Here is a 54,450-nt window from a genome sequence, read left to right as displayed (position 1 = left end):
ACCACGGGATCGACGATCTCGAGATGCGAGGGATTGGCGGTGAGCGACAGATGCACCTTGTTGCGGTCGAACTCGCGATCGGACGAGGCGCCGAGGTGATACTTCACGTCGCCGGAGCCATCGACATCCTCGGGGTTCGATGAGCCGCCCTTGAATTCGTGGAAGATCGCGCGGAAGGGCTTCGACATCACATTGGCGAGCACGTTGAGACGCCCGCGATGCGCCATGCCGAGCACGATTTCCTTCACGCCGAGCGCGCCGCCGCGCTTGATGATCTGCTCGAGCGCCGGGATCATCGCTTCGGCGCCGTCGAGGCCGAAGCGCTTGGTGCCGATATACTTCACGCCGCAGAAGCGCTCGAAGCCCTCGGCCCGGATGAGCTTGTCGAGAATGGCGAGTCGGCCCATTTCGGTGAAGGTGACTTCCTTGTCCGGACCCTCGATGCGCTCCTGGATCCAGGCCTTCTCCTCCGGATCGCCGATATGCATGAACTCGACGCCGATCGTGCCGCAATAGGTGCGGCGCAGAATGTCGAGCATCTGCCGCACGGTCGCCATTTCGAGCCCGAGCACATGGTCGATGAAGATCGGGCGGTCGAGATCGTCCGGCCCGAAGCCATAGCTCGCGGGATCGAGTTCCGGATGGTCGGATTGCGGGCGCAGATCGAGCGGATCGATATTCGCGTCGAGATGGCCGCGGATGCGATAGGCGCGGATCATCATCAGCGCGCGCACGGAATCGAGCGTCGCGGAGCGAATCTCCTCTTCGCTCGCACCGGCCTTGCGTTCGGAAATCTTCTGCTTGATCGGCGCCTCGAGCGTCGTCCAGTTGGCGTCGAGCGCCGAGACGAGCTCGCCATTGGCGATGAGAGGCCAGTCGGAGCGCTTCCAGGAAGCGCCCCTTGCAACCTTCTTTACATCCTCAGGCGCATCGCCGAGGCCATCGAAGAAATTACGCCATTCCGCGTCGACCGACTGCGGATCTTCCTGATAGCGGGCGTAAAGCTCTTCGACAAAGGCTGCGTTGGTTCCGTAAAGAAAGGACGTCCGCTCGAAGCGCTCGTTGGCGCTGCCATTGCTCATGCCGGTGTCCGGTGCGGATTAAGGGCCCGCACCCCCTTCTTGAAAGAGGCCGTTTGCTGACCCGAATCCTATCCGGTCAGGGTCAACAAGCCATTTAAAAAACCCTGCGGAGCCAGCGCCCTTCAGACGGCGGCTCCGCAACATTTCTCAACGGCCCTTCAGCAAGTCGACGAGCGTCGTGCCGAGTGCCGCAGGCGACGGCGAAACGCGGATTCCCGCGGCCTTCATCGCCTCGATCTTGGCTTCCGCCGTGCCGCGGCCACCGGACACGATCGCGCCCGCATGGCCCATCCGGCGTCCGGGGGGAGCCGTCACTCCGGCGATGAAACCGACCATCGGCTTCTTCACCTTCGAGGCCCTGATCATATCGGCAGCTTCCTCTTCCGCCGTACCGCCGATTTCACCGATCATGATGATCGATTCCGTCTGCGGGTCGGCGAGGAACATCTCGAGCGCGTCGATGAAGTTCGTGCCGTTGACCGGATCGCCGCCAATGCCGATGCAGGTGGACTGGCCGAGGCCCGCTGCCGTTGTCTGGGCCACTGCCTCATATGTAAGCGTGCCCGAGCGGGAAACAATGCCGACCGAACCCGGCTTGTGGATGTGGCCGGGCATGATGCCGATCTTGCACTCGCCCGGCGTGATGACGCCCGGGCAGTTCGGCCCGATGAGGCGCGTCTTGGAGCCCGAAAGCGCGCGCTTCACGCGCACCATGTCGAGCACGGGAATGCCCTCGGTGATGCAGACTGCAAGCTCGATCTCGGCGTCGATCGCCTCGAGGATCGCATCGGCGGCGAAGGGCGGCGGCACATAGATCGCGGAAGCGGTGGCGCCCGTCTTCTCGACGGCTTCGGCAACGGTGTTGAAGACCGGAAGGCCGAGATGCGTCGTGCCGCCTTTGCCCGGCGAGGTGCCGCCCACCATCTTCGTGCCATAGGCGATGGCCTGCTCGGAGTGGAAGGTGCCCTGCTTGCCGGTGAAGCCCTGGGTGATGACTTTCGTATTCTTGCCGACGAGAACAGACATTTAGTGAGCCTCCTTCACGGCCTTGACGATCTTCTCGGCCGCGTCGGCGAGATTGTCGGCGGAAATAATGGGCAGCCCCGATTCGGCCATCAGCTTCTTGCCGAGATCGACATTGGTGCCTTCGAGGCGCACCACCAGCGGAACCTTGAGGCTGACTTCCTTCGCGGCGGCGATGACGCCTTCCGCGATGATGTCGCAGCGCATGATGCCGCCGAAGATATTGACGAGAATGCCTTCGACGTTCGGATCGGAAAGAATGATCTTGAAGGCCGCGGTGACCTTTTCCTTCGTCGCGCCGCCGCCGACATCGAGGAAGTTCGCAGGCTCGGAGCCGTAATATTTGATGATGTCCATCGTCGCCATGGCGAGGCCGGCGCCGTTCACCATGCAGCCGATCTTGCCGTCGAGCTTGACGTAGTTGAGGTCGTATTTCGACGCCTCGACCTCGGCCGGATCTTCTTCCGTGATGTCGCGCAGCTCGACGATGTCCTTGTGCCGGTAGAGCGCGTTGTCATCGAAGCCGACCTTGGCGTCGAGGCAGACGAGCTTGTTGTCGCCGGTGACGACGAGCGGATTGATCTCGAGCTGCGCCATGTCTTCGGCGACGAAGGCATTGTAGAGCTTCTGGACGAGATCGACGCCCTGAGCGTTGAGAGCGCCCTCGAGGCCGAGCGCGAACGCCACCTTGCGGCCATGGAAGGAGGAGATGCCCGATGCCGGATCGATCGAGAAGGTGAGGATTTTTTCCGGCGTCTTGTGCGCCACTTCCTCGATGTCCATGCCGCCTTCGGTCGAGGCGATGAAGGCGATGCGCGAGGTCGCGCGATCGACGAGCACGGAGAGATAGAGCTCGCGGGCGATCGAGGAGCCTTCCTCGACATAGAGGCGATTGACCTGCTTGCCGGCCGGACCCGTCTGATGGGTGACGAGGGTCGAGCCGAGAAGGCGCGTCGCTTCGGCCTTCACGTCGTCGAGCGATTTCACGACCTTGACGCCACCGGCCTTGCCGCGTCCACCGGCATGGATCTGCGCCTTGACGACGTAGACGGGACCGCCGAGCTTCTGCGCGGCGGCGACCGCCTCATCGGGCGTGAACGCGGGAATGCCGCGCGGCACCGCCACGCCATACTTCGCAAGCACGGCCTTGGCTTGATATTCATGGATGTTCATGGGCGGTCCGTCCGGGCTGGAGGGGCAGCGCGGAGTGCGGCCCCGATGGAAAAATTACGGATTGCCGCGAGTTATAGCACCCGGAAATCCGGGCGCAACCGCCAAATCATGAATCTGGGTTCAGAGCATCGCCTTTTTGCCCGCTTACAGAATTCTCAATAATTTCCTGTAGATAGCCTGACGCTACGTCAAACGGACCCGCACCGCCACTCGGCCTCGCCCCTCGCTCCGGCCGCCTTCACTCCCCGCCGAGCTGGTGGCTCTGGATCGCGGTCGAGCCCGCGGGCAGGCTCAGCATCAGCCCGTCCTCGCCGATCCGCGTTTCGCCCGCCCCCCGCGCCTCGGCGACGCCGCGCATGAAGATATGCCGCATCAGCGCATTGCGCAGCGGCGGCACGACATGCGTGAAGACGAGCATTCGCACATTGGCCTCGCGCGCGATCTCCGCCGCCTCGACGGGCGAGGTGTGATAGCCGATCGTGTCGCGCGCCATCTTGGCGAGCCGCGCATTGCCGGTCTTGTCGAGCGCGACGGCGAGAAGCTTCACCATTGCGGGGTCAAGCGCCTCATGCACGAGGAGATCGGCATCCTTCGAGAAACGCACCATGTTCTCGATCTTTTTCGTATCGCCACTGACGACCGCGACGCGGCCCTCATATTCGATCCGGTAGCCATAGGCGGGCTCGACCGGATGATGATCGACAAGAAAGGCCGAAATCCTGAGGCCGTCCTTGTCGTAAACAGTGACGGCCTCTCCGGGCGCGGGCATCGCGATCTCATGCGGGATCATGCGTGCACCTTCAGGCGCCAGAAAATCGGCACCATGATGGGCGAGCCTGAACCCCGCATCGGAATCATAGGCCGCCGCGAAACCGCGCACGACATCGGCCGTTCCCGACCGGCCATGGCCTTCGGCGTCTTCCTCATGTTTGAGATCGGCTGGCGCGCCGGGCCCGTAAATATCGAGCGGCGTCTTGCGGCCCGCGATCCAGCTCTGGACCGCCACCTCGCCCAGCCCGCCGATATGGTCCGAATGAAGATGGGTGAGCAGGACCGTATCGAGGGCCGCCGCCGGAAGCCGGCTGGCCGCGATCTTCCGCCAGGCGCCCGGCCCCGCATCGATGAGGACCATATGCCCGCCCGCGATGACGGCCGTGCAGGCATTGGCGCGCTCCGGGTCCGGCATGGGCGACCCGGTGCCGCAAAGCACGATGTGAAGCGCCTTGTCGCCGAGAAGATCCGACCTGTCGCCTTCCTGAAGGCGCCGCTCGGCCGCGCGCTCCAATATGCCGTCCTGAAGCGATGGCGACAGCCATACCGCGCCCGCCCCGATGATGACGAGAAGCGCGGCGAGCGCCGCCCCCCCAAATACGATCCGCTTCATCCGTTCCTCCGGTCCTGATTAATGGAGAACATTAATCATCGGATGAAGGCGGCGCAAGACCCGGCGCCCCTTTCGGCGCCGCGAGCGCCGAAAATGAAAAAGGCCGCCCCGGGGGCGGCCTTTTCCGGCAGAGGCCTCAGGCCTCCGGTTATTACTTCTTGCCCTTGGGCGCCGCGCCCTTGGCGACGCTCGGGTCGATCTTCTTGCAGGCGTCGATGAGGCTGACGACGGCACCGACCGACTTCTCGAACGCCTTCTTCTCGGCGGCGTTGAGTTCGATTTCGACGACGCGCTCGACGCCGCCCGCACCGATCACCACCGGCACGCCGACATAAACGTCCTTCTGGCCATACTGGCCCTCAAGATAGGCGGCGCAGGGCAGAACGCGCTTCTGGTCCTTCAGATAGGCTTCGGCCATCTCGATGCCGGAGGCGGCCGGCGCATAGAAGGCGGAGCCGGTCTTCAGCAGACTGACGATCTCCGCGCCGCCGTCGCGCGTGCGCTGGATGATCTGCTCGAGCCTTTCCTTCGTCGTCCAGCCCATCTTGACGAGGTCCGGGAGCGGAATGCCCGCAACGGTCGAATAGCGCGCGAGCGGCACCATCGTGTCGCCATGGCCGCCAAGCACGAAGGCCGTCACGTCCTCGACGGAGACATTGAACTCTTCGGCGAGGAAATAGCGGAAGCGCGCGGAATCGAGCACGCCCGCCATGCCGACGACCTTGTTGTGCGGCAGGCCGGAGAACTGGCGCAGCGCCCAGACCATCGCGTCGAGCGGGTTGGTGATGCAGATGACGAAGGCGTTCGGCGCGTATTTGGCGATGCCCTCGCCGACCTGCGCCATGACCTTGAGGTTGATGCCGAGAAGATCGTCGCGGCTCATGCCCGGTTTGCGCGGCACGCCCGCGGTGACGATGACGACGTCGGCGCCCTTGATGTCCTTGTAGCTGTTCGTGCCCGAGAGCGCGGCGTTGTAGCCCTCGACGGGCGATGTCTCGGCGAGATCGAGCGCCTTGCCCTGCGGCAGGCCCTCGGCAATGTCGAAGATGACGACGTCGCCGAGCTCCTTGAGCCCGGCAAGCAAAGCCAGCGTGCCGCCGATCTGACCGCCGCCGATAAGTGCGATTTTCTTCCGCGCCATGAAATGAGCCTCCGGATGTCTGTCTGCAGGGTGGATCGGTGGCCGACGCCGGCCGGATCGCGCGCCGCGTGGGTGAAACTGCTGGCAGCTAGTAGCGTGAATCCCGGCGTTCCGCAATAAACCGTGTGCGGCCATTAACCAGGATTCCGCTTGGCCGTTGACGTAAGGCGGCCCCGGCGCGCAGGTTTCATTCCGGGACAATCGCCAGGCGCCTCGGGGGGAGTGCGGGCAATGCCATACACGTCTTTGCCGCGTTTCAGGCGGCCGGTCCTGAAGCTCGCGGCCGCGATGGCCGGGCTGGCCGGACTTTCGAGCTGCGCCGCGCCTGTCATCGGCGGGCTCACCGCCGCGGAGGTCTTTTCGCTTGCGGGCCTCAGCGCGACGATCATGACCGGCCGCGATCTGACGGAACACGCCGTTTCCGCCATCACCGGCAAGGATTGCCGTTTCCTCGAAACGCTGCTGCGCGATGGCCGCTCTTTCTGCGAGACGCCCGACACGGTCGCGACGCGGGGCGATTTCCAGGGCGTCTTCGCCCTGCTGGGCGACGGGGAGACGGTGAAGACCGCTTCCTCCCTCGACCCCGATCTCCTTGGCTTTGCCCCGGTCGACCGGCGCGGGGCGGAGGATTTCTCCCTCGAGGTCGCCCGCAAGAAGGCGGATAGCGAGACGCACCCCCTCTCCTTCGGCATGCTTTCGGCGGCCTTCGGACAATCCTGGACCTATGACGTCCACATTCGCGGGTCGGACGCAGGCGGGCAGACCGCCGAAAGCGCGCCCGCCCATGCGGCCCGCTCGCTCGGCCTGCGCCCGAGCCGGGGCGATTATTTCGGCCTCTGAACCAGTCCTGATCTCCACCCTCCTTCGGGGACCGCGCTCCGGCCGGCGCGCCCGCCCTTGTGCGGGAGATGGGCCCCCCTTGACTTCGATATGTAAAGATATATCTTTAACTTCGATATATCTAAACACTATCGGAAGTACCCATGTTCAAGCATTTCAGAGCCCATCGTCATGGGCACGATCTCGGCGGAAGGGATCGCGACTGGCACACATTCGGGCCGGGCCATCATCGCCGCGGCCGGCGCCGCCGCGCCTTCGAGCAGGGCGATCTGCGTTTCGTCATCCTGCGGCTCATCGCCGAGGAGCCGCGCCACGGCTATGACATCATCAAGGCCATCGAGGGTGCCTTCGGCGGCACTTACAGCCCGAGCCCCGGCGTCATCTATCCGACGCTGACCCTGCTCGAGGATCAGGGCTTTGCGAGCGTGTCGCCCGGCGAAGGCTCGAAGAAGCTCTACACGATCACGTCCGCGGGCGAGGCTTTCCTCGCCGACAACAAGGCGACGCTCGACGCGATCTTCGCGCGCATGGAGGAAGCAAGCCGCCGCTTCCGCGCCGGACCCGCGCCGGAAATCATCCGGGCGGTCGAGAATTTCCGCACCGCGCTTCGCCTGCGGCTCGAGCGCGCGCCGCTCTCATCGACTGAAATCGCCGCCATTGCCGAGGCGATCGATGCCGCCGCCGCGAAAATCGAACGCTGCTGATCAACGCGAAGAGGGAGGCCCTTCCATGTCACGCTCACTCCTGCCGGAAGCGATCGAGGCCTATTCGGCATCGCTCGTGATCGAAACCGAGGCGCAGAAGAAGCTCCGCATCGAGACCGCGAAACTGCCCATGGCGCAGATGCAGATCGGCCCCGACCAGGGTGCCTTCCTCACGCTCCTTGTCGGCGCCATCGGCGCGAGGAAGGCCATCGAGATCGGCACCTTTACCGGCTACAGCGCCATTGCCATCGCCCGCGGCCTCGCGCCGAACGGAACGCTGCTCTGCTGCGATGTTAACGAGGAATGGACTTCCATCGCGCGGCGCTACTGGAAGGAGGCGGGCCTTGAGAAGCGCATCGAGCTGAAGCTCGCCCCCGCCCTCGAAACGCTCGATGGGCTCATCCGCTCGGGCAAGGAAGGCACCTTCGACTTCGCCTTCATCGACGCCGACAAGACCGGCTACGACGCCTATTACGAAGCCTGTCTGAAGCTGCTGCGCCCCGGAGGCCTGATCGCGCTCGACAACATGCTCTGGAGCGGTGCCGTCGCGAAGCCGGAAATAAAGGACGATGACACCGTCGCGATCCGCGCGCTCAACGCGAAAATCTCGGCCGACCCCCGCGTCGACGCATCGCTGCTGACCGTCGGCGATGGCGTGATGCTCGCACGAAAGAAATAGACGTGACGAGTTCCGTTCCCCAGCCCATGCGGCCCCACGGCGTCGCCGGCCGCATCTTCGGCTTTCTCATGGAACGCACGAACCGCCCGGCCTATGAGCGCGCGGCAAGCCTCATCGATCTTTCGCCCGAAGGCCGCTTTCTCGAAATCGGCTTCGGCACTGGCAGGCTTGTCGAGATGATGGCATCGCGCGCCACGGCAGGATTTGTCGCGGGCGTCGACCTCTCCCCGCTCATGGTCGAAACGGCCCGCCGCCGCCTCGACCATATGGGCGTCCGCCACGAACTCATCGAAGGAACCGCCGAGAACCTTCCCTGGCCCGATGCGAGCTTCGATGCCGCCGCCGCCCTTCACAGCTTCCAGTTCTGGCCGGACCCGGTCGCCGCGCTCACCGAGATCCACCGCGTGCTTCGCCCTGGCGGGCGGCTGATCCTCATCCTGCGCAATCACGCGAAAAGGCAGGTCGACTGGCTCCCCAATCCCTGGAGCCGCACGCCGAACGAAGTCGAGGATGCGCTGACGCTGCTCGCTCGAACGGGATTTGCGGCCGGGCGCGTCCGGCCCGACGCCGACACCTCTCCCGTCATCCTGGCGGAGAGCTGATCGGAAAACGACCGGCGAAACGAGAGGAGCCGCCCAATGCCAAACGAAGCCGCGCCAGACCATCCCGGCGTCATCGCCAAACCGCCTTACATATATTTCGGATTTCTGCTCGCGGGCGCGCTGTTCGGGTTTTTCTATCCCCTGCCGCTCGCCGACAAGGCTGGCCTCGCGCGAATAGCAGGCGCAATCCTCCTCGCCGTCGGAGTGCTGCTCATGTCTCTCTGTGTACGGCGCTTCAACAAGGCTGGCACGAACATACCCACGAACCTTCCGGTCAATGCGCTCGTCACCGAGGGCCCCTACCGCTTCTCGCGCAACCCGATCTATGTGAGCATGACCGCGATTTATGTGGGCCTCGGTCTCCTCCTCGACAATGGCTGGATCATCGCGCTGCTGATCCCGCTGCTTTTGATCATGCGCTACGGCGTGATCGCGCGGGAGGAGCGCTATCTCGAAACCAGGTTCGGCGATCCCTACCGTGACTACAAAGCCCGTGTGCGGCGCTGGCTGTAAATCTCAATCGGCCGCGCGCAGGCCCATATAATCCGTGCTCTGCATTTCCATGAGCCGTGACACGGTGCGCTCGAAGGCGAAGGCGCCATCGCCCTTCGGATAGAGCGCGGAAGGCTCGGCGGCGGCCGAGACGATGAGCTTCGTCTTGGCCTCATAGAGCGCGTCGATGAGGGTCACGAAGCGCTTGGCCTCGTTGCGGCGCTCCGGGCTCATCATCGGCACATCGTCGATGAGAACGGTGTGGAAGCTCTGCGCGATCTTGATGTAATCGGCCGCGCCGAGCGGCCGGGCGCAAAGCTCCTCGAAGGAGAAGCGCGCGACCCCATGGGCCGCCTGCGGCACCTCGACGGCGCGCCCCTTGAGCGCGAGCGTCATCGGATGGCCGCGCTCCTTGTCGGTGAGGCGGTGGAACGCCCTGTCGAGCGCCGAGCGCGATTCGGACCCGAGCGGCGTGTAGTAGACCGGCAGCCCCATCATCCTGTCGAGACGGTAATCGGTGGCGCTGTCGAGATGGACGACATCCATCCGCTCCTTCACGAGATCGATGAAGGGCAGGAAGCGATGGCGGTTGAGGCCGCCCTCATAGAGCCGGTCGGGCGCGATATTCGAGGTCGCGACGATGATGACGCCGAGATCGAAGAGCTGCGTGAAAAGACGACCGAGGATCGAGGCGTCGGCAATGTCCTGCACCTGGAATTCGTCGAAGCAGAGAAGCGCCGCGTCCTTCGCGATCTCCTGCGCAACCGGCGGGATCGGATCGCCGCCCTTCACGGCGCCCGATTTCTCGCGCTGGCGCCAGTTGAAGATGCGCTCATGCGTTTCGAGCATGAAGGCGTGGAAATGGACGCGCCGCTTCGGCCTGATGCGGACGTGATCGAAGAAGAGATCCATCAGCATCGACTTGCCGCGCCCGACATCGCCCCAGATATAGACGCCTTCGGGCGGCGTCAGTGCCTTGCCGAAGCCGAGGCGCGCGAAGGGGCCGACCTTCTTGCCCGGCTTCCACTCCGCAAGTTCGGTGGCCAGATGCTGAAGCCGCTCGGCGGCGCGCGCCTGCGCGGGATCGGCTGCGATCTCACCCTTCTCGATCTTCCGGCGATAGGCGGCAAGCGGTCCCTTGTTCATTCTTCAGCAGAGGCCAGGTGAGAACATTGAAAGAACATCGTGCCGTCGATAGAATTCCGGAACCGGGAAAGAGGCGTCCTGGGATTAGCCAGGCATAGCCATGCATCAGCTCGAGGAACTTGCCGGCCTTTTTGAAAAGGCATCCGAAGCCTACGCAGCTTCGCACGGAATAGCCCGAAACGACGACTGGTTCATCCTGAAAATGGAGGAGGAACTGGGCGAACTCACGCAAGCTTGGATGAGGCTGACTGATCGGGGACGCCGTCATGGCCGGTCGGATGCCGAACTCAGAGAAGACCTCGCCAGCGAGACCGCCGACCTCCTCGGCCATGTTCTGCTTTTCGTTCATCGGCACGGAATTGAGCTTGCGCCCGCGATCCGGCGCAAATGGCGGTTCGATCCGCTCGGGAATGAATGAAACATTCTCCGCGCCGTCGCATGGCTGCAACATTCGCCTAAGGACGTGACTTCGCTCATGTTTTTCACGCGCAGCCGCCGCTTATGTGATGCGCCGCCATGGAAACGACGTTCCATAAAGCGTTTCATACTGGCGCTCCGGCGACATTCGACTAGCATTTCACCGGGGTCCGGGGGATTCGCGCCCGTGGAACCTGGCGGGAGCAACGGCTGCAGCAGGCCCGCATGAAACAAACGGCCGCAGAACACAGTTAAGAGGAACGACAATGTCCAACTCCGTGAAAGTCATCATCGCAGTAATTGTGATCGCCGTGGTTTTGCTCGTCGGCTACAAGCTGACCAACAAGGGTACTCCGACAGAAACGACCGGCACGCCGACGACGTCCGAGACGGCGCCCGCCGAAGCACCGGCAACGCCTGCCGCTCCGGAAAGCGCGCCGGCCCAGAGTGCGCCCGCCGAGAGCGCCCCGGCGGAGACGGAACACGCTCCCGCCACGACCGAACCGGCCGCGCCGTCCGAGCCCGCTCCGGCCACGCCTTCGGAACCGGCTCCGTCCGGCCAGCAGTAAGCTCCGATCAGGAGCCGAAGTTCAGCCCGCGCATCGAAAGATGCGCGGGCTTTTTCATGTCTGCGGCAAAGTGGTGGCGCGGCGGCTCAGGTCGCCAGCCGCGGGTACATTCTCCCGCCGATCATGACGAGAACGGCGAGTGTGAGCACGAGCACAGAGAAATCGACCGCGAGCCCGAAGCCGCTTTCGCCATCCGCAAGCATCAGCGCGCGCAAGCCATCGACCGTGTAGCTCAACAGATTGAGATATGACACGCCCTGCAGCCAGCCCGGCATGGTGCTCATCGGATAGATCGCATTGCTCGCAAAGAAGAGCAGCATGGTGAGCACCTGGCCGATGCCCATGAAGCGTTCGCGCGTTTTGACGATGCAGGCGATGATGAGCGAGAAGGTCGATAAGAGCGCGGCGCCGCAAGGCCGGGTGAAATCCGTAGAACTCCCTAGCCGCGGGCCCGCCAGCCGTTCACCGGCGGTTCAGCTTTGGGGACTATGCTCCTTTTCACGCCCTTGGTGGCGACACCACAAGTGGCGGCGGAGCCCCGGCTGCGTTTGAGCGCCCCGGCCTATCTCTCGCCCCCCGACCGGCCCGCGTCCTTCCTCGAGGCGCGGGCCGTCCCTTTTGGGCGGGCCGTTTGCCCGGGCGCCGATCCCGGTGCAGCATGAAGGCGCCTCTGCGATTCCATGGAGAGCCGACATGCACGGATGCCGATCTGCCGCCATCATGGCGGCATGCCTTCTTCTCTCGGCCTGCTTCGTGAGCAAGACACCGCTCTTCGGCCCCGCCGAGGCGGATTATCCGGTCCCGGAGGGCACGCGCTTCGCCGCCTACAAGCTCGATGACAATGGCAGCCGCGCGTCAGCACCGCCGCGCCATCTCACCGTCACGAGAAAGGGCGCCGATTACCTCTACACATTCGACGGCGAGGAGCCCGTCGCGGGCCTGCTCGATGACATTGGGGGCGGCGACTACATCGCCCTCATCCGCGACAGCGAGAAACCCGGCAAGGCCGTCTATGGGCTTCTCCGCCAGAGGGGCGAGGGCTGGCTCCGCTTCGCGCCCGAATGCAGCGACTTCATCCGCATCGCGGAGCGCCATGGCGAAAGCGCCGCCACCTTCAACATCACGCGCAGCGGCAATGACTGCGCCTTCTCGTCCTATGACGATCTCAAACGCGCATTGGCGGCCGCCGCCCGCTATACCGCGCCCGATACGGAATATGTGCGGGAATAGGGCCTACTCTCGGCTCAGATGGGCAAGCGAGGCGCCATGCGCTTCCCAGTTCTGACCGTCGAAGGGGCGGATAGTGACCTCGCCGAATTCCGAGCGGTCGAGGCAGCGGAAATTGACGCTCCAGCCATCGGGATTGGAGCGCGGCACATAGAAGGGCTTGACCCCGCAGACCGAGCAGAAGAGATGCCGCGCCGTCCCGGTGTTGAACCGGTACTCGGTGAGCCTTTCCTCGCCCGAGAGGATGCGAAAGCGCGAGGCCGGCACGATGAGATGGAGATAGCCCGTCTTCGCGCAGATGGAGCAGTTACAATCGTCGAGCACGATGTCACGCGCGGTTTCGACCTCGAAGGTCACCGCACCACAATGACATGCACCCTTGTGCCAGTCTCTTTCGCTCATGGCTCGACTATGCGATGGCCGGATGCGGCCGGCAAAGAAAAAGGCCGCTCCCGGGGGAGCGGCCTAGTTCGGTCGCGGTGATGGCGATCAGGCCCGGCCGACCATCATCTTCTTGATCTCGGCAATGGCCTTGGCCGGGTTCAGGCCCTTCGGGCAGGCCTTCGCGCAATTCATGATGGTGTGGCAGCGATAGAGCTTGAAGGGGTCCTCGAGCTTGTCGAGGCGCTCCTGCGTCGCCTGATCGCGGCTGTCGACGAGCCAGCGATAAGCCTGCAGCAGCGCCGCCGGGCCGAGATAGCGGTCGCCGTTCCACCAATAGGAGGGGCAGGACGTCGAGCAGCAGGCGCAGAGAATGCACTCATAGAGCCCGTCGAGCTTCTCGCGATCCTCGTGGGATTGCAGCCATTCCTTCTTCGGCTCTTCGGTCTTGGTGTGGAGCCATGGCTCGATGGAGGCGTGCTGCGCGTAGAAATTGGTCAGATCGGGAACGAGATCCTTCACCACCGGCATGTGCGGCAGCGGGTAGATCCTCACATCGCCGTCGATCTCGTCGATGCCCTTGGTGCAGGCAAGCGTGTTCGCCCCGTCGATATTCATGGCGCAGGAGCCGCAAATGCCTTCGCGGCAGGACCGGCGGAAGGTCAGCGTCTGATCGACCTCGTTCTTGATCTTGATGAGGGCGTCGAGAACCATCGGCCCGCATTTGTCGAGATCGACCTCGAACGTGTCGATGCGCGGGTTCGCGGTGTCGTCGGGCGACCATCGGTAGACGCGGAACCGCTTGACGCGCGTCGCGCCTTCCGCCTTGAAGGTCTTGCCTTCCGTGGTCTGGGAATTCTTGGGCAGTGTGAGCTGAACCATGATCGAACCCTTCGCGTCTCAGTAAACGCGCGCCTTCGGCTTGATGTACTCGATTTCGTCGGAAAGTGTGTAGGTGTGGACCGGGCGATAATCGACGGCGGTCTTGCCCGTCTCGGTGTCGACCCAGCAGAGCGTGTGCTTCATCCAGTTCGCGTCGTCGCGGTCGGGGAAATCCTCGCGGGCATGGGCGCCGCGGCTTTCCTTGCGGCCCACCGCGCCCTCGACGGTCGCGATCGCCTGAACGATGAGGTTGTCGAATTCCAGCGTCTCGATGAGGTCGGAATTCCAGATGAGCGAACGGTCGGTGACGCGGATATCGGGAAGCTCGGCAAAAATCTCGGCCACGCGCCGCTTGCCCTCCTCCAGCGTCTCGCCGGTGCGGAAGACGGCGACGTCCTCCTGCATGGCGCGCTGCATCTTGATGCGGAGCGCCGAGGTCGGCGTCTTGCCGTTCGCGTTGCGGAAGCGGTCGAAACGGGCGAGCGCGAAATCGCCGGCCCCCTTCGGCAGCTCTGGCTGCGACTTCTGGTCCTTGAGGAGTTCGGCGGCGCGGATACCCGCCGCCCGGCCGAAGACCACGAGGTCGATGAGCGAGTTCGAACCCAGACGGTTCGCGCCGTGAACCGAAACGCAGGCCGCCTCGCCGACCGCCATGAGGCCCGGCACAACCGTGTCCGGATTGCCGTCCTTCAGCGTCAGCACTTCGCCGTGATAATTGGTCGGAATGCCGCCCATATTGTAGTGGACGGTCGGCAGAACCGGGATCGGCTCCTTCGTCACGTCGACGCCCGCGAAGATGCGCGCCGATTCCGAAATGCCGGGCAGACGCTCCTTCAGGATCGCCGGGTCGAGGTGATCGAGGTGAAGGAAAATGTGATCCTTGTGCGGACCGACGCCGCGTCCCTCGCGGATTTCGATCGTCATGGCGCGGCTGACGACGTCGCGCGAGGCGAGATCCTTGGCCGAAGGCGCATAACGCTCCATGAAGCGCTCGCCTTCAGAGTTGACGAGATAGCCGCCTTCGCCGCGCGCGCCCTCGGTGATGAGGCAGCCCGAGCCGTAAATGCCCGTCGGGTGGAACTGCACGAACTCCATGTCCTGGAGCGCGAGCCCCGCGCGCAGCACCATCGCGTTGCCGTCGCCGGTGCAGGTATGGGCGGAGGTCGCCGAGAAATAGGCGCGGCCATAGCCGCCCGTCGCCAGAATGACGATGCTGGAACGGAAGCGGTGCATCTCGCCCGTCGCCATGTCGAGCGCGACGACGCCAACGCAGCGGCCATTGTCCATGATGAGGTCGATGGCGAAATATTCGACGAAGAACTGCGCCTTGTGGCGGACCGACTGGCCATAAAGCGTGTGCAGCATCGCATGGCCGGTACGGTCGGCGGCGGCGCAGGTGCGCTGCGCGATGCCCTCGCCGAAATTGGTCGTCATGCCGCCGAAGGGACGCTGGTAGATCCTGCCGTCCTCGGTGCGGCTGAACGGCACGCCGAAATGCTCGAGCTCGTAAACCGCGTCCGGCGCATGGCGGCAGAGATATTCGATCGCGTCCTGATCGCCGAGCCAGTCGGACCCCTTCACGGTGTCGTACATGTGCCAGCGCCAGTCGTCCGGCCCCATATTGCCGAGCGAGGCGGCGACGCCGCCCTGCGCGGCGACCGTGTGGCTGCGCGTCGGGAAGACCTTTGTGATGTTCGCGGTCTTGAGGCCGCGCTCGACGCAGCCGAGCGTCGCGCGCAGACCCGCGCCGCCGGCGCCCACCACCACTACATCGAATGTATGATCGTTGAAGCTGTAACTCGCGGTCATGGGACTTGCTCGTGAAATGATCAGAAACCGATGAGGATTTTCAGCGCCGCGTAGATGCTGCCGAGAACGACCGCCGCACAGAAAAGGAAATTGCCCGTCTTCGACAGTTTGTGGAGGGTGCTGTCCTGCACATAGTCGTCGATGATCTCGTTCATGCCGATGCGCATATGGGCCGCCGTCGCGATGACGAGGAGGACGATGACGCCCGCCACCAGCGGATTGGCGAGGCAGGCCCGCGCCGTCTCATAGTCGCTGCCCGCAAGCGCGACGACAAGAGCGACGAAGATCAGCCCAAGCGGGACGAGCGCGAACGCCGTCAGGCGCTGGCGGCGGAAATCGCGGGTCGCGGATTTTCCGGACTGGGCCATCAGAACACCCCCTTGAGGGAAAGAGCCACGACCCAGACGGCGATCGTGCTCACGAAAGCGATGATGAGCGCGGCCCAGCTCAGCATGTCGGCCTTGCGAAGCTCGAAGCCCTGGATGCGGTCCCAGATGAGATAGCGGATGCCGCTGAAGAGATGGTGGAGCAGCGCCCAGCTATAGCCGAAGAGCACGAGGCGGCCGATCCACGAACCGGCCACATCCTGGAAGAGCGCATAGGCTTCGGGGCCCGTCGCCGCCGCCACAAGCCACCAGACGAGAAGCGCCGTACCGAAATAAAGCGCGCCGCCCGTGATGCGGTGGACGATCGACATCGTCATGGTGATTGTGAAGCGATAAATCTGAAGATGCGGCGAAAGCGGCCGCGCGACCTGTTGCGTCTTAGCCATCTCAAGGTCCCCGAATGGGTCTGCGGGTGGGCTGTAATGTTTGTTGTTTATCCCCTGCTCTCCCCGAACGCAAATCCCGTTAGCGATAACGGACGATGGAAACCCTTCGCACAGCCCGGCGACATGCGGCGGATCGCGGCGCAGGCGGGAGGACGGAGCATGTCGCCATCGAGCCTGCCTCGCGCGGCGGCAGGCGTCCAGACGCAGCGTCACCCTTCCGCCCGCTCCCGGCCGTCCCGCCGGGCCGGTTGAGCGGCACCACCTGATCCGCTAGAGTGTTGCTCTAGTTTCAGGGCCGGAGGCGGCGGGAATATGGCTGATACACGGGCGGCGCTTTTGCTGGCGGGCCTTGAAACCTTCGATGAGCTGGGCTTCGGCCGGGCGACGGTGAGCGCGATTCGCGCCGCCGCGGGCGCTTCCAACGGGAGTTTCTTTCACTTTTTCGGCTCGAAAGAGGCGTTGGCCGCCGCGCTCTATCTCGATGCGATCCGCGCCTATCACCGAGCGATGCTGGCCCCGCTCGCGGTCAATCCCGGGGCGGCCGACGGGATCGCGGCGCTGATCGAGGCTCACATGGCCTGGGTCGTGAACAATCGGCGAGAGGCCCGCTTCCTCTTCGAGCATTCGAGCGCCAAATGGCTCGATCACATCCGCGAGGAACAGCGCAACGAGAACGAGAGCTATCGCTCCGTCTTCGACAACTGGCGCGAACCGCTTGTCGAAAGCGGGGATTTGCGCCCCATGCCGCCGCCCATCTTCTACAGCCAGCTCATCGGGCCGGCCCAGATGGTCTGCCGCGCATGGCTCTCGGGCCGCGAGGAAACCGATCCCCGTGAACAGATTCGTCCCCTGATCGACAACGCCCGGCGCGCGCTTGTCGGGAAGGCAGAGACCCCCGTGAAGAAGAGGATTTCCGGCCAATGATCATCGACGCATGGATGCAGCACCCCACCGAGCGACATTCGAACCACGAAATGTTCGCCTCGCTGAGAAGGCGGACCAAAACTGAAGACCGCCCCGCCATCACGCCGGAAATGACGATCGCGGCCATGGATCAGGGCGGCGTCGATATCGGCCTCGCCGCCGCCTGGTATGGCCCCCAGGGCGACCTCATTTCGAACGACGAGGTTGCCGCCATGACGAAAGCCTATCCGGGACGGATCGTCGGCATCGCCGGCGCCGACATCATGAAACCGATGGAAGCCGTCCGTGAACTCCGGCGCGCCGTGAAAACGCTGGGCTTCAAGGGGCTCCGCCTCGTTCCCTGGCTCTGGATGCTGCCGCCCACGGATCGCCGTTATTATCCGCTCTACGCGGAATGCTGCGAACTCGACATTCCCTTCTGCACGCAGGTGGGGCATACCGGCCCCTTGCGTCCTTCCGAGACCGGGCGGCCCATTCCGTATATCGACGAGATCGCACTGGAGTTTCCCGAGCTTGCGATCGTCTGCGGACATATCGGCTATCCATGGACGCAGGAGATGATCGCCGTCGCGACGAAGCATCGGAACGTCTATATCGACACCTCCGCCTATACCGCCAAACGCTACCCGCCCGAGCTTGTCGCCTATATGCGCGGTCACGGCCGCCGCAAGGTGATGTTCGGCACGAACTTCCCTATGATCACGGCCAAAAAATGTCTCGAGGATCTGCCCGCGCTCGGGCTCGACGAGGAGACCACCGGATTGTTCTTCAGCGGAAATGCCGCGCGCGTCTTCAGGCTTGAAGGGCGTGCCGCCTAGCCGCCAATTGCGGGAACGCCGAAGCCGATATCGAGCCAGTGCCAGACGGTCGAATGTTCGACGCGATCGACATGGGGTTTCGGCGCGAAGGTGCCGAGTTCGAAATTCACATGAATGACGATGTGGTCGGCCTCGGCCTTGCCCTTCGAGATCGGGAGGATCGTATATTCGTAAGGCATGAAGCCGCCCTCGGCGATGCTTGCCGGGGTGATCTGCCACAGGCCGCATGGCTGCCTGAGGCACGCCATGACACAGTCATAGGCAAGCTGCCGGATCGCCGGATCGGCGAGCGAGAGATAGTCGACGCCAGTGAGATCGGTCTTGAGGAAATCGAAAAAGCCCGAACCGACGAGCGTGAAGGGCAGCGCCATGCGATTGGGATCGGGCTCGATGATCGCAAACCAGCGCGCGAATTTCGCGAAATGCTTGAGGTCGATATTGCTGCGGTCGGGAAAAGGCGCCTCGCCCCTCGCCGCGTCCCAGGCCTCCTCGAAAGCAAGGCTCTGCGCCGAGCGCACCACGGGCGCTTTCGCGGTGGCTGAACCCTTCCCTGATTTTGATGAAAACATGGATCGCCCATTCATTGACCCGAGTTTAACCACTTGTCCTGAACGAAACATGAAGGCGGCTTGAGGGACGCCTCAGCGCCTCGGCATGAAAACCCAGTAGTCGAGATCAAGAATGACGCCCTCGGCATAGCCCTTTTCGAGCGGCCCCGGAAAGCCGCTGCAGGGCAGATCCCTGGTCGCGATCGTACGGATGCGCAGCGCGCCGAGATCGTCGCGATCGGCGAGCGGCTCCTTCGCCAGAACCTCCGACCATGCGAAGACCGTATTGCCCGCAAAGCAGGGCGCGACATGCCGCCCGCCATTGATCGCGGCGACGAGCACCGCATTGCCGAGCCCGTTGAAGCTCAGCGCGCGGGCAAGCGAGATCACATGGCCGCCATAGATGAGGCGGCGGCCGAAGCGGCCCTGACCTTCCGTGAACTGATTGAAGTGAACCTTCGCGGTGTTCTGATAAAGCCGCGTCGCCATCATGTGCTCGGCTTCCTCGATGGTGACGCCGTCGACATGATCGATCTTCTCGCCCGCCTGGTAATCGTCCCAGAGATGGGGCGAGCCGGAGGCGACGGTATCGAACGCCTTGAAATTCGTGCCCGAAGGCGCTGCGAGCGACTTCGCATCGACGGCCGCGGGCAGTGACGGCACGTCGGTCTGGGGCGCGGGCGCGGCCTTGTCCCGCTTCCTCACCATCACCCAGCGCACATAATCGAGAACCGTCTCTCCCCTCTGGTTGCGGCCCGTCGAGCGCACATAGACGACGCCCGTCGCGCCGTCCGAATTCTCCTTGAGGCCTATGACCTTGGACGTCGCGGAAAGCGTGTCGCCCGGAAAGACGGGCTTCAGGAAGCGGCAGTCCGCATAGCCGAGATTGGCCACCGCATTGAGCGAGATGTCGGGCACCGTCTTTCCGAAGACGATGTGGAACACGAGTATGTCGTCGAGAGGCGATTGCGCATAGCCGGCCTTGCGCGCAACTTCGTCGGAGGATTGCAGCGAATGGCGCGAGCCGAAAAACGCCTGATAGAGCGCGCGGTCGCCCTCCGTCACCGTGCGCGGCGTCGCATGAGCGAGCACCTGCCCGACCTTGAAATCCTCGAAGAAGTTTCCGGCGTTCGTTTTCGTCATGCCTCAAGCTCCGCGATGGCATCGGCAATGGCGACGGTGCGCCTTGCGATTTCCGCATGAAGAATTTCGACCATGCGCCCATCGACCTTGAGCACGCCCTTGCCCTTGTTCTCCGGCAGCTCGAACGCCTCGATCGTCTTGCGCGCGAAGGCGACGGTTTCAGGATCGGGCGAGAAGATGCGATTGCAGGGCGCGACCTGCGAGGGGTGGATGAGCGTCTTGCCGTCGAACCCCATGTCGCGGCCCTGCTCGCAGATGGCGACGAAGCCCTGCTCGTCCTTGATGTCGTTATGAACGCCGTCGAGCGCGACGATGCCATAGGCCCGCGCCGCGATGATCGAAAGGCCGAGCGAGGCAAGCATCGGCACGCGGTCGGGCGTATGCGCGGCGCGAAGCTCCTTGGCGATGTCGTTGGTGCCCATGACCCAGACGGACATGCGCGAACCCGCCTCCTGCGCCTTCGCCGCGATCGACTGGATGTTGAGGATCGCAAGCGGCGTCTCGATCATGCACCAGAGCTGCAAGCCGCCCTTCGCGCCGGCCGCCGTCAGCGCGGCTTCGGCGCGCGCCACGTCCCCGGCGGAATTGACCTTGGGAACGAGAATGGCGTCCGGGCCCGCCGCGACCGCCGCCTTGATGTCGTCGATGCCCCAGGGCGTATCGAGCCCGTTCACGCGAATGACGATTTCACGCTTGCCATAACCGCCTTGTGCGACGGCGCTCATCACCTGCGCGCGCGCTTCTTCCTTCGCATCCGGCGCCACGGCGTCCTCGAGATCGAGGATCAGCGCATCGGCGGGAATCTCCCGCGCCTTTTCCATCGCGCGCGCATTCGATCCCGGCATGTAAAGCACGCTACGGCGCGGACGGGCATTAATCAGGGACATGACTCTCTCCAGCGTCGGAAGTTCTCGCGGATACGGAATGCGGACACTATAAATCTTGTGGGGACGTGTGAAGCGGAATTGCGGGGGCTCGGTGCATGAGGAGTACGCATGGCGACGATCCTTTCCATCTCGAGCCAGGTCGTCTATGGGGCGGTCGGAAATTCCGCCGGCGCATTTGCGATGCAGCGGCTTGGCCACGAGGTCTGGCAGGTGCCGACCGTGCTTCTCGCCCATCATCCGGGTTACGGCAGCTTCGAGGGCGAGCTTCTCGGTGAAGACCTGATCGAGCGGCTGGTGCGCGCGCTCGACGAACGAGGCTGGCTTTCGCGCTGCGACGCCGTCTTCTCCGGCTATCTCGCCAATGCCGAACAGGCGGGCGCCGTCGCCGATGCGGTGGCGCGCGTGAAGTCCGCCAATCCCAAGGCGCTTCATCTCTGCGACCCGATCATGGGCGATGAAAAGGGCGCCTATGTGAGCAGGGCCGTCGAAGCCGCGCAGGCCGCACTCGCGCTCCGCGCGGACATCGTGACGCCGAACTGGTTTGAATTCGCGCGGCTTGCCGGCGAGGAGCCCGCCGATATCCGCGCGGCCATCCCCCTCGCCCGCAAGCTCGGCCCAAAAATCGTGACCATCACCTCGGCGCCCGCGCCCAGGGGCCGCATATCGAGCCTCGCCGTCGAAAACAGGAAAGCCTATCGCGCCGAGACGACGAAATATTCGGCCGCCGACGATACGATGACGCCCAAGGGCACCGGCGATCTCTTCGCCGCCATCTTTCTCTCGCGGCTTCTGAGCGGCGTCGCGGTGCCGCAGGCGCTGGCGCGCGCCTCCGCCTGCTCGGCGGCACTCATCCGCTCGAGCATCGAGGCTGGCCGGGGCGAGCTTGCGCTCGCCCACGATCAGGCAATCATCTGGGATCCGGGCCTGCCGCCCAATATCGAGGTTTTCGCCTGAGCCTCAGGCGGCCTTCTTGAGGTAACGCGCGCCGAGAATCTCGGCGATCTGCACGGCGTTGAGCGCCGCGCCCTTCCTCAGATTGTCGGAGACGATCCACATGGCAAGCCCGTTCTCCACGGTCGGATCGACGCGGATGCGGCTGATATAGGTCGCATATTCGCCGACGCATTCGAGCGGCGTCACATAGCCGCCATCCTCGCGCTTGTCGACGACGAGACAGCCCGGCGCCTCGCGCAGGATTTCGCGCGCCTCATCATCCGTGATCGGCTTTTCGAACTCGATATTGACCGCTTCCGAATGGCCGACAAACACCGGCACGCGCACGCAGGTCGCCGTCACCTTGATCTTCGGGTCGAGCATCTTCTTCGTCTCGACCACCATCTTCCACTCTTCCTTCGTGTAGCCATCCTCCATGAACACATCGATATGGGGGATGACGTTGAAGGCGATCTGCTTGGTGAACTTCTTCTTCTCGACCGGATCGTTCACATAGATGGCGCGCGTCTGCTCGAAGAGCTCGTCCATGCCTTCCTTGCCCGCGCCGCTCGTCGACTGGTAGGTCGAGACGACGACGCGCTTGATCCGCGCGACATCGTGGAGCGGCTTCAGCGCCACCACCATCTGCGCCGTCGAGCAGTTGGGGTTGGCGATGATCATCTTCTTCGTATAGCCGCCGATGGCGTCGGAATTCACTTCCGGCACGACGAGCGGCACGTCGGGGTCCATGCGGAACTTCGACGAATTGTCGATGACGACACAGCCCTGCGCGCCGATCCGCGCCGACCATTCGGCGGCGACCGTCGAGCCTGCCGACATGAGGCAGATATCGGTGCCGGAGAAATCGTAATTCTCCAGCGCCTTCACCTTGAGAATCCTGTCGCCGTAGGAAACTTCCGTTCCCTGGCTGCGCCGCGAGGCGAGCGCCACCACCTCATCGGCGGGAAACTCGCGTTCGGCGAGGATGTTCAGCATCTCGCGGCCCACATTGCCCGTGGCCCCGACAACGGCGACTTTGTATCCCATCGGCTTTCTCCTGACGGCTCGTTATGCGTTCAGCCGGTCGAGTTCCCTGAGGATCGCATCGCCCATCTGGACGGTGCCGACCTTCGTCATGCCCGCCTGCATGATGTCGCCGGTCCTCAAGCCCTGTGCGAGCACGCCATTGACCGCCTTTTCGAGCAGGTCGGCGCAAGCGCCGCGATCGAAGGTGTAGCGCAACGCCATGGCGAAGGAGAGGATCGAGGCGAGCGGATTGGCGACGCCCTGACCCGCGATGTCGGGCGCGCTGCCATGCACCGGCTCATACATGGCGTTCGCCTTGCCGTTCGCGTCCTTCGCGCCGAGCGAGGCGGAGGGCAGCATGCCGAGCGAGCCCGTCAGCATGGCGGCGATATCGGAAAGAACGTCGCCGAAGAGATTGTCGGTGACGATGACGTCGAACTGCTTGGGGTTGCGCACGAGCTGCATGGCGCAATTGTCGGCGAGCATGTGATCGAGCTTCACATCCGCGAACTTCTCCTTGTGGAGCTTCGAGACTTCCTCGTACCAGAGCACGCCCGACTTCATGACGTTGCGCTTCTCGACCGACATGACGCGATTGTCGCGCTTGCGGGCGAGGTCGAAGGCGACCTCCGCGATGCGGCGGATTTCATGCGTCGTATAGAGTTGCGTGTCGACGCCGCGGCGCTCGCCATTGCCGAGATCGGTGATCTCCTTCGGCTCGCCGAAATAGACGCCGCCCGTCAGTTCGCGCACGATCATGATGTCGAGGCCCTCGACGATCTCGCGCTTGAGCGAGGAGGCGTCCGCCAGCGCCGCGAAGCAGAGCGCGGGACGCAGATTGGCGAAGAGTTCGAGATCCTTGCGCAGACGGAGCAGACCCGCCTCGGGCCGGCCCTCATAGGGAACGTCGTCCCACTTGGGACCGCCCACCGCGCCGAGGAAGACGGCATCCGCGGCCTTCGCCTTCTCGACCGTCGCATCCGTCACCGCGACGCCGTGCTTGTCGTAGCAGCAGCCGCCGACCAGCTCATGCTCGATGGCGACGTCGAACTTGCGGTTCTTCGCATACCAGCCGATGACGCGCTCGACCTCGCCCATCACTTCCGGGCCGATGCCGTCGCCCGCCACGATCAGGATCTTCTTCGTCATTTCAAACTCTCTCGTCGTCATTGCCGGGCTCGACCCGGCAATCCAGGGCTCTCGCACCGCGCGTTTCATTCCAGATGCCCGGATCTCATCCGGGCATGACGAGCCTCGTCACAGCCAGGGCTGCTCGGCCTTGTGCTTCGTCTCATAGGTCGAAATCGCCGCTTCCCGCTTCAGCGTCAGGCCGACGCCGTCGAGCCCCTCGAGCAGGCAGTGCTTGCGGAAGGGATCGATGTCGAACTTGATGACGCCGCCATCGGGACCGCGGATTTCCTGCGCCTCGAGATCGACGGTGACGACCGCATTGCTCCCGCGCTCCGCGTCGTCCATCAGCTTGTCGACATCGGCCTGCGGCAGCACGATCGGCAGAATGCCGTTCTGGAAGCAATTGTTGTAGAAAATATCGGCGAAAGAGGGCGCGATGACGCAGCGAATGCCGAAATCGAGGAGCGCCCAGGGCGCATGTTCGCGCGAGGAGCCGCAGCCGAAATTCTCGCCGGTCACGAGAATCTGCGCATTGCGATAGGCTGGCTGATTGAGCACGAAATCGGGCTTCTCGTTGCCCTTCTCGTCAAAGCGCATCTCGTCGAAGAGATTCTTGCCGAGCCCCGTGCGCTTGATCGTCTTCAGGAACTGCTTGGGGATGATCATGTCGGTATCGACATTGATCATCGGCAGCGGCGCCGCGACGCCCGTGAGCTTGTTGAACTTGTCCATATCTTCTACCGCCTCTTATTGCCCCTCCCCTCGATGGGGAGGGGTTGGGGTGGGGTGATGTTTCGAATGATCAGATGAGACCCTGTTCCCGCCTGACCGTATCTTCCACGCCCTCGATATTTGTCAGTACCTCGTTATTCCAGAAGCGCAGCACCCTGCAGCCCTCTCCCTGGAGCCATGCCGTCCGTTCCGCGTCGCGCGCCAGGCCGGATTTCTCATTGTGCTGCCCGCCATCAACCTCGATCACCAGCTTGAGTGAATGACAGGCAAAATCCGCGATATACGTTCCGATAGGCGCTTGCCGCCTGAAATGAAATCCTTCCGCCTTCAGCACTCTCAATTTCTGCCAGAGCGCCCTTTCGGCTTCTGTCTGGTTCCTCCGAAGCGCTCTGGCTCTTTCGTTCGCCATCGCCCGGCCGTACCTCATTGAAAGCGCTGTGGCCACCCCACCCCAAACCCCTCCCCATGAAGGGGAGGGGCTTTGAGGCGCTACACTTTCCTCACATCGACGAAATGCCCCGCGATCGCCGCCGCCGCCGCCATGGCGGGCGAGACGAGATGCGTGCGCCCGCCGCGTCCCTGACGGCCCTCGAAATTGCGGTTCGAGGTCGAGGCGCAGCGATGTAGCCGGAATACTCGTGCCACGTCGCTTCAATCAACGGTAACCCGCCAAGCAAGCTCAATCGAGCCGACCAAGCCGTCTTCTTCATTTTCTAATGGGCGAATGAATCCGGCATGTTCGGCAATCTTGATACAGCCGTGATCCATCCAGTAATCACCAACTCCCTCAATACCGAAATCCACCGGTAAGCGCGTCGACCCTAGCGCTAGAGCGAGCGCCATCAGGTTTTTGTAGAAAACTATCTGGCGCAGCGTCAGGCTTGCCGGTGCGTCCTTGTACAACTCGCTAGGCCAGCGTTGGTATGTCGACTTCCGTTCACGAATGACAGGGCTGCCTGGCCACATTTCAATCGTAAGGTTTCGGATCGGTTGAAAAAGTGGCGTCAACACCTCACTTCACCTCCCTCACATCGACGAAATGCCCCGCGATCGCCGCCGCCGCCGCCATGGCGGGCGAGACGAGATGCGTGCGCCCGCCGCGTCCCTGACGGCCCTCGAAATTGCGGTTCGAGGTCGAGGCGCAGCGCTCGCCCGGCGCGAGCTTGTCGGCATTCATCGCAAGGCACATGGAACAGCCCGGCTCGCGCCACTCGAAGCCCGCTTCGAGGAAGATCTTGTCGAGACCTTCCGCCTCCGCCTGTTCCTTCACAAGGCCCGAGCCCGGAACGACCATGGCGCTGACGGTGGGGGCTACCTTCTTGCCCTTTGCGATCGCCGCCGCCGCGCGCAGATCCTCGATGCGTCCATTGGTGCAGGAGCCGATGAAGACACGGTCGATCCTGACTTCCGTGATCGGCGTACCGGGCGTGAGGCCCATATATTCGAGCGAGCGCTCCATGGCGTGGCGCTTGCCCTCATCGGCGACAGTCGCCGGGTCCGGAATGCGGTCGGTGATGCGGATGACGTTTTCAGGGCTCGTGCCCCAGGTGATCATCGGCGGCAGATTGGCGATATCGACGGTCACTTCCTTGTCGAAATGCGCGCCTTCGTCGGATGGCAGCGTCTTCCAGTAGGCGACCGCCTTCTCCCAGGCTTCGCCCTTCGGCGCCATCGGCCGGCCCTTGAAATATTCGAAGGTCTTCTCGTCCGGCGCGACGAGGCCGGCGCGCGCGCCCGCCTCGATCGTCATGTTGCAGACGGTCATGCGGCCTTCCATGGAAAGATCGCGGATCGCCTCGCCCGCATATTCGACGACATAGCCCGTGCCGCCCGCCGTGCCGATATGGCCGATGATGGCGAGCGCGATGTCCTTCGCCGTGAAGCCTTCCGGCGCCTTGCCGACGACATTGATGCGCAGGTTCTTCGCCTTGGCCTGAATGAGCGTCTGCGTCGCGAGCACATGCTCGACCTCGGAAGTGCCGATGCCATGCGCGAGCGCGCCGAAGGCGCCATGCGTCGAGGTGTGGCTGTCGCCGCAGACGATGGTGGTGCCGGGGAGCGTGAAGCCCTGCTCGGGCCCGACGATATGGACGATGCCCTGCCGCTTGTCGCTCATCGCCAGATACTGGATGCCGAACTCGCGCGCATTGTCCTCGAGCGTCTGGACCTGGATGCGGCTTTCCTCGTCGGCGATGCCTTTCGAGCGGTCGGTCGTCGGCACGTTGTGATCGGCGACGGCGAGCGTCTTCTCGGGCGCGCGCACCTTGCGGCCGGCCATGCGCAGACCCTCGAAAGCCTGCGGGCTCGTCACTTCATGCACGAGATGCCGGTCGATATAGAGGAGGCCGGTGCCGTCCTCCTGCATGTCGACGAGGTGCGCATCCCAGATTTTGTCGTACATGGTGCGTGGAGCAGCCATCTTCTTCACTCCTTGTCCGGGAGCCTGAATCCGGTTCGATTCCCGGGCTCCGTCGGTTCCCCAATTCACATTTTCGCAGGCGTCGAAAGCGAAAAGCGGGCACGGGGCTCGCGCCCTGCCCGCTTCATGCGTCTCGTCTTATCGTCTGCGGACGAATTCAGGCGGCGCCGTTCTCTTGCGAGCGGGCTTTGTTGTCCTGCTTCTCGACAATTCGGGCCGACTTGCCACGGCGCCCGCGCAGATAATAAAGCTTCGCACGGCGCACACGGCCACGGCGCACCACCTTGATCGAGTCGACGAGCGGGCTGTAGATCGGGAAAACGCGCTCCACGCCCTCGCCATAGGAAATCTTGCGGACGGTGAAGTTCTCGTTGAGGCCGGCGCCAGAGCGGGCGATGCACACGCCCTCATAGGCCTGCACGCGCGAACGCTCGCCTTCGACGACCTTCACATTGACGATCAGCGTATCGCCGGGCGCGAAATCGGGAATCTCCTTGCCGTTGGAGAGCGTTCCCATCTGCTCCTGCTCGAGCTGCTCAATGATATTCATCTGTCTAACCTCAGGTATTGAAGGCGCCGGACCCGTGCCCGAAAGGGCCTTGCCGGGTTTTTACCCGTCCGGAAGCGCGCTTCATTATCACACTTCAATGTCACTGGCGACTGTCTTTGGCTTTTCTCTTGAGAAAATTCCCCCAGAGATCAGGCCGCCTTTCCTTCGTCAACGCCTCGGCCATGGCACGCCGCCAGGCCTTGATCTTCCCGTGATCGCCGGAGGTCAGAACCGCCGGGATCTCGCGTCCCTCGAAAATCTGGGGCCGCGTGTAATGCGGATATTCGAGCAATCCGCTCTCGAAACTCTCGTCCTCGCCGGACGCCTCCTTGCCCATCACGCCGGGAAGAAGCCTGACCGCCGCATCGAGCAGGGCGATCGCCGCAGGCTCCCCGCCGGAGAGCACGAAGTCCCCCAGGCTCACCTCTTCCATGCCGCGCGCCTCGATGACCCGCTCGTCGAGCCCCTCGAAGCGCCCGCAGACCAGCGTGACCCCCGGCCCCGCCGCCAGATCCCTCACGCGCGCCTGCGTCAGCGGCGCGCCACGAGGGCTCAAGTAAATCAATGGCTTGAGCGATTGCGCGGGATGAACCGCATCGACCGCCGCCGCCATCACATCGGCCCGCATGACCATGCCGGGCCCGCCGCCCGAAGGCGTGTCGTCGACCGTGCGGTGCTTATCGCGCGCAAAGCCGCGTATGTCCACCGCATCGAGCCGCCAGATGCCCGCCTCGAGCGCCCGCCCGGCCAGCGAAATGCCGAGCGGTCCTGGAAACATCTCCGGGAAGAGCGTCAGAACCGTGGCCTCCCACGCCTCAGCCATCCCGGCCCTCCCCGGCGCCGTCCTCGCCCGGCGCCTCGTCGAAGAGGCCGCCCGGCGGATCGATGACGAGCCGCCCGGCTTCGGGTTCGATCGCGGGCACGTTCTCGCCCGTGAAGGGCAGATAGACCGTCGGCCCGCCTTCCGGTGGCTCGATCTCGAGGAGATCGCCCGCGCCGAAATTCTGTACCGCGACGACCTTTCCGAAATCGCGCCCATCCTTGCCGATGGCTGCGAGCCCGATCAGGTCGGCGTGATACCAGACGTCCTCGTCACCCGCCTCGGGGAGCCGCGCGCGATCGACGTAAAGCTCCGTCCCGCGCAGCCGCTCCGCCTCGTCCCGGTCCCCGACCCCTTCGAGCCGGCAGATGACTGTGCCCTTGGCAAGCCCCGTCACCTCGATCCCGAAGCGGCGCGACCCGTCCTTCGTCTCGACCGGCCCATAGGCGGCAAGCCCTTCCGGTTCCTCCGTGAAGGGCTTCACCCGCACGAGGCCGCGCACGCCATGCGCGCCCACGATGACGCCGAGACAGACCCTCTTCTGCTGCGTGCCTGCCATGGGCTCAGTGGACGCGGGCCGTGCCTCAGGCCTCGGCCGGAGCTTCGGCGGCGGCCTTCGCCTCTTCCGCGGCGGCGGCAGCGGCGGCCAGACGCTCCTGCGCCTTCGCCTTGGGCTTCGCCTTTTCCGGATTGTTCTTCGTCGTGCGCTTCAGGAGGCCCGCGCCATCGAGGAAACGCTCGACGCGATCGGTCGGAACGGCACCGACCGAGAGCCAGTGCTTCGCGCGCTCGAGGTCGAGCGCGAGGCGCTCCTTGTGATCCTTGGGAAGCGTCGGATTGAAGGTGCCGATCTTCTCGATGAAGCGGCCGTCGCGCGGCGAGCGCGTGTCGGCGATGACGATGCGGTAGACGGGACGCTTCTTCGCGCCGCCACGGGCGAGCCTGATCTTGAGAGCCATGTTTGTTTCTGCCTTTCAGTGAAACTGGAACTGAACCGATTGCGGGGGGCGCCCCCGCGAAACTCATTTCTTCTTTTTGCCCGCGGGCAGACCCGGCAAGCCGGGAAACCCGGGCCGGCCGCCCGGAAGACCGGGAAGCCCCGGCAATCCGCCGCCCGAAAGTCCCGGCAGCCCGCCGGGAAGGCCGCCCTTCGGCAGCATGTCCTTCAGCGCTTCGGGATTATTCGCAAGTTCGGGCGGAAGCTCCGGCATGCCGCCGCCGAAGAGCTTGCCGAGAAGGCCGCCGCCCTTCTGGCGCGCCATCATCTTCATCATGTCGGCCATCTGGCGATGGAGCTTGAGAAGCCGGTTGATCTCCTGCACCTCGGTACCCGAGCCCGCCGCGATGCGCCGCTTGCGGCTGGCGTTGAGCAGCGCCGGATTGCGCCGCTCGGCCCTGGTCATCGACGAGATGATCGCCGCCTGCCGCTTGATGACGCGGTCATCCATATGCGCGTTCGCCATCTGCGCCTGCGCCTTGGCGACGCCGGGCAACATGCCGAGCACGCCCTTCATGCCGCCCATGCGCTTCATCTGCGCGAGCTGTTCGGCCAGATCGTCGAGATCGAACTGGCCCTTCTTCATTCTGGCCGCGATCTTCTGCGCCTTTTCGGCGTCGATCGTCTCGGCCGCCTTTTCGACGAGGCTGACGACGTCGCCCATGCCGAGAATGCGGCCCGCCACGCGCTCGGCGCGGAAATCCTCGAGCTGATCGAGCTTTTCGCCGGTGCCGAGAAGCTTGATCGGAACGCCCGTGACGGCGCGCATCGAAAGCGCCGCGCCGCCGCGCCCGTCGCCATCCGTCCGTGTCAGGACGATACCGGTGACGCCGATGCGATCCTTGAAGTGCTGCGCGACATTGACGGCGTCCTGTCCCGTCAGGCTGTCGGCGACGAGAAGCGTTTCGGTCGGCTGGGCGGCGTCGCGAACCTCCGCGACCTCGGCCATCAGCGCTTCGTCGATATGGATGCGGCCGGCCGTATCGAGCATGACGATGTCATAGCCGCCCAGACGCGCCGCCTCGATCGCGCGGCGGGCGATCTGCACCGGCTGCTGGCCGGCGATGATCGGCAGCGTGGGAACGCCGGTCTGCTCGCCGAGAATCTTGAGCTGCTCCTGCGCGGCCGGGCGGCGCGTATCGAGCGAGGCCATGAGCACGCGGCGCTTGTCGCGCTCCTGGAAGCGGCGGGCGATCTTCGCCGTCGAGGTCGTTTTGCCGGAGCCCTGAAGGCCGACCATCATGATGGCGACGGGCGGCGCCGCGTGCAGCGAGATCGAGGTGTCGGCCGTGCCCCCGAGCATCTCGACAAGCTCGTCATGGACGATCTTGATGACCTGCTGGCCCGGCGTCACCGATTTGAGAACCTCGGCGCCGACCGCGCGCGCCTTCACCTTGTCGATGAAGTCCTTGACGACCGGCAGCGCCACATCCGCTTCGAGCAGCGCCCTGCGGACCTCGCGCATGGCCTCGTCGACGTCCTTCTCGGAGAGCGCGCCGCGCCCTCTGAGCTTGGAAAAGACGTCGCCGAGACGGCCTGTCAGGTTTTCGAACATGGGCTTTCGCCGGTCCTGTCCACACAAAGCAAAAAAGCACCCGCGAACGAACCCTCGTCGGCGGATGTTGACCCGGGCTCCATGCCTCGGGCGGATCGGGGCGCAACAATGTCCCGAAAGTCGGTGCGGAAACTAGAGCCGCGGCGGGCGAGAGTCAACCGGCGCCCGAAGCGCGGGCGCACCGCCACGGCCCGGCGATTTACCGGAACTCGCCTCGCGGGAACCTTGCCCGCCGCACGGCTTCGCGCGCCGCCTTCTGCCTCATTGCGGCCTCGCGGTAGAGAAGACTGGCAAGACCGCCCTCGCGCTGCGCCTTGAATTGCGGGGCGAGGCGGCCGAGAGAGGCAAGCGGCCTCGGCTTGTCCCGGAGACGCGCCTCGAAGGGATTGAGATGCGGGTTCTGATTCATGCCGGAACCTCCCGATTTGCGCCGGGCTTTACGCCCGGCAAACAGACCACCTAAAGATAACCGCCTGATTTCAAATAAGATTTTTGAGAAGGAGTTCAAGCCCGGTCCGCGCGAAGGCGCGCATGTTGGCGATGCGGTCGTCGCTGCCCGTGGAGACGGTGAGGCTCTGCTCGACCGGCCCGACGAGAGCGAGGCAGCCCGTGCCCGCCGGATCTCCGTAACGACTGCCCGCGGGGCCCGTGGCGCCGATCTCGGCAAGCGCCCAGTCGGCCGCAAACTCGGCCCGGAGCGTCCGGCCGAGGAGAAGGACGAAGGGCTCGCTCAAGGGTTTCTGCGCCTTTGCCGCGACGATGGCCTCGTCGGGAAGGTCGATGAGCACGCGCCGCGCCTTCTGCGTATAGACGACGGCGCCGCCGAGATAATAGGCCGACGCCCCCGGAACCGACAGAAGCGCCGCCGACATGAGCCCGCCGGTCGAGGATTCCGAGACGGCGATGGTCTCGCCGCGCTCCTTGAGCCGCGCCCCGATCCTCTCCGCGATGGGCAATAATTCCTGCATGCCGTTCCTCCTTTGGCAGCCCGGTGGCATCATCAAGTGGCAACAGGGAGACACTAACCGCCAGAGCGCCCGCCCACAAAGCGGCAATCAACTGGCATTTCGGGGCGAAAAGCGCCATATAAGCGGCCATCATGGTGACGGCGCGCACGCATTTCCGGAAGATGAACGGGCTCGGCAACGACTTCGTCGTGCTGGACGTCCGCGAGACGCCGCTTGCCCTCTCCGAAACGCAGACCCGCGCCATCGCCGACCGCGAAAAGGGCGTCGGCTGCGACCAGCTCATCACCATCGAGCGCCCTCGCGGCGACGGCGACGCCTATATGGGCATCCGCAATGCCGACGGCTCGGTGGTCGGCGCCTGCGGCAATGCCACGCGCTGCGTCGGCCGGCTGCTCATGGACGAAACGGGCAGGAAGGAAATCCGCCTCGAGACGCCGTCGGGGCCGGTCGTCTGCTTCGATGCGGGCGACGGGCGCATTACCGTCGACATGGGCGAGCCGAGGCTGAAGTGGAACGAGATCCCGCTGTCGGAGGAATTCGCCGATACGCGCTCGATCGAGCTTGAGGTCGGGCCGCTCGGCAATCCCGTCATGCATTCGCCCGGCGTCGTCAGCATGGGCAATCCGCACGCGATCTTCTTCGTGAAGGATGCGGACGCGATCGACCTCGCGCGCATCGGCCCCATGCTCGAGAACCATCCGCTCTTTCCCGAGCGGGCCAACATCTCGGTTGCGGAAGTCCTCGCCCCCGATCACATCAAGCTGCGCGTCTGGGAGCGCGGCGCCGGGCTCACGCTTGCCTGCGGAACGGGCGCCTGCGCCGCTGCCGTCGCCGGTGTCCGCAAGCGCCTCACCGCGCGCAAGGTGACGGTCACGCTTCCCGGCGGCGATCTCGAGATCGAATGGCGCGAGGCGGACAATCACGTCTACATGACGGGCCCGGTCACCTTCGAGTTTGAAGGCGATCTCGATCCGCGCCTTCTCGCCGGTGGAGTCGTGGCATGAAGAAGCCTTCCGATGTCGTCACCTTCGGCTGCCGCCTCAACGCCTATGAATCCGAGGTGATGAAGGAACACGCCGAAAAGGCCGGGCTCGAAGGCGCGATCATCTTCAACACCTGCGCGGTGACGAACGAAGCCGTGCGCCAGGCGCGCCAGGCGATCCGCAAGGCGCGGCGCGAGCACCCGGAAGCGCGCATCATTGTCACCGGCTGCGCGGCGCAGATCGCGCCCGCCGAATTCGCGCAGATGCCCGAGGTCGATCTCGTCCTCGGCAATGACGAGAAGATGAAGGCCGAAAGCTGGCAGCCTGCCGTCGCTCTCCACTCGAACGAAAAGGTCATCGTCAACGACATCATGTCGGTGCGCGAAACGGCCGGCCATCTCGTTCACGGTTTCGAAGGCCGCGCCCGCGCCTTCGTGCAGGTGCAGAACGGCTGCGACCATCGCTGCACCTTCTGCATCATTCCCTATGGCCGCGGCAATTCGCGAAGCGTCGCCGCGGGCGAGGTCGTGGCGCAGGTCCGCACCCTCGTCGAGGCGGGCTACAAGGAAGTCGTGCTCACCGGCGTCGACATCACCTCCTATGGCAGCGACCTTCCCGGCCATCCGAGCCTCGGCAATCTCGCCCGCCGCATCCTGAAGCTCGTGCCGGAACTCGAGCGGCTCAGGCTGTCCTCGATCGACTCGATCGAGGCCGACGACGAACTCATGCGCCTCATCGCCGACGAGGAGCGGCTTATGCCGCATCTCCATCTCTCGCTTCAGTCGGGCGACAACATGATCCTGAAGCGCATGAAGCGCCGGCATCTGCGCGAGGACTCGATCCGCTTCTGCATCGAGGCGCGCCGCCTCCGGCCCGACATCGTCTTCGGCGCCGATTTCATCGCGGGCTTCCCGACAGAGACCGAGGAAATGTTCGAGAACACGCTGCGCCTTGTCGATGAATGCGGCCTCACCTGGCTGCACGTCTTCCCCTTCTCGCCGCGTCCCGGCACGCCCGCCGCGCGCATGCCGCAGGTCGATCGCGCCGTCATCAAGTCCCGCGCCGAGCGCCTGCGTGCCAAGGGCGCCGAACGTGTCCGCCTCCACCTCGAGGAGGGCGTCGGAACGACGCGGACCGTGCTCATGGAAAGCGAGACGCTCGGCCGCACGAACCAGTTCACGCCCGTTCACCTCGTCAATGCGAGCGTGCGCCCGGGCGAGATCCTCGACGTCCGCCTCGCCGCCCATGATGGCGTCTCCTTCCAGGGCCAGTGTGCGGCATGAACGAGACGGGCGAAGTGCAGGAGCAGCAGAAGAAGCGTTCCCTCTTTCAGCGGATGAAGGAAGGGCTCGCACGCTCGACGCGAACCATTTCGGACGGCATCACCGGCATCTTCACGAAGAGGAAGCTCGATCAGGCGACGCTCGACGAGCTGGAGGAGCTGCTCATCGCCGCCGATCTCGGCGTCGACACCGCGCTTGCCATCACCGAGGCTGTCGGCCGCGACCGCTACAACAAGGAAGTGACGCCGGAGGAAATCCGCACGATCCTCGCCGAAGAGATCGCCAAGGTTCTCGCGCCGGTCGAACAGCCCTTCGTCATTGACGCCACGAAAAAACCCTTCGTCGTGCTGATGGTCGGCGTCAATGGCGCCGGCAAGACGACGACGGCGGCGAAGATCGCCGCCCGCGCCAAACGCGACGGCAAGAGCGTGATGCTCGCCGCAGGCGATACGTTCCGCGCCGCCGCCGTCGAGCAGCTCAAGGTCTGGGGCGAGCGCATCGGCGCCCCTGTCGTCACCACCAAGGTCGGCGGCGACGCGGCCGGGCTCGCCTATGAGGCGCTTGCCCGCGCGAAGCAGGAAGGAACGGACCTCCTTCTCGTCGACACGGCCGGCCGCCTCCAGAACAAGACCGACCTCATGGCCGAACTCGAGAAGATCGTGCGCGTCATGCGCAAGCTCGATCCCGAGACGCCCCATGCGACGCTTCTCGTCCTCGATGCGACGACCGGACAGAATGCCGTCAACCAGGTCGAGATCTTCGGCAAGATCGCCAATGTCACCGGCCTCGTGATGACGAAGCTCGACGGCACGGCGCGCGGCGGCATTCTCGTCGCGATTGCGAGCCGCTTCGGGCTTCCCGTCCACATGATCGGCGTGGGCGAGCAGATCGACGATCTCCAGACCTTCGAGGCGGATGCGTTTGCCCGCGCGATAACGGGAGCGAGCTGACGGCATGAGCGCGAATGGAAAAGCCGCCGGTCAGGGCCTGCGCATGCTTCTGGAGCTGGGTCCGCTCGCCGTCTTCTTTCTTCTCAACGCCCGCGCCGACGCGATCTTCGGCGGCCCGGCCTCGGGCAACATCTATTACGCGACGGGCGGCTTCATGGCCGCGACAGTGGCCTCGCTTCTCTATTCCTATCTGCGCTTCCGCAAGATTCCGACCATGCCGCTCGTCACCGGCGTCTTTGTCCTCGTCTTCGGCACGCTGACCCTCGTTCTTCACGACGAGACCTTCATCAAGGTGAAGCCGACCCTGGTGAACCTGCTTTTCGCGGGCGCGCTTCTCGGCGCGTCATGGGCGGGCTATCCGCTGCTAAAGCGGCTTTTCGACGGCGCGCTCGACCTCACCGACGAAGGCTGGATGGTGCTGACGCGCCGCTGGGGTCTTTTCTTCATCGTCCTCGCGGCGATCAACGAAATCGTCTGGCGGAATTTCTCGACCGAATTCTGGGCGGGCTTCAAGCTCTTCGGCATCATGCCGCTCACCATGGCCTTCGCCATGACGCAGCTTCCGGTCTTCCGGAAATACGCCGCGCCGGAAACGGAAAAGGCGCCGGAAACACCCGCGGCCGACTAGAGGCTCTTTTTCACCGCCGCGAGAAACCGCTTCTGCTCCGCCACGGTCGAGACGCGATGGCGCACGAAATCGCCCTCCGCCCGCATATCGGCGAAAAGCCCTTCCGGGTCCTCGTGAAAATGCAGGAAGGCCCTGCCCTTCCGGTAGAAGACACCGCGCGAGCGCTCGCTCAGCCCCTCGATCTGCCGCAACGAGACGAGAAGCGGTTCGAGATGATCGAGCGCTGCCGCCGTCGCATGCTTCACATCAGCCCTCGTGATGGATGCTTCGATCCTTCGTCTCGGGCAGGAAGAGCATGCCGACGACGAAGGTCACGGCGGCGATGATCACCGGATACCAGAGCCCGTCATACATGTTCCCCGTCGCCGCGATGACGGCGAAGGCGACGGGCGGCATGAAGCCGCCGAACCAGCCATTGCCGATGTGATAGGGAAGCGAAAGCGACGAGTAGCGTATGCGCGCCGGAAAGAGCTCCACCAGCATCGCCGCGATCGGCCCATAGGTCAGCGCGCCGAAGATGACGAGAATGCCGATGAGAAGGATCACCATCGCCTCGTTGATGCGCTGGGGATCGGCCTTGGCGGGATAGCGCGCCTGCGCGAGCGCGCTTGTGAGCGCCTCTTCGAAGGCGGCCGCCTCCGCCTTCGCGTTCTCGCCCTTCGCATCGAACGAGGGAATGACGACGCCACCGACATGGATCTCGGTCGGCGCGCCCGCGGGCGCCGCCTCGTTGTCATAGGGCACGCCGCGCTTGACGAGGGCGCTCTTGGCGACGTCGCAGGACGAGGTGAAGGCGGCGGTGCCGACGGGATTGAACTGGAAAGAGCATCCCTTCGGATCGGCGACGACCGTTACCGGCGCGCTCATCTGCGCAAGCTCGAGGGCCGGATTGGCGTAATGGGTGATCCCCTTGAAGATCGGGAAATAGGTGAGCGCGGCGAGAAGGCATCCCGCCATGATGATCGGCTTGCGCCCGATATGATCGGAGAGCCAGCCGAAGATGACGAAGAAGGGCGTTCCGATCACGAGCCCGCCAGCGACGAGAATGTTCGCGGTCTGCGGTTCGACCTTGAGCACCTGCGTCAGGAAGATGAGGGCGTAGAACTGGCCCGTGTACCAGACCACCGCCTCGCCCATGGAAAGGCCGAACAGCGCCAGAAGCACGATCTTGAGATTGGACCACCTGGCGAATGAATCGCGCAGCGGCGACTTCGATCCCTTCCCCTCCTTCTGCATGCGCTTGAAGATGGGCGACTCGTCGAGCTTCAGCCGTATCCACACCGATATGGCAAGAAGAAGCGCCGACATGAGGAACGGAACACGCCAGCCCCAGTCGTCGAACGCATCGGGCGCGATGACGGCACGGCAGCCGAGAATGACGAGCAGCGAGAGAAAGAGACCGGCCGTCGCCGTCATCTGGATCCAGGACGTATAGGCGCCGCGCTTGCCGGCAGGCGCATGCTCGGCGACATAGGTGGCCGCCCCGCCATACTCGCCGCCGATCGCAAGGCCCTGCAGCATGCGGAGCGCCACGAGACCGATCGGCGCGAGAATCCCCGCCGTCTCATAGGTCGGCAGCACGCCGACAAAGACGGTCGAAAGACCCATGATGAGGATGGTGACGAGGAAGGTGTATTTGCGCCCGACGAGATCGCCGAGCCGGCCGAAGACGAGAGCGCCGAACGGCCGGACGGCAAACCCGGCCGCAAAGACCAGCAACGCGAAAATGAACGCTGCAGTGTCGTTGACCCCGGCGAAGAACTGCCTGGAGAAGATGGCGGCGAGCGCGCCATAAACGAAGAAGTCGTACCACTCGAACATCGTGCCGAGCGAGGAGGCGAAGACGACCCTCCGCTCCTCCGGCGACATTCCTCGAGCCCGCGCGCGCGACAAGATGCTCTCCGCCACGATCTTCCCCTCCCCGCCATCAAACGATATCGGGGCCGGCCCCTACCGGCCCGAGCGGGAGGATGCCGTGAACGGAGCTTCGGAGCCAGAATATTTTGGGGAAGTTCAGGGCGCGCGCGGCGGAAACCTTCCGCCGGTTTCGCCTTCCGGATTGGTGAAGGGCGCGATCACCGTCTGGCCGGCGGCGGCGCGAAACTGAGTGAGCGCCCAATGGACGCTGGGGAAAGCAAGCTCGCCCCAGGGGATGTCCTCCCATTTGAAAAGCGCCACCTCCAGACTTTCGGGACCTGCCGAGAAGTTCGGCGAGGCGAGCTCGGCGCGATACATGATCTGCACCTGACCGATGCGCGGAATGTTGTAGATCGCCAGCATGTCGCGAATGCGGATGTCGGCATTCGCCTCCTCCCTCGCCTCGCGCCGCGCGCCATCCTCCGTCGTCTCCCCATGTTCCATGAAGCCGGCTGGCAGCGTCCAGAAGCCCTTGCGCGGCTCGATGGCGCGCCGGCACATCAGGAAGCGCTCGCCATCGCTCTCGGTCGTGTGAGTGACGACCGAGCCAACGACTATTTTGGGGTTATCGTAATGGATAAAGCCGCAATGCCCGCAGATGTCGCGCGGCTGGCTGTCCCCGGTTGGCACACGCCGCGCAAAGAGCATCTCGCGTTCCGATCCCGGCTCGCGATGCTTCATGGCGCCCTGCGGCGCCGGGCGGCTGGCCTTTTCGGGAAAATCCGACATTTCACTTTCCTTTGATCCGTCCACGGAACTCAGCCGGATGTGCCCGTCGGCCCGCCGTGTTGAGCGTACATTATGTCCAAATCGCGGCATTGGCCGACATCTTCCGACATCGGAGAGCACGATGCGCCTTTTGCACCTCAGCCGCCTCTTGCATCAAGCCATTAGTCGGGTACATATGAGCATATTATTGCGCGCAGGATTGAGCCAACGGCATGGCTCCACGAAGCGGCAGGATCGAATGAAGTCCGCGCGGCTTGTTCTTCATGCGAATGGAACCCGGTCCAGTGAACGAGGTTCCCGCACTTGTACCGGAGGTTCTCAAAAATGGCAGCCAGAAAGTCGTCGGGTAGTTATGAGCTTGAGAGTTCTCTCAGCCATCTTCTGCGGCGCGCCCAGCAGTTTGCCTATGATCAGTTCGTCCAGCATATGGGCGCCAGCACGATCACGCCGCGCCAGTTCATCGTCCTCTTCGCGGTGAACGAGGAAGAGGGCCTGAGCCAGACCGATCTCGTCAACAGAACCGGCATCGACCGCTCGACGCTTGCGGACATGATCAGCCGCATGATCGGCAACGGTCTTCTCGCCCGCAAGCGCACCGCGGAAGACGCGCGCGCCAACGCCGTGCGTCTGACGGCGGCGGGACGTCGCGCTCTGACGAATGCGATGCCGCGCGCCCTTCAGGCGGAAAAGGCTCTGCTCGATCTGTTGCCCAAGACGGCGCAGACCGAGCTGCTTCGTGGCCTGAGCAGTCTCGCCGGCGCGATCGAGCAGCTGAAGACGGCGGAGAAGCCGGCGGCGCCGAAGGCAAAGCGGCAGGCGGCAGCGCCACGCAAGGCTCCGGCGGCGGCGAAGCGCGCCGCGGGCGGGCGTCGCAAGGCGTCCTGAGATCGAAAGAGCCGGCGCTCAGTCTCCCGCCTTCGCGACGCGGGCGGCTTTGAGCGCCGGCAGAATTTTCTCGCTGACGATCTGCGGCGTCAGCGGACCTACATGCTTGTAAGCGATGCGCCCTTCGCCATCGACGATGTAGGTCTCCGGCACACCATATACACCCCAGTCTATCGAGGTGCGGCCCGCCCGGTCGGCACCGATCCGCTCATAGGGATTGCCAAGCTCGCCAAGGAAGCGGCGCGCCGCTTCCGGGTTGTCCTTGTAGTTGATCGCATAGAGCGGCACGCCGGCGATCCGCTTCAACTCGACGAGCACGGGATGCTCCTGCCGGCACGGCACGCACCATGAAGCGAACACATTGACGATGGCGGGCTTGCCCTGCCCGAAATCGCCACTCGCAAGCCCCGGAAGATCGAGCCCCTCGACGGGCGCGAGCGTGAAGTCCGGCACATGGCGCCCGATGAGCGCCGAAGGCACTTGCGAGGGATCGCCGCGATAGACGGCGATGAGAAAGAAGCCCGCGACGAGAATGAAGAGCCCCGCCGGAATGAGCGCCGAAAGCCTCATGGACGGCCGCTCCCCGAGCGCGCGCGAGCGCGCGGACGCACCTGCTGACCTGCTTCGAGTTCGCTCACCAGCCGCCGCTGCGCTCTGAGATCGGCGAGGCTCTGCACCACGAGCCCGATCATGACGATGGCCGCGATGGCATAGCAGGGCCAGATGAAAACGGCATAGCCGCCCATGTCGAGAAACGCCGCCATGGCCTAGCCCTCCTCGCCCACGGGCTCTGTCCGCGCAAGGCGCAGCGCCCTGACCCGCCGTCTCAGAATTTCCGCACGCATACGGACGAGAAGCAGCGTCACGAAGAAGAAGGTGAAGCCGAGCGCCATCACGAGGAGCGGCACCAGCATCGAGGTCGCGATCGTCGGGCCGCCAATGCGGAAGACGCTCGCCGGCTGGTGCAGCGTGTTCCACCAGACGACGGAGTAATGAATGATCGGCACGTTGATCGAGCCGACAAGCGCGAGCACCGCCGCCGCGCGCCCGGCGCGGACCGGCTCCTCGATCGTCGCCCAGAGCGCCATATAGCCGAGATAGAGAAAGAGCAGGATCAGCATCGAGGTGAGCCGCGCATCCCACACCCACCACGCGCCCCACATGGGCCGGCCCCAGAGCGAGCCGGTGACGAGCGCGAGGAAGGTGAAGGCGGCGCCGAGCGGCGCAGCCGACTTCGCGCACATATCGGCGAGGGGATGGCGGAAGACGAGCGCCACGGCCGATGCGCCCGCCATGGTCATGTAGCCGAACATGGCGAGCCAGGCCGCGGGCACATGGATGTACATGATCCGCACCGTCTCGCCCTGCTGGTAGTCGGGCGGCGCGACGAAGAGCGACAGATAGACCCCGGCGGCGAGAAGCGCCGCCGTGATGAGGCCGAAAGGCAGGATCAGCCTGTCCGACAGCGCCATGAAGCGCGCCGGATTGGCGAAGGCATGAAACCTCTGGATCGCGGTCAGCTCGGACATGCCCGCCATTTAGCTGTCCTATCCTTCCAAGGGCAAGGGATGGCGGCGGTCATTTTGCCGCGCATGGCGCGCTCTTGCGAGCCCTTCATCTGAGATTGGCCCTGAGCGCCGCCGCCGAGGCGACCGGCCCGAGAACGAGGCTCACAAGCGCCACCGCGGCAAGGAGGAGAAGGCTCTGCCGCCCCGCGCCCTCCACCGCCGACGCGCCGCCCGCCGCCCCGACGCCGAAAATGAGGACGGGGATATAGAAGGGAATGACGAGAAGCGAGGCGAGAAGTCCCCCGCGCCGGACGCTGACGGTGAGCGCCGCCCCTACCGTGCCGAGAAAGCTCAAGGCGGGCGTCCCGACAAGCATGGCGAGGATCAGCGGCCAGAAGGCCGCGACATCGAGATTGAGCAGAAGCCCGAGAAGCGGCGCCGCGATGACGAGCGGCACGCCCGTGGTGAGCCAGTGGCTCACCGCCTTCGCCGCGGCGACGAATTCGAGTGGCAGCGCGCCCGCCATCATCACATCGAGCGAGCCATCCTCGAAATCGGCCTGAAAGAGCCGGTCGAGCGTCAGCAGCGCCGAAAGCAGAAGCGCCACCCAGAGCATGCCCGGCGCGATCTGCCCCAGCAGCTTCAGATTGGGCCCGACGCCGAGCGGCACGATGGAGATAACGACTAGGAAAAAGAAGACCGCCATGCCGCCGCCGCCGCCGATGCGGATGGCGAGTTTCGTATCGCGCCGGATGAGGCTCAGAAAGGCGCGCATCATGCCGGCGCCTCCGCGGTCGCGCGCTGCGGACCGAGGACGAGAGGTCGCGCGCTCGCAAGCCCCAGTTCCTGATGCGTCGCCGCGACGATGATCCCGCCTTCCGCGAGATGCGCTTCCATGAGCGCGGTGAGCCGGGCAAGGCTCGCGCGGTCGAGCGCGACGCTCGGCTCGTCGAGGAGCCAGAGCGGGCGCGGCGCGAGCAGGAGGCGCGAAAGGGCAAGCCGCCGCCGCTGGCCGGCGGAGAGATAGGCGACGGGAAGCGCCGTCAGACCCGCGAGATCGAGCCGTTCCAGCGCATGGCCGATATCGGCTTCATCGCCGCCGAGAAAATCAGACCAGAATTCCGCTGTCTCACGCACGCTCATGGCGGGCTTCAGCGCATCGAGATGACCCACATAATGCGCCTGCTCCGGCAGGCTCCGTTCGGGATCGCCGCCATTGAGAGCGAGGCGACCTTCCGCGATCTCGACGAGGCCGGCGATCTGACGCAGGAGGCTCGATTTTCCCGCGCCATTGGGGCCCGTCACGACGAGCGCCTCGCCCGCCTGGACCTCGAAGGACAGCCGCCGGAAGACCACCCGTCCGCCGCGCTGGCAGGCAAGGTTCTCCGCCGTGAGGCGCAGGGGGGAAACGGGCGCGCCGCTCTCAGATTTCATCGAACCTTCCGCCCCGCCCCTTGCCGCTTGCGAAGCGCGCCGCGCCCCTGAAGGTTTCGCCCGAGGCGAGAACCTTGCGGCCATGCTCGAATTCATTGGCCATCGCCCGATCGAAGGGCAGGTCCCATTGTTCATAGGCCGACATGCGATCATGGCGCAGGCAGAGCTGCGGGAAGCGCGCAATGTCGGCGGCGAGGCGTTCGGCCTCCGCGCGTGCCTGCCCCTTCGGCGCGATGCGATTGGCAAGCCCCATGGCGAGCGCCTCCTCCGCGCCGACCGCGCGGCCGGTGAGGATGAGATCCATGGCGCGCGAGTGCCCTATGAGGCGCGGCAGGCGCACCGTGCCGCCATCTATGAGCGGCACGCCCCAGCGGCGGCAGAAGACGCCCATCTGCGCATCCTCCTCGACGACCCGCATGTCGCACCAGAGCGCGAGTTCGAGCCCGCCCGCGACCGCATAGCCCGAAACCGCCGCGATCACCGGCTTGGAGAGCACCATGCGCGACGGCCCCATGGGACCGTCGGCCGCGAGCCTGTCGAAATCGAGGCCGGTTCCGGGAGGCGTGGTGCGATTGCTGCGGTGCACTCCGTCGCCGCCACGCCCTTGGGCGCCACCTTCGGACACCGCCTTGAGATCGGCGCCCGCGCAAAACGTGCCGTGATCGCCCGCGAAGACGGCGACGAGCGCCCCCTCGTCCTTTTCGAAGTCGAGAAACGCATCGGCGAGCGCCACCGCCGTCGGCCTGTCGACCGCATTCTTCACGTCGGCGCGGTTCAGAATGACCGTCGTGACCGGACCATCTTTCTCTACACGAACCGCTGCCATGCCGCTCTCCCTGCGTCTTCACTGCACATTCATTATCACCCGTCATCCGGCGGGCGAAGCATAGCGTTCACACTCGAAAGACATTATAGTCTCGCGCGTTAAGCATATAGGCCCATCGGCGTAAAGCGGCGGCGATCCGGGGCCCCGGCGCATTCTCCGCGCGGGCACCCCTCGAGGCCCCTCTCCCGCCAGCCCGGGCCGGCAGCATCAAGGAACTTTGGAATGGCGAGAAAAGCCCCGGCTAAAGCGAAGGCGGTGAAGAAGCCTGCCGCGAAAAAGCCCGCAGCGAAGTCTGCAAAACCTGCAGCGACGAAACCCGCAGCCCGGAAGAAGCCCGTGGCAAAGGCAAAGGCAGCGGCGAAGAAGCCTGTCGCGAAGAAGCCTGTCGCCGGGAAGGCAGCGGCCGTGAAGAAGCCGGCCGCGAAGAAGACTGCCCCGGCCAAGAAGGCGGCTCCCGCGAAGAAGCCTGCTGCGAAGAAGGCGGCTCCCGCGAAGAAGGCAGCGCCCGCCAGAAAGCCGGTTGCGAAGAAGGCGGCTCCCGCGAAGAAGCCCGCGGCGAAGAAGGCCGCTCCCGCGAAGAAGGCAGCGCCCGCCAGAAAGCCGGTTGCGAAGAAGGCTGCTCCCGCGAAGAAGGTAGCCGCAAAGAAGGCCGCCCCCGCGAAGAAGCCCGCTGCGAAGAAGCCGGTTGCGAACAAGGCAGCGCCCGCGAAGAAGGTAGCCGCGAAGAAGCCCGCCGCAAGGAAGGCCGCGCCCGCGAAGAAGGCGCAGGCCGGTGGCAACAGCTTCGCCGCCCGGCAGGTGCTGAAGGTCGGCAAGCGCAGCTACACCTATTACAGCCTCAAGGCGGCCGAGAAGAACGGGCTCAACGGTATTTCGCGCCTGCCCTTTTCGCTGAAGGTGCTGCTTGAGAATCTTCTGCGCTTCGAGGATGGCCGCACCGTCACCGCCGACGATATCCGCGCCATGAAGAAGTGGCTCAAGGACCGCACTTCGGACCGCGAGATCGCCTATCGTCCGGCCCGCGTGTTGATGCAGGACTTCACCGGCGTTCCCGCCGTTGTCGACCTCGCCGCGATGCGCGATGCCGTGAAGAACCTCGGCGGCGATCCGAAGCGCATCAATCCGCTCGTGCCCGTCGACCTCGTCATCGACCACTCGGTCATGGTCGACAAGTTCGGCACCCCGCTCGCCTTCAAGCAGAACACCGACATCGAATATGAGCGCAACCGCGAACGCTATGAGTTCCTGCGCTGGGGCTCCAAGGCGTTCGACAATTTCCGCGTCGTGCCGCCGGGCACCGGCATCTGCCACCAGGTGAACCTCGAATATCTGGCGCAGACCGTGTGGACGAAGAAGGAAGGCAAGGAAGAGATCGCCTATCCCGACACCTGCGTCGGCACCGACAGCCACACCACGATGGTGAACGGCCTTGCTGTTCTCGGCTGGGGCGTGGGCGGCATCGAGGCGGAGGCCGCCATGCTCGGCCAGCCCGTCTCCATGCTCATCCCCGAAGTCATCGGCTTCAAGCTCACGGGCAAGCTCAATGACGGCGTGACCGCGACCGACATGGTGCTCACCGTCACGCAGATGCTCCGCAAGAAGGGCGTCGTCGGCAAGTTCGTCGAGTATTTCGGCTCGGGCCTCGACAATCTGACGCTCGAGGATCGCGCCACCATCGCCAACATGGCGCCGGAATATGGTGCGACCTGCGGCTTCTTCCCGATCGACAACGAGACGCTGAAGTACCTCAAGGCCACGGGCCGCTCGGACGAGCGCGTGGCGCTGGTCGAAGCCTATGCGAAGGCCCAGGGCACGTTCCGCGAGACGAACACGCCCGACCCGGTCTTCACCGACACGCTCGAACTCGATCTCTCGACCGTCGTTCCCTCACTCGCCGGTCCGAAGCGCCCGCAGGATCGCGTCGCGCTCACCGATGTCGCGTCGAATTTCGCCACCGCGCTCGAAAAGGAATTCGGCAAGCCCGGCCAGGCGAAGACGCGCGTGCCGGTCGAGGGCAAGGACTTCGATATCGGTCATGGCGACGTGGTGATCGCCGCCATCACCTCCTGCACCAACACCTCGAACCCGAACGTGCTCGTTGCCGCCGGCCTCGTCGCCCGCAATGCGCGCCGTCTCGGCCTCAAGGTGAAGCCCTGGGTCAAGACCTCGCTCGCGCCGGGCTCCCAGGTCGTCACCGACTATCTGACGAAGTCGGGGCTCCAGGCCGATCTCGACGCCATGGGCTTCAACCTCGTCGGCTATGGCTGCACGACCTGCATCGGCAATTCGGGTCCGCTGCCGACCGAGATCAGCCAGGCGATCAACAAGAATGACGTCGTCGCCTCGGCCGTCCTTTCGGGCAACCGCAACTTCGAAGGCCGCGTCTCGCCCGACGTCAAGGCGAACTACCTCGCCTCGCCGCCGCTCGTCGTCGCCTATGCGATCGCGGGCTCGACGCAGATCGACCTGACGAAGGAGCCGCTCGGCACCGGCTCCAATGGCCAGCCCGTCTATCTGAAGGACATCTGGCCGAGCACGAGCGAAGTGGTCGAGACGGTGCGCGGCTGCGTGACACCGGAGATGTTCCGCAAGCGCTACGCCAACGTCTTCGACGGCGACGCGCACTGGCAGGCCATCAAGGTCACGGGCGGCCTCACCTATGACTGGGACGGCGACAGCACCTATGTGCAGAACCCGCCCTACTTCGAGCATCTGTCGCGCGACCTCTCGCCGATGGAAGATGTGAAGGATGCGCGCATCCTCGGTCTCTTCGCCGATTCGATCACGACCGATCACATCTCCCCCGCCGGCAACATCAAGGTGCAGAGCCCGGCCGGCTCCTATCTGAACGCCAAGCAGGTCGGCGCCCAGGACTTCAACTCCTATGGGGCGCGGCGCGGCAATCACGAAGTGATGATGCGCGGCACCTTCGCCAACATCCGCATCAAGAACCAGATGCTGAGGGGGATCGAAGGCGGCCTGACGAAGCTCGAGCCGGAAGGCACGCAGATGCCGATCTACGACGCGGCGATGGAGTACAAGCGCCGTGGCGTTCCGCTCGTCATCTTCGCTGGCAAGGAGTATGGCACCGGCTCGTCGCGCGACTGGGCGGCGAAGGGCACCATGCTTCTCGGCGTCAAGGCCGTCATCGCGCAGAGCTTCGAGCGTATCCACCGCTCGAACCTGGTCGGCATGGGCGTTGCTCCGCTCCAGTTCATCGGTGACGAGAGCTGGCAGTCGCTCGGCCTCGACGGTTCGGAGACGGTGACGGTCGAGGGCCTCAAGGGCGTGAAGCCGCGCGCCAGGGTCAAGGCCGTGATCACCTTCAAGAACGGAACGAAGAAGGCGATCGACCTGCTCTGCCGCATCGACACGCAGGACGAGCTCGACTACTACGCCAATGGCGGCATCCTGCAATATGTGCTGCGCCGCCTCGCCGCGTAACGCGCATATCGCCAGAACGTGAAAAGGGCGCTCCCTCGGGAGCGCCCTTTTTGTTTGCCGCTGTGCCTGATGCCGGCAGCCGGAAGAAAGGCCCGCGCAGCCTGGCGCCGGCCGATGTCAGTTTTCGAGCCCCGCCTCATGCGTGAGCTGATCCATGGACTGCGTGAGCTGGTTGCCCGCCTGCTGCGGCAGCTTGTAGAGCCAGTCCTTGACCCGCGCATTGATCTCCGCGGCCTTGGTTTCGGCGGCCTTCGCGTCCGCGCCCGGCCGGGCGATCGCCGGATCGGCCTCGGCTGTGACCTTCGCCCAGAGCGCGCCGCCGCCGCCCGTAAGCTCCATCGTGAGACGCAGCCCGTCGAAAGTTTCGAAGACAGCCTTGGGCGAGATCGCCGTGAAGTCGAGCGAGCCCGCGGGCACCGCATCGTCGAATGTGAGATCGACGATGGTGGTCGCCGCGCCATTGACGATCGGCGCGCCGCGCGTGACGCGGCCCTTCGGAATGTTCTCCAGCACGAAGTCGTTGTCGTCGGCGGAGGCCCTGCCGATGATGATCGGATTGTCCGTGCCCGCCCAGAGCGTGACGCGCGCGATCTCGCTGCGCGCTATGTCGAGGAACTTCGTATCGAGCCATTCCTGCGCGGACTGGAAGAGCGGCAGACGCCCCCGCGCGAGATAGGTCTGGTCCTCGCCGTCGCGGCGCACATAGATCATGCCCTGCCCGCGCGCATCGCCGGTCTGGTCGGGCACCTTGCCGGCGAGCAATGCGGCCATGCGCTCGCCCTTGGCATCGAAGAATTCGACCCGCGTCGCCGTGCCGAGATCCTCGGGCGCGAGCAGGCCGAGATTGCGGTGCCATTCGGCCCGCGCCGTGCGCGGCTCATAGAGATTGATCTCGGAGACGCCGATGAGGAGCTTCTGCACGAGATCCTGCTGGGCGGGATAGTTCTTGCGGTTGGCGACCGTCCACTTGCCGCCGGGCGCGCGCTCGAGCGTGATCTTGTCGACGCCCCTGATGCCGCGGCCGAGCGTGTAGGTGACCTTCGACACGCGGTCGAGCTGGGTCTCGAGCCCGGGAAACATCGCGCGCGGCTCGAACCGCACGCGCACGCCGCGCTCCTGCGTGACGACGGCGACGCTCGCCGCGACCACGGCGACGAGCGTTGCGAGCGCAAGCAGCAGAAGATTGCGAAGCGGACGGTTGGTCCAGACGGTCCGGAAATCTGTCGCCACGCTCACACCCCCTTGGCCGCGCGCGCCTTGCGGCGGCGATGGCGAATGACGGCCAGCACGAGAGCGAGCGCCGCGACGAGAACGGGCATCAGCGCCACATTGACGAAGCGCACTTCGGTCGCGAGCCGGTCGATATTGCGGCGGAGGTTGCGCTCGACATCGCGCAGCGCCTTGCGGCTCTGGAGAAGCTCGGCCCGGAACTGCGCGATCTCCTCTTGCGCATGCGGATCGGAAGACTGCTCCACCGCGCCGTTCGGGCCCTCGGTCTGAAGCGCGGCGAGCCGCCGCTCGGTTTCGGAAATCTTCGCCTTGAGCCTTTCCTGCTCGGCGAGGAACTGCCGGTCGGCCTCGCGCCGCAGATTGTCGACGACGACGAACGGCCGGTCGGCGCGCTCGCGCGCCCTGAGCGAGATGAGATCGTCCGACCCCATGAGATTGTCGATGGCCGAGAGCACGAACTTCGCATTGTCGGCGAAGGGCTGCGCCACGCGGTCGGCGCCGTCTGACTGGATCTGGACCCAGAAGCGGTCATCGAAAATGTCGGAATCGGCAACGACGATGATATTGGCGTCGCTCTTCGTCGCGCCGACATATTCGTCCGGCTTGTCGGCCGCGTCCGAAGTCTGGCTCTTCTCCGAAACGCCGGTCGGCGGCGGCGGCGTTGTCGTGAAGGCGCTCTTCAGCGGACCCGAAATGCGCGCCGCGATGACGTGGCGCTGATTGTCGGCCTTGAAGCGGCTGAGGAGATCGTCCGGCGTCGGGCCCGACTTCACATAGTCGAGATCGTAAAGTTCGGAATCCTCCGTCGACCAGATGAGCGGCGTGAACTTCGTGCTCGCGCCCTTCGCCGGCAAGAGAGCGCCCGCCGTGGCGAAGTTCAGATGATCGACATTCGCCGTCACGATGTCGTCCTGATCGAGATTGGACTTCGGCACGGTCATCCAGAGCACATAGTCGCTCGTCTGCCGCCGCGCATCGAGCCCCGTCTGCACGCGCATGGCGAGGTCCCGGTCGCCGACGACATGCTTCGGATCGAACTCGACGCCCCATGTGGTCAGAAGCGGCTCGAGGTTCGACGCTTCCGTATAGCCTTGCACGGGCTGGCCGCCGGGCCCCGCCGTGAGACTCACTTCCGAATGAGGGTCGACGAAGGCCATGACGCGGCCGCCGCGCATCACGAACTGGTCGATGGCGTAGAGCGTGCTTTCATCGAGCTGGCGCGGATGGGCGATCAGCAGCACATCGACCTTGCTCGGCACCTTGACGAATTTCTGCTCGAGGAAATTGATCTCGAAGCGGTTCTGAAGCTCCTGATAGATCATGAAGGGCTGCGAGTTGCCGCGCATCGCCTCCATGAGCCCGCCCGCGCCCGTATCCATCGGCAGGTTCGTGACGATGCCGAGCACGGGCTTCTTCGGGCGGCTCAGATTCTGGATGAGCCGCGTCACGTCATATTCGAGATATTGCTGGCGGGCGGAAGAGAAAAAGGGAACCGCCTCGATGCCATCGACGAGATTGGTGCCGACCAGACCGAAATAGATGACCTCGCCCTCGGTCGTCCGCGCGCCCTTGAGGCCGAGCGACATGGCGAGATCTTCCTGCTCGGAGAAGGGCTCGGGGTCGATGACCTGCAGGATCACCTTGCCATGCGAGCGGGCGCGGATTTCCTGCAGCAGGTCGCGGACGCGGTTCGCATAGGTCCTGATCTGCGGAAAATCGGTCGCGAGCGATTCCGAATAGAAGAATTTGAGCGTGATCGGCTCGTCGATCTTCGCCAGCACGTTTTCGGTGCCCTGCGAAAGCGTGAAGAGGCGGTTCTGAGTGAGATCGGCCTGCGCCGAGCGGAAGACGATGTTCGAGAAGAGATTGACCGCGATGAAGAACACGGCAAGGAGCACCAGCGTCGCCAGGCCGTAGCTCGAACGCAGATGTGTGCGGTTCAGCGACTTCAGCATGGCCCTACCCCGCCTTCTTCATGTCGACGACGATGCCGCAGGCGATGAGCCATGTGGCGATCAGCGTGAAGAAGTAGATGACATCGCGCAGATCGATGACGCCCTGCGTGATGGCGTTGAAATGGGTGAGGAAGGAGAAGGAGGCGATGGTGTTGAGCACCTCCTGCGGCACCCAGCTGGCGAAGAAATCGGTGACGAGCGGAAGGCCCGCGACCGTGAAGAGGAAGCAGACGACGACGCTAATGACGAAGGCGATGACCTGGTTCCTCGTCGTCGCCGACAGGCAGGAGCCGATGGCGAGATAGCCGCCCGCCATGAAGAAGCTGCCGATATAGCCGGCGACGATCACGCCATTGTCCGGGTCGCCGAGATAGTTGACCGTGAGCCACATCGGAAAGGTGAGCGCGAGCGCGATGCCGGAAAAGGCCCATGCGGCGAGAAACTTGCCGAGCACGGCCGCCCAGAGCGGAATGGGCAGCGACAGCAGAAGCTCGATCGAGCCCGTGCGGCGCTCCTCCGCCCATAGGCGCATCGAGATCGCGGGAATGAGGAAGAGATAGAGCCAGGGGTGGAAGTTGAAGAAGATCTGGAGATCGGCCTGGCCGGACTCGAAATAGCCGCCCATGTAGAAGGTGAAGGCGCCCATCGTGAAGAGAAAGATCACGATGAAGACGAAGGCGAGCGGCGTCGCGAAATAGCCGCCAAGCTCGCGGCGGAAAATGGCTGCAAGCTCTCTCATGCGGCGTTCTTTTCCTGATTGTCGGCCGTATCGGAGCGCGTGAGCTTGCGGAAGACCTCGTCGAGGCGGCCGGGTTCGCCGTAAAGCGTGCGCACCGGCCAGTTCATCTCATGCGCGAGCGCGGCGACCGCGTCGATGAGCTTGGCGCCCGCGGCGCTCGCCTCGCGCAGCGGGAAGAGGGTGAAGGTCGTCTCGCTGCCGCGCGGATGGATTTCGATGCTCTCGATGCCGGGCAGCGCCTTCAGCGCCTCGGCCGCCGCCGCCGTCATCTGGCCGCCAACGGTCAGCGACACGGCATTGTGATAGCGCGAGCGCGAAATGAGTTCGGCGGGCGTCCCGTCGGCGACGATGCGGCCGCGGTCAATGATGAGCGCGCGCGTGCAGATGGCGTCGACCTCTTCCAGAATATGGGTCGAGATGATGATCGCCTTCTCCGCCGCCATGCGGGCGATGAGCTTGCGGACCTCGTGCTTCTGGTTGGGATCGAGGCCGTCGGTCGGCTCGTCCATGATGAGGACGGGCGGATTGTGCAGGATCGCCTGGGCAAGACCGACGCGCCTGCGGAACCCCTTGGAGAGCGTGTCGATCGGCTGGTCGAGCACGCCCTGAAGCTCCGTCGCCTCGACTGCCTCGGCGATGGCGCGCTCGGCGGCGGCGCCCGAAAGCGCGCGGATGCGGGCGATGAATTTGAGGAAGCCGCGCGGCGTCATGTCGCCATAGGCGGGCGCGCCTTCGGGCAGATAGCCGATCATGCGCTGGGCGGCGAGCCGTTCGGTGACGATGTCGTGCCCGCGGATCGAGGCCGTTCCCTCGCTCGGCGCGAGGAAGCCGGTGATCATCTTCATCGTCGTGGATTTGCCCGCGCCGTTCGGCCCGAGAAAGCCGAGAACCTCGCCGCGCGAGACGCTGAAACTGATGCCGTCGACCGCCGTGAAAGGCCCGAAACGCTTCACCAACCCATCGATGAAGATCATTTCCTCGCCTTCGGCCACCTTGCTATTCGCCGTCTGCATGCTGGACTGAATGATGACGCCTGCTCCTGGAGGATCGGGCACATGCCTCGAGCCTCGCCTCCCCCTGCCAAGGATCTCGAAATGGGCTCCGAGATGTGTAGGCCAAGGCAATGAACCCCTCAAGTGAAAGATGTTTCATCGTGCGCCATGCGCGCATGCGAACGCCGCCCGGGTGGAGGACCGGGCAGCGCAAGCATTCAAAGCGGGGAACATTGCCTTGAAGGGGTGGCCCGGTCCCCTAAATCCATCCCGGTGGGGCTGGGGGGGCTGATGATACCGGAACTTCCATGAGGACCGGGCCAGTGAGGCAACGGTGCTAGAATGTCGGTCCAGTGTGGCCTCGCAAGGGCTGAAAAAAGGCAATATTGTGATTATGGGCCCGATCGGGAAAAGCCTCGAAAGGCGGAAATCCGCTCCCGCGGAGAGCGGCTCCGGCCTCGACGGCGAGCCCGCAATAAGGGAGGACGGCCGCGCATGACCGACAGCGCCGAGGGAGGGCCCGATAGCGAGCGCGGCTCGCTGAGCCTCGTCATTTCGTCGACGCAGGCGCCGCCGAAACAGCTCCGCGAGCCCGACATATTCTTCAACCGGGCCGAGCTCGACGCGATCCTCACCGTTTATGGCCGCAAGGTAGTCGAGGGCGAATGGCGTGACTATGCGATCGGCTCGACGCGCGATGTCGCCGTCTTCGCCGTCCACAGACGCACCAGCGAGCAGCCGCTGTTCCGCATCGAGAAGCGCCCGAAGCTCGCGCGACGCCAGGGCGCATACAGCGTCGTCGCCGCGACGGGCCTCGTGCTGAAGCGCGGCCATGATCTGAAGCAGGTGCTCAAGGTCTTCGAGAAACGCGTGCTCCGCCTCGTCACCGGCTAGGAAGGCGGCACCCCGCATCCATAAACGTCGCGCATCCCCAAACGACCCGCACCCCCAAACGACCCGCGCCCCCAAACGAAAAGCCCCGGAGTTTCCTCCGGGGCTTTCCCTATTCCGTCCGTGTCGCGGGTTCAGCGGCGATCGCCCATGAACTGCAGCAGGAACATGAACATGTTGATGAAGTCGAGATAGAGCGCGAGCGCGCCCATGATCGCCTTCTTGCCCATGACGGCCGTGCCGTCGCCTTCCCAGTACATCTCCTTGATCCGCTGCGTGTCGTAGGCGGTGAGGCCCGCGAAGAGCAGCACGCCGATCACCGAGACGGCGAACTGGAGAGCCGAGCTCTGAAGGAAGAGATTGACGAGCGAGGCGACGATGATGCCGATCAGGCCCATGAACAAAAACGAGCCGAAGGCGGAAAGATCACGCTTCGTCGTGTAGCCGTAGAGGCTGAGCGAGCCGAAGGCGATCGCGGTCACGAAGAAGGTCTGCGTGATGCTCGTGCCGGTATAGACGAGGAACGCGCTCGACAGCGAAAGCCCCATGAGGCCCGCAAAGACCCAGAACGAGATCTGGGCGGCGGAAACGCTCATCCGGCTGATCCTCGCGCTGAGGAAGAAAACGAGCCCCAGCGGCGCGAAGAGAACCACCCACTTCAGCGCGCTCGTGTAGAGGGCGACGCCGAAGGGCGAAAGCGTAAGCGCGCCATCCGCCGTCTGCTGCACGGCCGCCTGGAAGGCAAACCACGCGACAACGCCGGTAATGGCAAGGCCCGCCGCCATGTAGTTGTAGACGCTGAGCATGTAGCTGCGCAGGCCCTGGTCGATCGCAGCTTCGCGAACGCCCGCGCCGGTCCTGCTGAGCCTGTCTTGGTCGAAATTGGCCATATCGATGCACCCTCCTGGCAGTGCTTGCGGACAATATTGGTTGTTTGGACGGTGAATTCAAGGGAAATGGGCCGCTGTCCCGCCCGATCCGGCGGACGGATTTTCCAACGATGACAGGAAGTTAACAAATCTCCGTCAGTCGCTGCGCAAGGCCGGCGCCGCGGGCGCGGAAAGCGCCCGCCAGGTGCCCGAAAGGCCGAGGCCGACGGTCGCCGCCGTGGCGATAGCGACCGTGCCCGCGAGAACGCCCGGCAGCGGATGCCAGGGAAGCTCCATGATCCGCGTGACGACCACATAGCTCGCCGCGCTGCCCGCAATGGCGGCGACGAGCGCCGTCGAAAGACCAAGCACCGCATATTCCCGGACATAGATGCCGAGAATGCGCGCCCGCGTCGCGCCCAGCACCTTGAGGATGACCGCGTCCCGGACCCGCGCTCGGAAACCCGCCGCCATCGCCCCGGCGACGACGAGGATGCCGGCGGCGAGCGTCACCATGCCGATCGTCCGCACGGCGAGCGAGAACTGGCCGAGAAGGCCGTTGACCGCCTCGAGCGCCTCCTTGACCCGCACTGAGGTCACGTTCGGAAACCGGGCCGTGACCTCGCGTTCTAGCGCCGCCTCTCCTTCGGGCGCCATGGTCACGGTCGCAAGCTCGGTATGGGGTGCCGCCTCGAGCGTGCCGGGAGAAAAGATCATGACGAAATTGATGCCGAGGCTCTGCCAGTCGATCGACCGCGTATTGGCGAGCCGCGCCTCGAGTTCGCGCCCGAGCACATTGACCGTGAGCCTGTCGCCCAGCCTGAGCCCGAGCCCGCGCGCCAGATCGTCGCCGAAGGAGACGAGAAGCGGACCCTCATAATCCGCAGGCCACCAGGCGCCGCTCGCAAGCGTCGAATTCTCGGGCAGATGGCGTGCATAGGTGATGCCCCGGTCGCCCTGGAGCGCCCATTGGGCATCGGGCGCCGCCCGGACGCGGTCGGCGGGCACGCCGTTCACGGCAACGATCCGCCCACGGAGCATCGGCACACGCTCGAACTTGACGACGCCGGGCGCCGCGCGCACCAGGCTTTCGAATGCCGCGCTCTGATCGGGCTGGATGTCGACGAAGAAGAAGGACGGCGCGCGGCCCGGAAGCTCCTTCACGATCTCGCCGGAAAGATTGCCGTTGATGAGCGAGACGGTGACGAGAAGCGTAAGGCCGAGCCCGAGCGAGAGGACGACGGCCGCCGTCGCCGCGCCCGGCCGATGGAGATTGGCAAGGGCGAGGCGCATTTCGGGCGTGCGCCCGCCGATCCTCGCCGCCAGCGCCATGATGCCCGCCGCCGCGAGCCGGAGCGCGGCGAAGACGAGCGCCGCGCCGATGACGAACCAGAGCGCGAACCGGGGCTGCTC

At 64.7% G+C, this 54,450-nt stretch carries 61 protein-coding genes and 1 pseudogene (1 of these 62 only partly in view); 18 read left to right on the top strand and 44 right to left on the bottom strand.

Going from position 1 to position 54,450, the window contains the following annotated elements:
- The 5 genes from WBG82_RS01880 to mdh all read right to left on the bottom strand — a co-directional run.
- On the bottom strand, window positions 1-1,082 hold the 5' end (the start) of the coding sequence (locus WBG82_RS01880) for a 2-oxoglutarate dehydrogenase E1 component (RefSeq protein WP_424420646.1). Its footprint begins 1,858 nt before the window's first position; the window shows 1,082 of its 2,940 coding nt (coding positions 1-1,082); the start codon lies at window positions 1,080-1,082; its stop codon lies beyond the left edge, outside the window.
- Between the two features lie 147 nt (window positions 1,083-1,229).
- The gene (gene sucD, locus WBG82_RS01875; protein ID WP_424420644.1) at window positions 1,230-2,108 is read right to left on the bottom strand and encodes a succinate--CoA ligase subunit alpha; all 879 of its coding nucleotides are present in this window, start codon (window positions 2,106-2,108) and stop codon (window positions 1,230-1,232) included.
- Complete coding sequence (gene sucC / locus WBG82_RS01870) at window positions 2,109-3,278, bottom strand: ADP-forming succinate--CoA ligase subunit beta (protein ID WP_424420642.1); 1,170 nt, start codon at window positions 3,276-3,278, stop codon at window positions 2,109-2,111. It lies immediately after the preceding gene.
- A gap of 238 nt (window positions 3,279-3,516) precedes the next feature.
- Window positions 3,517-4,662: an MBL fold metallo-hydrolase gene (locus tag WBG82_RS01865; RefSeq protein ID WP_424420639.1), complete on the bottom strand. Its 1,146-nt coding sequence runs from the start codon at window positions 4,660-4,662 to the stop codon at window positions 3,517-3,519.
- A 151-nt stretch (window positions 4,663-4,813) separates the two neighbouring features.
- On the bottom strand, window positions 4,814-5,803 hold the full coding sequence (gene mdh / locus WBG82_RS01860; RefSeq protein WP_424420636.1) for a malate dehydrogenase: 990 nt from the start codon (window positions 5,801-5,803) through the stop codon (window positions 4,814-4,816).
- A 231-nt stretch (window positions 5,804-6,034) separates the two neighbouring features.
- On the opposite strand from mdh, the gene WBG82_RS01855 reads away from it, so the two are divergent.
- The 5 genes from WBG82_RS01855 (at window position 6,035) to WBG82_RS01835 (ending at window position 9,141) form a co-directional block, all read left to right on the top strand.
- The gene (locus WBG82_RS01855; RefSeq protein WP_424420633.1) at window positions 6,035-6,643 is read left to right on the top strand and encodes a hypothetical protein; all 609 of its coding nucleotides are present in this window, start codon (window positions 6,035-6,037) and stop codon (window positions 6,641-6,643) included.
- Between the two features lie 143 nt (window positions 6,644-6,786).
- On the top strand, window positions 6,787-7,347 hold the full coding sequence (locus tag WBG82_RS01850; protein ID WP_424420631.1) for a PadR family transcriptional regulator: 561 nt from the start codon (window positions 6,787-6,789) through the stop codon (window positions 7,345-7,347).
- 25 nt (window positions 7,348-7,372) lie between these two features.
- Window positions 7,373-8,026, top strand: coding sequence for an O-methyltransferase (locus WBG82_RS01845; RefSeq protein ID WP_424420628.1), 654 nt, complete (start codon window positions 7,373-7,375; stop codon window positions 8,024-8,026).
- 2 nt (window positions 8,027-8,028) lie between these two features.
- Window positions 8,029-8,628, top strand: coding sequence for a class I SAM-dependent methyltransferase (locus WBG82_RS01840; RefSeq protein ID WP_424420625.1), 600 nt, complete (start codon window positions 8,029-8,031; stop codon window positions 8,626-8,628).
- 36 nt (window positions 8,629-8,664) lie between these two features.
- Window positions 8,665-9,141, top strand: a complete 477-nt coding sequence (locus WBG82_RS01835) for a methyltransferase family protein (protein ID WP_424420623.1) — start codon at window positions 8,665-8,667, stop codon at window positions 9,139-9,141.
- 3 nt (window positions 9,142-9,144) lie between these two features.
- On the opposite strand, the gene zapE is transcribed toward WBG82_RS01835, so the two are convergent.
- Window positions 9,145-10,266: a cell division protein ZapE gene (gene zapE / locus WBG82_RS01830; RefSeq protein ID WP_424420620.1), complete on the bottom strand. Its 1,122-nt coding sequence runs from the start codon at window positions 10,264-10,266 to the stop codon at window positions 9,145-9,147.
- 100 nt (window positions 10,267-10,366) lie between these two features.
- Here zapE and WBG82_RS01825 point away from each other — a divergent pair, with 100 nt between their 5' ends.
- Together WBG82_RS01825 and WBG82_RS01820 are read left to right on the top strand one after the other, a co-directional pair.
- The gene (locus WBG82_RS01825; protein ID WP_424420618.1) at window positions 10,367-10,684 is read left to right on the top strand and encodes a pyrophosphatase; all 318 of its coding nucleotides are present in this window, start codon (window positions 10,367-10,369) and stop codon (window positions 10,682-10,684) included.
- A gap of 265 nt (window positions 10,685-10,949) precedes the next feature.
- The gene (locus WBG82_RS01820; RefSeq protein WP_424420615.1) at window positions 10,950-11,252 is read left to right on the top strand and encodes a dynamin; all 303 of its coding nucleotides are present in this window, start codon (window positions 10,950-10,952) and stop codon (window positions 11,250-11,252) included.
- An 86-nt stretch (window positions 11,253-11,338) separates the two neighbouring features.
- Here WBG82_RS01820 and WBG82_RS01815 read toward each other — a convergent pair whose 3' ends face one another.
- Window positions 11,339-11,710, bottom strand: a complete 372-nt coding sequence (locus tag WBG82_RS01815) for an ABC transporter permease (protein WP_424420696.1) — start codon at window positions 11,708-11,710, stop codon at window positions 11,339-11,341.
- A gap of 235 nt (window positions 11,711-11,945) precedes the next feature.
- Here WBG82_RS01815 and WBG82_RS01810 point away from each other — a divergent pair, with 235 nt between their 5' ends.
- Window positions 11,946-12,482, top strand: coding sequence for a hypothetical protein (locus tag WBG82_RS01810; protein WP_424420612.1), 537 nt, complete (start codon window positions 11,946-11,948; stop codon window positions 12,480-12,482).
- A 3-nt stretch (window positions 12,483-12,485) separates the two neighbouring features.
- Here the strand turns inward: WBG82_RS01810 and WBG82_RS01805 are convergent, their stop codons facing one another.
- From WBG82_RS01805 to sdhC, 5 genes are all read right to left on the bottom strand, one after another.
- The gene (locus WBG82_RS01805; RefSeq protein ID WP_324300540.1) at window positions 12,486-12,881 is read right to left on the bottom strand and encodes a GFA family protein; all 396 of its coding nucleotides are present in this window, start codon (window positions 12,879-12,881) and stop codon (window positions 12,486-12,488) included.
- 87 nt (window positions 12,882-12,968) lie between these two features.
- The gene (locus WBG82_RS01800; RefSeq protein ID WP_324300542.1) at window positions 12,969-13,742 is read right to left on the bottom strand and encodes a succinate dehydrogenase iron-sulfur subunit; all 774 of its coding nucleotides are present in this window, start codon (window positions 13,740-13,742) and stop codon (window positions 12,969-12,971) included.
- An 18-nt stretch (window positions 13,743-13,760) separates the two neighbouring features.
- Window positions 13,761-15,551 (bottom strand): succinate dehydrogenase flavoprotein subunit, encoded by a 1,791-nt coding sequence (gene sdhA / locus WBG82_RS01795; protein ID WP_424420609.1) that lies wholly within the window; start codon window positions 15,549-15,551, stop codon window positions 13,761-13,763.
- 20 nt (window positions 15,552-15,571) lie between these two features.
- On the bottom strand, window positions 15,572-15,919 hold the full coding sequence (gene sdhD, locus WBG82_RS01790) for a succinate dehydrogenase, hydrophobic membrane anchor protein (RefSeq protein ID WP_424420606.1): 348 nt from the start codon (window positions 15,917-15,919) through the stop codon (window positions 15,572-15,574).
- A complete protein-coding gene (sdhC, locus tag WBG82_RS01785) occupies window positions 15,919-16,323 on the bottom strand; it encodes a succinate dehydrogenase, cytochrome b556 subunit (protein ID WP_324300548.1) in 405 nt (134 codons plus the stop codon). Before sdhC ends, sdhD begins: the two co-directional genes overlap by 1 nt.
- Before the next feature lie 312 nt (window positions 16,324-16,635).
- Here sdhC and WBG82_RS01780 point away from each other — a divergent pair, with 312 nt between their 5' ends.
- Together WBG82_RS01780 and WBG82_RS01775 are read left to right on the top strand one after the other, a co-directional pair.
- Window positions 16,636-17,247, top strand: coding sequence for a TetR/AcrR family transcriptional regulator (locus WBG82_RS01780; protein ID WP_424420603.1), 612 nt, complete (start codon window positions 16,636-16,638; stop codon window positions 17,245-17,247).
- Entirely contained in the window at window positions 17,244-18,065 is an 822-nt protein-coding gene (locus WBG82_RS01775; protein ID WP_424420601.1) for an amidohydrolase family protein, read from the top strand. Before WBG82_RS01780 ends, WBG82_RS01775 begins: the two co-directional genes overlap by 4 nt.
- On the opposite strand, the gene WBG82_RS01770 is transcribed toward WBG82_RS01775, so the two are convergent.
- The 3 genes from WBG82_RS01770 to WBG82_RS01760 all read right to left on the bottom strand — a co-directional run bounded on the left by WBG82_RS01770 (window position 18,062) and on the right by WBG82_RS01760 (window position 20,643).
- On the bottom strand, window positions 18,062-18,586 hold the full coding sequence (locus tag WBG82_RS01770) for a PAS domain-containing protein (protein WP_424420599.1): 525 nt from the start codon (window positions 18,584-18,586) through the stop codon (window positions 18,062-18,064). The two genes, WBG82_RS01775 and WBG82_RS01770, sit on opposite strands and share 4 nt — an antisense overlap.
- A 120-nt stretch (window positions 18,587-18,706) precedes the next feature.
- Window positions 18,707-19,756, bottom strand: a complete 1,050-nt coding sequence (locus tag WBG82_RS01765; RefSeq protein ID WP_424420597.1) for a MaoC family dehydratase — start codon at window positions 19,754-19,756, stop codon at window positions 18,707-18,709.
- Window positions 19,753-20,643 carry an HpcH/HpaI aldolase/citrate lyase family protein gene (locus WBG82_RS01760; RefSeq protein ID WP_424420595.1) on the bottom strand — a complete coding sequence of 297 codons (891 nt, stop codon included), beginning with the start codon at window positions 20,641-20,643 and terminating at the stop codon, window positions 19,753-19,755. The genes WBG82_RS01765 and WBG82_RS01760 overlap by 4 nt, the downstream gene beginning before the upstream one ends.
- A gap of 108 nt (window positions 20,644-20,751) precedes the next feature.
- Here WBG82_RS01760 and pdxY point away from each other — a divergent pair, with 108 nt between their 5' ends.
- Window positions 20,752-21,597 (top strand): pyridoxal kinase, encoded by an 846-nt coding sequence (pdxY, locus tag WBG82_RS01755; RefSeq protein ID WP_424420593.1) that lies wholly within the window; start codon window positions 20,752-20,754, stop codon window positions 21,595-21,597.
- 3 nt (window positions 21,598-21,600) lie between these two features.
- Here pdxY and WBG82_RS01750 read toward each other — a convergent pair whose 3' ends face one another.
- The 14 genes and pseudogenes from WBG82_RS01750 to WBG82_RS01685 all read right to left on the bottom strand — a co-directional run bounded on the left by WBG82_RS01750 (window position 21,601) and on the right by WBG82_RS01685 (window position 31,774).
- The gene (locus WBG82_RS01750) at window positions 21,601-22,623 is read right to left on the bottom strand and encodes an aspartate-semialdehyde dehydrogenase (RefSeq protein WP_424420591.1); all 1,023 of its coding nucleotides are present in this window, start codon (window positions 22,621-22,623) and stop codon (window positions 21,601-21,603) included.
- Window positions 22,624-22,644: 21 nt separating this feature from the next.
- Entirely contained in the window at window positions 22,645-23,751 is a 1,107-nt protein-coding gene (leuB, locus tag WBG82_RS01745; protein WP_424420589.1) for a 3-isopropylmalate dehydrogenase, read from the bottom strand.
- Window positions 23,752-23,859: 108 nt separating this feature from the next.
- Entirely contained in the window at window positions 23,860-24,465 is a 606-nt protein-coding gene (leuD, locus tag WBG82_RS01740) for a 3-isopropylmalate dehydratase small subunit (RefSeq protein ID WP_324300564.1), read from the bottom strand.
- Window positions 24,466-24,535: 70 nt separating this feature from the next.
- Complete coding sequence (locus tag WBG82_RS01735) at window positions 24,536-24,874, bottom strand: endonuclease domain-containing protein (RefSeq protein WP_424420586.1); 339 nt, start codon at window positions 24,872-24,874, stop codon at window positions 24,536-24,538.
- Between the two features lie 80 nt (window positions 24,875-24,954).
- A pseudogene (locus tag WBG82_RS01730) lies at window positions 24,955-25,086 on the bottom strand (aconitase family protein); the annotation flags it as partial.
- 30 nt (window positions 25,087-25,116) lie between these two features.
- Window positions 25,117-25,473, bottom strand: a complete 357-nt coding sequence (locus WBG82_RS01725) for a hypothetical protein (protein WP_424420583.1) — start codon at window positions 25,471-25,473, stop codon at window positions 25,117-25,119.
- A gap of 4 nt (window positions 25,474-25,477) precedes the next feature.
- On the bottom strand, window positions 25,478-26,884 hold the full coding sequence (gene leuC / locus WBG82_RS01720; RefSeq protein ID WP_424420581.1) for a 3-isopropylmalate dehydratase large subunit: 1,407 nt from the start codon (window positions 26,882-26,884) through the stop codon (window positions 25,478-25,480).
- 157 nt (window positions 26,885-27,041) lie between these two features.
- Entirely contained in the window at window positions 27,042-27,434 is a 393-nt protein-coding gene (gene rplS, locus WBG82_RS01715; RefSeq protein WP_324300570.1) for a 50S ribosomal protein L19, read from the bottom strand.
- A gap of 100 nt (window positions 27,435-27,534) precedes the next feature.
- Complete coding sequence (trmD, locus tag WBG82_RS01710; protein WP_424420577.1) at window positions 27,535-28,257, bottom strand: tRNA (guanosine(37)-N1)-methyltransferase TrmD; 723 nt, start codon at window positions 28,255-28,257, stop codon at window positions 27,535-27,537.
- On the bottom strand, window positions 28,250-28,813 hold the full coding sequence (gene rimM, locus WBG82_RS01705; protein WP_424420575.1) for a ribosome maturation factor RimM: 564 nt from the start codon (window positions 28,811-28,813) through the stop codon (window positions 28,250-28,252). The genes trmD and rimM overlap by 8 nt, the downstream gene beginning before the upstream one ends.
- A gap of 25 nt (window positions 28,814-28,838) precedes the next feature.
- The gene (gene rpsP / locus WBG82_RS01700; RefSeq protein WP_424420573.1) at window positions 28,839-29,213 is read right to left on the bottom strand and encodes a 30S ribosomal protein S16; all 375 of its coding nucleotides are present in this window, start codon (window positions 29,211-29,213) and stop codon (window positions 28,839-28,841) included.
- A gap of 63 nt (window positions 29,214-29,276) precedes the next feature.
- Window positions 29,277-30,806 carry a signal recognition particle protein gene (gene ffh / locus WBG82_RS01695; RefSeq protein WP_424420572.1) on the bottom strand — a complete coding sequence of 510 codons (1,530 nt, stop codon included), beginning with the start codon at window positions 30,804-30,806 and terminating at the stop codon, window positions 29,277-29,279.
- Window positions 30,807-31,005: 199 nt separating this feature from the next.
- Entirely contained in the window at window positions 31,006-31,215 is a 210-nt protein-coding gene (locus WBG82_RS01690; protein WP_424420569.1) for a hypothetical protein, read from the bottom strand.
- A 70-nt stretch (window positions 31,216-31,285) separates the two neighbouring features.
- A complete protein-coding gene (locus WBG82_RS01685; protein ID WP_424420567.1) occupies window positions 31,286-31,774 on the bottom strand; it encodes a CinA family protein in 489 nt (162 codons plus the stop codon).
- 131 nt (window positions 31,775-31,905) lie between these two features.
- Here WBG82_RS01685 and dapF point away from each other — a divergent pair, with 131 nt between their 5' ends.
- Genes dapF through WBG82_RS01665 form a run of 4 tightly spaced genes read left to right on the top strand, consistent with a single transcriptional unit; the run spans window position 31,906 to window position 35,618 of the window.
- Window positions 31,906-32,778, top strand: a complete 873-nt coding sequence (dapF, locus tag WBG82_RS01680) for a diaminopimelate epimerase (protein ID WP_424420565.1) — start codon at window positions 31,906-31,908, stop codon at window positions 32,776-32,778.
- On the top strand, window positions 32,775-34,040 hold the full coding sequence (gene mtaB, locus WBG82_RS01675) for a tRNA (N(6)-L-threonylcarbamoyladenosine(37)-C(2))-methylthiotransferase MtaB (protein WP_424420563.1): 1,266 nt from the start codon (window positions 32,775-32,777) through the stop codon (window positions 34,038-34,040). Before dapF ends, mtaB begins: the two co-directional genes overlap by 4 nt.
- Complete coding sequence (gene ftsY, locus WBG82_RS01670) at window positions 34,037-34,990, top strand: signal recognition particle-docking protein FtsY (protein WP_424420560.1); 954 nt, start codon at window positions 34,037-34,039, stop codon at window positions 34,988-34,990. The genes mtaB and ftsY overlap by 4 nt, the downstream gene beginning before the upstream one ends.
- Window positions 34,991-34,994: 4 nt before the next feature.
- Window positions 34,995-35,618 carry a septation protein A gene (locus tag WBG82_RS01665; RefSeq protein ID WP_424420557.1) on the top strand — a complete coding sequence of 208 codons (624 nt, stop codon included), beginning with the start codon at window positions 34,995-34,997 and terminating at the stop codon, window positions 35,616-35,618.
- Here the strand turns inward: WBG82_RS01665 and WBG82_RS01660 are convergent.
- From WBG82_RS01660 to WBG82_RS01650, 3 genes are all read right to left on the bottom strand, one after another.
- A complete protein-coding gene (locus WBG82_RS01660; RefSeq protein ID WP_424420555.1) occupies window positions 35,615-35,863 on the bottom strand; it encodes a hypothetical protein in 249 nt (82 codons plus the stop codon). The two genes, WBG82_RS01665 and WBG82_RS01660, sit on opposite strands and share 4 nt — an antisense overlap.
- Before the next feature lies 1 nt (window position 35,864).
- Window positions 35,865-37,487, bottom strand: a complete 1,623-nt coding sequence (locus WBG82_RS01655) for an MFS transporter (protein WP_424420694.1) — start codon at window positions 37,485-37,487, stop codon at window positions 35,865-35,867.
- Window positions 37,488-37,631: 144 nt separating this feature from the next.
- A complete protein-coding gene (locus WBG82_RS01650; RefSeq protein ID WP_424420552.1) occupies window positions 37,632-38,264 on the bottom strand; it encodes an NUDIX domain-containing protein in 633 nt (210 codons plus the stop codon).
- Between the two features lie 324 nt (window positions 38,265-38,588).
- Here WBG82_RS01650 and WBG82_RS01645 point away from each other — a divergent pair, with 324 nt between their 5' ends.
- The gene (locus WBG82_RS01645; protein ID WP_424420550.1) at window positions 38,589-39,149 is read left to right on the top strand and encodes a MarR family winged helix-turn-helix transcriptional regulator; all 561 of its coding nucleotides are present in this window, start codon (window positions 38,589-38,591) and stop codon (window positions 39,147-39,149) included.
- Between the two features lie 18 nt (window positions 39,150-39,167).
- On the opposite strand, the gene WBG82_RS01640 is transcribed toward WBG82_RS01645, so the two are convergent.
- From WBG82_RS01640 to WBG82_RS01615, 6 genes are all read right to left on the bottom strand, one after another.
- Window positions 39,168-39,719 (bottom strand): DsbE family thiol:disulfide interchange protein, encoded by a 552-nt coding sequence (locus WBG82_RS01640; protein ID WP_424420548.1) that lies wholly within the window; start codon window positions 39,717-39,719, stop codon window positions 39,168-39,170.
- Window positions 39,716-39,913 (bottom strand): heme exporter protein CcmD, encoded by a 198-nt coding sequence (gene ccmD / locus WBG82_RS01635; protein WP_424420546.1) that lies wholly within the window; start codon window positions 39,911-39,913, stop codon window positions 39,716-39,718. The genes WBG82_RS01640 and ccmD overlap by 4 nt, the downstream gene beginning before the upstream one ends.
- A 3-nt stretch (window positions 39,914-39,916) precedes the next feature.
- Complete coding sequence (locus WBG82_RS01630) at window positions 39,917-40,687, bottom strand: heme ABC transporter permease (RefSeq protein WP_424420544.1); 771 nt, start codon at window positions 40,685-40,687, stop codon at window positions 39,917-39,919.
- Between the two features lie 76 nt (window positions 40,688-40,763).
- The gene (gene ccmB / locus WBG82_RS01625; RefSeq protein WP_424420542.1) at window positions 40,764-41,435 is read right to left on the bottom strand and encodes a heme exporter protein CcmB; all 672 of its coding nucleotides are present in this window, start codon (window positions 41,433-41,435) and stop codon (window positions 40,764-40,766) included.
- Window positions 41,432-42,058, bottom strand: a complete 627-nt coding sequence (ccmA, locus tag WBG82_RS01620) for a heme ABC exporter ATP-binding protein CcmA (protein WP_424420691.1) — start codon at window positions 42,056-42,058, stop codon at window positions 41,432-41,434. The genes ccmB and ccmA overlap by 4 nt, the downstream gene beginning before the upstream one ends.
- Before the next feature lie 22 nt (window positions 42,059-42,080).
- A complete protein-coding gene (locus tag WBG82_RS01615) occupies window positions 42,081-42,917 on the bottom strand; it encodes a crotonase/enoyl-CoA hydratase family protein (RefSeq protein ID WP_424420540.1) in 837 nt (278 codons plus the stop codon).
- A 336-nt stretch (window positions 42,918-43,253) separates the two neighbouring features.
- Here WBG82_RS01615 and acnA point away from each other — a divergent pair, with 336 nt between their 5' ends.
- Window positions 43,254-46,361: an aconitate hydratase AcnA gene (acnA, locus tag WBG82_RS01610; RefSeq protein WP_424420538.1), complete on the top strand. Its 3,108-nt coding sequence runs from the start codon at window positions 43,254-43,256 to the stop codon at window positions 46,359-46,361.
- 117 nt (window positions 46,362-46,478) lie between these two features.
- Here the strand turns inward: acnA and WBG82_RS01605 are convergent, their stop codons facing one another.
- Genes WBG82_RS01605 through WBG82_RS01590 form a run of 4 tightly spaced genes read right to left on the bottom strand, consistent with a single transcriptional unit; the run spans window position 46,479 to window position 51,340 of the window.
- The gene (locus WBG82_RS01605) at window positions 46,479-47,591 is read right to left on the bottom strand and encodes a DUF4340 domain-containing protein (RefSeq protein ID WP_424420536.1); all 1,113 of its coding nucleotides are present in this window, start codon (window positions 47,589-47,591) and stop codon (window positions 46,479-46,481) included.
- Window positions 47,592-47,593: 2 nt separating this feature from the next.
- Window positions 47,594-49,546: a Gldg family protein gene (locus tag WBG82_RS01600; RefSeq protein ID WP_424420533.1), complete on the bottom strand. Its 1,953-nt coding sequence runs from the start codon at window positions 49,544-49,546 to the stop codon at window positions 47,594-47,596.
- 4 nt (window positions 49,547-49,550) lie between these two features.
- A complete protein-coding gene (locus WBG82_RS01595; RefSeq protein WP_424420531.1) occupies window positions 49,551-50,285 on the bottom strand; it encodes an ABC transporter permease subunit in 735 nt (244 codons plus the stop codon).
- A complete protein-coding gene (locus WBG82_RS01590) occupies window positions 50,282-51,340 on the bottom strand; it encodes an ABC transporter ATP-binding protein (protein WP_424420529.1) in 1,059 nt (352 codons plus the stop codon). Before WBG82_RS01590 ends, WBG82_RS01595 begins: the two co-directional genes overlap by 4 nt.
- A gap of 432 nt (window positions 51,341-51,772) precedes the next feature.
- Here WBG82_RS01590 and WBG82_RS01585 point away from each other — a divergent pair, with 432 nt between their 5' ends.
- Entirely contained in the window at window positions 51,773-52,171 is a 399-nt protein-coding gene (locus WBG82_RS01585; protein WP_424420527.1) for a DUF2794 domain-containing protein, read from the top strand.
- A gap of 131 nt (window positions 52,172-52,302) precedes the next feature.
- On the opposite strand, the gene WBG82_RS01580 is transcribed toward WBG82_RS01585, so the two are convergent.
- A complete protein-coding gene (locus WBG82_RS01580) occupies window positions 52,303-53,058 on the bottom strand; it encodes a Bax inhibitor-1/YccA family protein (RefSeq protein WP_424420524.1) in 756 nt (251 codons plus the stop codon).
- 135 nt (window positions 53,059-53,193) lie between these two features.
- Window positions 53,194-54,450: ABC transporter permease (locus tag WBG82_RS01575; RefSeq protein WP_424420521.1), on the bottom strand; the 1,257-nt coding region annotated here is incomplete at its 5' end.

This window comes from Parvibaculum sp., assembly GCF_049671045.1.
Lineage (GTDB): Bacteria > Pseudomonadota > Alphaproteobacteria > Parvibaculales > Parvibaculaceae > Parvibaculum.
Note: the sequence above shows the minus strand (reverse complement) of the source record. Positions and strands in the feature narration are given on the sequence as shown.

Bases quoted from the DNA above. Each gene is read 5' to 3' on its own strand.
- WBG82_RS01600 (WP_424420533.1), bottom strand. From the start codon at position 49,546: ATGCTGAAGTCGCTGAACCGCACACATCTGCGTTCGAGCTACGGCCTG.
- WBG82_RS01615 (WP_424420540.1), bottom strand. From the start codon at position 42,917: ATGGCAGCGGTTCGTGTAGAGAAAGATGGTCCGGTCACGACGGTCATT.
- sdhC (WP_324300548.1), bottom strand. From the start codon at position 16,323: ATGGCTAAGACGCAACAGGTCGCGCGGCCGCTTTCGCCGCATCTTCAG.
- ccmB (WP_424420542.1), bottom strand. From the start codon at position 41,435: ATGATGCGCGCCTTTCTGAGCCTCATCCGGCGCGATACGAAACTCGCC.
- WBG82_RS01820 (WP_424420615.1), top strand. From the start codon at position 10,950: ATGTCCAACTCCGTGAAAGTCATCATCGCAGTAATTGTGATCGCCGTG.
- WBG82_RS01780 (WP_424420603.1), top strand. From the start codon at position 16,636: ATGGCTGATACACGGGCGGCGCTTTTGCTGGCGGGCCTTGAAACCTTC.
- WBG82_RS01645 (WP_424420550.1), top strand. From the start codon at position 38,589: ATGGCAGCCAGAAAGTCGTCGGGTAGTTATGAGCTTGAGAGTTCTCTC.
- leuB (WP_424420589.1), bottom strand. From the start codon at position 23,751: ATGACGAAGAAGATCCTGATCGTGGCGGGCGACGGCATCGGCCCGGAA.
- WBG82_RS01665 (WP_424420557.1), top strand. From the start codon at position 34,995: ATGAGCGCGAATGGAAAAGCCGCCGGTCAGGGCCTGCGCATGCTTCTG.
- rpsP (WP_424420573.1), bottom strand. From the start codon at position 29,213: ATGGCTCTCAAGATCAGGCTCGCCCGTGGCGGCGCGAAGAAGCGTCCC.
- dapF (WP_424420565.1), top strand. From the start codon at position 31,906: ATGGTGACGGCGCGCACGCATTTCCGGAAGATGAACGGGCTCGGCAAC.
- WBG82_RS01855 (WP_424420633.1), top strand. From the start codon at position 6,035: ATGCCATACACGTCTTTGCCGCGTTTCAGGCGGCCGGTCCTGAAGCTC.
- WBG82_RS01800 (WP_324300542.1), bottom strand. From the start codon at position 13,742: ATGGTTCAGCTCACACTGCCCAAGAATTCCCAGACCACGGAAGGCAAG.
- WBG82_RS01810 (WP_424420612.1), top strand. From the start codon at position 11,946: ATGCACGGATGCCGATCTGCCGCCATCATGGCGGCATGCCTTCTTCTC.
- WBG82_RS01825 (WP_424420618.1), top strand. From the start codon at position 10,367: ATGCATCAGCTCGAGGAACTTGCCGGCCTTTTTGAAAAGGCATCCGAA.
- WBG82_RS01655 (WP_424420694.1), bottom strand. From the start codon at position 37,487: ATGTCGCCGGAGGAGCGGAGGGTCGTCTTCGCCTCCTCGCTCGGCACG.
- rimM (WP_424420575.1), bottom strand. From the start codon at position 28,813: ATGGCAGGCACGCAGCAGAAGAGGGTCTGTCTCGGCGTCATCGTGGGC.
- WBG82_RS01630 (WP_424420544.1), bottom strand. From the start codon at position 40,687: ATGGCGGGCATGTCCGAGCTGACCGCGATCCAGAGGTTTCATGCCTTC.
- WBG82_RS01585 (WP_424420527.1), top strand. From the start codon at position 51,773: ATGACCGACAGCGCCGAGGGAGGGCCCGATAGCGAGCGCGGCTCGCTG.
- WBG82_RS01865 (WP_424420639.1), bottom strand. From the start codon at position 4,662: ATGAAGCGGATCGTATTTGGGGGGGCGGCGCTCGCCGCGCTTCTCGTC.
- WBG82_RS01690 (WP_424420569.1), bottom strand. From the start codon at position 31,215: ATGAATCAGAACCCGCATCTCAATCCCTTCGAGGCGCGTCTCCGGGAC.
- ccmD (WP_424420546.1), bottom strand. From the start codon at position 39,913: ATGGCGGCGTTTCTCGACATGGGCGGCTATGCCGTTTTCATCTGGCCC.
- WBG82_RS01685 (WP_424420567.1), bottom strand. From the start codon at position 31,774: ATGCAGGAATTATTGCCCATCGCGGAGAGGATCGGGGCGCGGCTCAAG.
- WBG82_RS01640 (WP_424420548.1), bottom strand. From the start codon at position 39,719: ATGAGGCTTTCGGCGCTCATTCCGGCGGGGCTCTTCATTCTCGTCGCG.
- sucD (WP_424420644.1), bottom strand. From the start codon at position 2,108: ATGTCTGTTCTCGTCGGCAAGAATACGAAAGTCATCACCCAGGGCTTC.
- WBG82_RS01735 (WP_424420586.1), bottom strand. From the start codon at position 24,874: ATGGCGAACGAAAGAGCCAGAGCGCTTCGGAGGAACCAGACAGAAGCC.
- WBG82_RS01750 (WP_424420591.1), bottom strand. From the start codon at position 22,623: ATGGGATACAAAGTCGCCGTTGTCGGGGCCACGGGCAATGTGGGCCGC.
- WBG82_RS01805 (WP_324300540.1), bottom strand. From the start codon at position 12,881: ATGAGCGAAAGAGACTGGCACAAGGGTGCATGTCATTGTGGTGCGGTG.
- mdh (WP_424420636.1), bottom strand. From the start codon at position 5,803: ATGGCGCGGAAGAAAATCGCACTTATCGGCGGCGGTCAGATCGGCGGC.
- WBG82_RS01775 (WP_424420601.1), top strand. From the start codon at position 17,244: ATGATCATCGACGCATGGATGCAGCACCCCACCGAGCGACATTCGAAC.
- zapE (WP_424420620.1), bottom strand. From the start codon at position 10,266: ATGAACAAGGGACCGCTTGCCGCCTATCGCCGGAAGATCGAGAAGGGT.
- mtaB (WP_424420563.1), top strand. From the start codon at position 32,775: ATGAAGAAGCCTTCCGATGTCGTCACCTTCGGCTGCCGCCTCAACGCC.
- WBG82_RS01760 (WP_424420595.1), bottom strand. From the start codon at position 20,643: ATGTCCCTGATTAATGCCCGTCCGCGCCGTAGCGTGCTTTACATGCCG.
- WBG82_RS01835 (WP_424420623.1), top strand. From the start codon at position 8,665: ATGCCAAACGAAGCCGCGCCAGACCATCCCGGCGTCATCGCCAAACCG.
- WBG82_RS01845 (WP_424420628.1), top strand. From the start codon at position 7,373: ATGTCACGCTCACTCCTGCCGGAAGCGATCGAGGCCTATTCGGCATCG.
- pdxY (WP_424420593.1), top strand. From the start codon at position 20,752: ATGGCGACGATCCTTTCCATCTCGAGCCAGGTCGTCTATGGGGCGGTC.
- leuC (WP_424420581.1), bottom strand. From the start codon at position 26,884: ATGGCTGCTCCACGCACCATGTACGACAAAATCTGGGATGCGCACCTC.
- WBG82_RS01765 (WP_424420597.1), bottom strand. From the start codon at position 19,756: ATGACGAAAACGAACGCCGGAAACTTCTTCGAGGATTTCAAGGTCGGG.
- ffh (WP_424420572.1), bottom strand. From the start codon at position 30,806: ATGTTCGAAAACCTGACAGGCCGTCTCGGCGACGTCTTTTCCAAGCTC.
- sdhD (WP_424420606.1), bottom strand. From the start codon at position 15,919: ATGGCCCAGTCCGGAAAATCCGCGACCCGCGATTTCCGCCGCCAGCGC.
- ftsY (WP_424420560.1), top strand. From the start codon at position 34,037: ATGAACGAGACGGGCGAAGTGCAGGAGCAGCAGAAGAAGCGTTCCCTC.
- leuD (WP_324300564.1), bottom strand. From the start codon at position 24,465: ATGGACAAGTTCAACAAGCTCACGGGCGTCGCGGCGCCGCTGCCGATG.
- WBG82_RS01580 (WP_424420524.1), bottom strand. From the start codon at position 53,058: ATGGCCAATTTCGACCAAGACAGGCTCAGCAGGACCGGCGCGGGCGTT.
- sdhA (WP_424420609.1), bottom strand. From the start codon at position 15,551: ATGACCGCGAGTTACAGCTTCAACGATCATACATTCGATGTAGTGGTG.
- WBG82_RS01650 (WP_424420552.1), bottom strand. From the start codon at position 38,264: ATGTCGGATTTTCCCGAAAAGGCCAGCCGCCCGGCGCCGCAGGGCGCC.
- sucC (WP_424420642.1), bottom strand. From the start codon at position 3,278: ATGAACATCCATGAATATCAAGCCAAGGCCGTGCTTGCGAAGTATGGC.
- trmD (WP_424420577.1), bottom strand. From the start codon at position 28,257: ATGGCTGAGGCGTGGGAGGCCACGGTTCTGACGCTCTTCCCGGAGATG.
- WBG82_RS01850 (WP_424420631.1), top strand. From the start codon at position 6,787: ATGTTCAAGCATTTCAGAGCCCATCGTCATGGGCACGATCTCGGCGGA.
- rplS (WP_324300570.1), bottom strand. From the start codon at position 27,434: ATGAATATCATTGAGCAGCTCGAGCAGGAGCAGATGGGAACGCTCTCC.
- WBG82_RS01595 (WP_424420531.1), bottom strand. From the start codon at position 50,285: ATGAGAGAGCTTGCAGCCATTTTCCGCCGCGAGCTTGGCGGCTATTTC.